The following is a 57671-nucleotide window of genomic DNA, read 5'->3' as shown; positions in this document are numbered from 1 at the left end:
CTTGATGAGGGCAGCTTTTTTTTCTGGTGTCACATCTTCATTTGTAATCTTGATATTTACATAAGGCATCTTATCTATCTCCTTAATGTTCATCTAGTATTTATCAACATGGGCGCAACTTAAAAGAAAAAGCTATGAATAGAGTAGCAATACCTATTCATAGCTATCAATCTAACAATTAGCCTTGTGCGTTCAGGAATTCTTTTACATCTTCCGGAGATTTTGCGTTCGCACTGTGTAAGTGAGCCAATTTTTCACTGTTTTTGAAGATTAATAAACTTGGAATACCCATTACTTGATATTTTTCTGCTAATTCAGGAAAATCATCACGGTTAATTTCATACCATGTGTATTGGCTGTATTCTTCAATGATTGGATCAATAAACATATTCATGCGTGTGCAGTCCGGGCACCAACCTGCATAAAATTTTACGATAACCGGTTGTTCTGAAGCGATAATTTCGCTGAATTGCTCATTTGTTGTAATGTTTTGCATAATAATCACTCTCCTTATATGTAGTGTACACATTTTAAATTAAGGGGAAAAGTAATTTGACTTAATGAACAATGATTCATAAAATATTAACCAATCTAGTAATTATATAATAAATCAATCATATTTTTAGAAAATTAAGTTAAAATATATTGCTATATTTAAGGAAATCATCTACACTAAGAACAGAAAAAGTGTTTTAATGAATTGAAATCAGTGAATTTATTTTTTTTCGTTATAAAATGAATGAGTATTCATTCAAGGGATTAAGGGGGATGTTTATGTCTTACAAAATTCAAAAAGCGGCAGTACTCGGTTCAGGGGTAATGGGATCTGGAATTGCAGCACATTTGGCGAATATCGGGATTCCTACATTATTATTGGATATTGTTCCAAGAGAGTTAACAAAGGATGAAGAAGCGAAAGGGCTTACATTAGAACACCCTGCTGTTCGAAATCGCTTTGCGGCGAGTGCGGTTCAAAAGCTATTGAAACATAAACCAGCACCACTCACTTCAAAGAAAAATTTAGCGCTTATTACTGCGGGGAATTTTGACGATGATTTAGAAAAAATCAAAGAAGTAGACTGGATTATCGAAGTGGTCGTAGAAAATCTGGACATTAAGAAGAATCTATTTGAGCGGGTGGATTCAGTCCGTAAACCTGGGACAATTATTAGTTCGAATACATCCGGCATTAGTGTGAACGCCATGGTTGAAGGGCGTTCGGAGGATTTCCAGACGCACTTTTTAGGCACGCATTTCTTTAATCCACCAAGATACTTAAAACTTTTGGAAGTCATTCCAACCAAACAAACTTCACCTGAAGTTGTATCCTTTATGAAAACTTTTGCCGAAGATGTGCTGGGGAAAGGTGTGGTAATCGGGAAAGATACGCCAAACTTTGTTGCAAATCGGATCGGCACATACGGATTGTTGATTACGCTAAGGGAGATGTTGGACCGTGGCTATTCAGTCGGTGAGGTCGATTCGGTGACCGGCACACTAATTGGCCGTGCGAAATCAGCAACTTTCAGAACTTTGGATGTAGTGGGACTAGATACTTTCCTGCACGTGGCCAAAACGGTCTTTGATCAAACAAATGGCGAAGAACAAAAAGTGTTTGAACTGCCGGAAGTAATGACAAAAATGGTGGAAAATGGCTGGTTGGGTGCGAAATCCGGGCAAGGTTTCTTCTTGAAAAAAGGTAAGGAAATACTTGAAATCGATCCTGCTACGATGGAGTATGTGCCGGCGAAAAAGTTACAGACACCTTCCATTGAAATGGCAAAACAAACAAAAGGGCTGTCAAATAAAGTTAAGACTCTAGTTTATGCCAACGATCGTACAGGTGAATTATTATGGAACATCTTCGCTCCAACATTAATTTACTCCGCGGAAATGACAGGTGTGATTGCGGATAGTATTGTTGAAATCGACAATGCCATGAAATGGGGATTCGGCTGGTCACAAGGTCCATTTGAAATGTGGGATGCCATCGGGGTGAAACAGTCTGTAGAAAAAATGGAATCCGAAGGCCGAAAAGTCCCTGGCTTCGTTAAGGAATTTTTATCTCAAGGCTTTGAATCGTTCTATGCAGAAATAGATGGCGATTTGGCTTATTACAATGGGGCTGAATATGTCAAGGTCCCGGTTAATGAAAAAGTAATCGACTTAAAACGCTACAAGAAAAAACATGGTGTTATTAAATCAAATTCTGGTGCTAGCTTAATAGATTTGGGAGACGGGGTTGCATTACTGGAGTTCCATTCCAAATCAAACGCAATCGGTCTTGATATTATTCAAATGCTCAACTTTGCAATAGATGAAGTGGAGGACAATTATAAAGGGCTTGTTATCGGAAACCAAGGAAAAAACTTCTGTGTCGGTGCTAACCTAGGCATGATATTGATGGAAGCCCAAGATGACAATATTTTCGAATTGGATTATACAATCCGTACATTCCAAAAAGCGATGCGAAGGGTGAAATACAGTTCAAAACCGGTTGTTGCTGCACCTTTTGGGATGACGTTGGGTGGAGGATCGGAAGTTTGTTTACCGGCTGCCCACATTCAAGCATCCAGTGAAACGTATATGGGCTTGGTTGAAGTAGGAGTAGGCTTAATTCCAGGTGGCGGTGGCAACCTGGCTCTCTATGAAAAATTCCTGAAAGGTCTACCAAACGGAGTAGAAATTGATTATCAAGCAATTGCCAATAAAGTGTTTGAAACAATTGCGATGGCTACTGTTTCTACATCAGGCGAAGAAGCACGCGATAATAATTTCCTAAGCTTTGCCGATGGAATTTCAGTTAATCCGGACCATTTAATCTATGATGCAAAACAGGCTGTAATTTCGCTTTGGGATGCCGGCTATACTGCACCGGCCGCTAAAAAGGTGAAGGTAGTTGGAGCTCCGGGCTATGCAACGCTTTTACTTGGAGCACAAGGTATGTTCCAATCAGGCTTTATCAGTGAGCATGACCTGAAAATTGCGAAGAAGCTGGCTTTTGTCATCGCTGGGGGTCTTGTGCCATACGGAACAGAGGTAACGGAGGATTATTTATTAAACTTGGAGCGAGAGGCATTTTTACAGCTTATAGCCGATCCGAAGTCCCAAGCGAGAATGCAGCACATGCTAATTAAAGGTAAGCCGCTGCGTAACTAAACTATGAATCTGAATCGGTATAAAAATTGAAAAATAATAAAAATTGACAAAAGCAATGAATAAGGGGGATACACAAATGCGCGAAGCCGTAATTGTAGCAGGAGCCAGAACGCCGATTGCGAAGGCGAAAAAAGGATCTCTTGCTACTGTACGTCCTGATGACTTTGGGGCAGTCGTAGTAAAAGAAACATTAAAAAGAGCTGGCTATGAAGGTCCCATCGACGATCTTATAATGGGGTGTGCAATGCCGGAAGCTGAACAGGGGATGAATGTTGCACGTAATATCGGTGCATTGGCCGGACTTCCGGATTCAACGCCGGCTATTACAATTAACCGCTTTTGTTCTTCAGGATTGCAAGCCATTGCCTATGCGGCAGAACGTATCATGTTGGGTCACTCGAAGGCCATCCTAGCGGGGGGAGTCGAGTCGATGAGCATGATCCCGATGACGGGGAACACGGTCCGTCTCAATCCGAAATTGGCTGAAGAAGCACCTCAATATTACATGAGCATGGGTCATACTGCTGAAGAAGTAGCGAATCGTTATGAGGTAAGCAGGGAAGACCAGGATGCTTTTGCGGTGCGTTCACATGAACTAGCAGAGAAAGCCATCAAGGCAGGTAAATTCAAAGATGAAATTGTACCTGTTGAAGTCGTTCAGCATTTTGTGGACGAGAATCATAAATTGCAGTCCAGAACATTTACCTTTGATACAGATGAAGGGGTTCGTCCGGGTACATCCATGGAAGGCCTTGGGAAATTGCGTCCCGCATTTAACGTGAAGGGTTCCGTAACAGCAGGGAATTCTTCTCAAACTTCGGACGGAGCTGCAGCGGTCCTTGTCATGGATCGGGAAGAAGCAGAAAATCAAGGGTTAAAACCGATGGCGAAGTTTTTAGGATTTGCAGTGGGCGGAGTGCCACCGGAAGTGATGGGTATTGGTCCTATCGAAGCGGTGCCAAAAGCTTTGAAAATTGCAGGTCTATCTCAAGATGATATCGACTTGTGGGAACTGAATGAAGCCTTTGCGTCGCAATCAATTCAAGTGGTGCGCCATTTGGGGATTGATATGGAAAAAGTCAATGTCAATGGCGGGGCGATTGCCCTAGGACATCCACTTGGTGCTACTGGAGCCATTCTAACATTGAAGCTAATCCACGAGTTAAAACGACAAGGGAAAAAATATGGCGTAATTACGATGTGTATCGGCGGCGGAATGGGCGCTGCAGGCGTAATTGAAGTTCTATAATTATTAAATTTGCTGATTGTCGATCTGCTTAGGCGACTGTGCCGTTGCCTTTAAGGGCCGATTGTCTGTGCTTTTCTATAGTGATGGTTAGATGGATGGAAGTACTTGAGATTATGGAACTTATCATTTCTAAAGGGGAGGAAGAAAAAATGGTTCAAACTAAAAACATTATTAAAGGTGGAAGTTTTTTAATTGAAGATGTGGAATTAGATCGTGTCATTACTCCAGAAGATTTTACGGACGAACAAAAAATGATTGCCCAAACAACGACGGATTACGTTGAAAACGAAGTAAAGCCCGTTATCGAAAATTTGGAGCATCATGAATTCGAACACTCTGTGCGTTTATTGAAAAAAGCAGGGGAACTGGGGCTACTGGCAGCGGATGTACCGGAAGAGTATGAAGGCTTGGAATTGGATAAAATCTCCTCTGCATTGATCGCGGAAAAAATGTCTCCGGCAGGTGGTTTTTCTATCACGCACGGAGCACACGTTGGTATCGGTTCATTGCCTATCGTTCTTTTCGGCAATCATGATCAAAAATCAAAATACTTGCCGAAACTTGCTTCAGGGGAATTAATCGCTGCCTACGCATTGACGGAACCTGGTTCTGGATCTGATGCACTTGGAGCAAAAACGGTTGCGAAGTTGAATGAAGCGGGTACGCACTATGTATTGAATGGTGAAAAACAATGGATCACGAATGCAGGTTTCGCGGACGTGTTTGTTGTTTACGCAAAAATCGACGGGGAAAAATTCACTGCCTTTATTGTTGAACGTGAATTTCCTGGTGTATCCGTAGGTGCGGAAGAGAAAAAAATGGGGATTAAATCATCCTCAACGCGTACTTTAATTTTGGAAGACGCGGAAGTTCCAGTTGAAAACTTGCTTGGTGAAGTTGGCCGCGGTCACGTCATCGCGTTCAACATTCTAAATATCGGGCGCTATAAATTGGGCGTCGGGACTGTTGGAGCTTCAAAACGCGCTCTGGAGTTGGCAATCGCTTATACAAACCAGCGTCAACAATTCAAGACACCACTATCAAGCTTCAACTTAACAAAAGAAAAAATCGCGACGATGGCTTCACATCTTTATGCTTCTGAATCTTTAAACTATCGCACAGTGGGTTACTTCGAGGATCGTTTAAGCCAGCTTTCGGCAGAGGAACAAAAAGATGGGAAAGCAATTGCCGGAGCGATTGCTGAATACGCCATTGAGTGTTCGATCGCCAAAGTTTTCGGTTCAGAAACTTTAGATTATATTTCGGATGAGGCGGTTCAATTACATGGTGGATATGGTTTCATGGCGGAATATGAAGTGGAGCGCATCTACCGTGACTCCCGCATTAACCGTATCTTTGAAGGAACGAATGAAATCAATCGCCTAATCGTTCCGGGAACGTTCATGAAAAAAGCATTGAAAGGCGAGTTGCCGCTTCTACAAGTGGCTCAAAAGCTGCAAGAAGAATTATTGATGCTGATGCCTGAAGAAATCAGCGATGAGCCATTGGCACAGGAACAATATTTAGTGAGAAATGCCAAGAAAATTGGTGTATTGGCAGCAGGTGTTGCTGCACAACGATTTGGTGCGAAGCTGGAAGCGGAACAAGAAGTTCTGGTTAACATTGCCAACATCGCAAACCAACTGTATGCAATGGAATCCGCTGTCATTCGTACGGCCAAAGCCATTCAGCGTGATGGCGCGGAAAAGTCCAAGCAAAAGATCCTTTATACTGAAATTTTCTGTCAAGAAGCCTTTGCTGAAATCGAAAAAGAAGCAAAAGAAACAATCTTGGCATCAGTCGATGGAGATGCAGGAAAAATGACACTTTCTGCACTTCGTAAACTAACGCGCAATAACCCTTATAACTTGATCTTGAAAAAGCGTGAAGCTTCACAAAAGCTGATCGAAGCAGAAAAATATATCGTATAAATCTGCAACTCGGGCATCCTAAACTCTAGGATGCCTTTTAGCGTGTGCCAGGCACTCATTCAATTCAGAATATTCCGAATTGAATGAGTGCCTGGCACTTAGAATTGGTTGTCTGCTATACTTTAGTTAGATAAATTATTAAACAGTTGGTGAAGGAGTATATTATGGCACTTAAATTGATTCAGTATCCACGTTGTACGACATGCAAGAAGGCGGAAAAATGGTTGAAGGATAATGGCATTGCATACGAAGCGATCCATATAGTTGAACAAACGCCTACGAAAGAGGAATTGAAAGAAATTTGGGAAAAGAGTGGGCTTCCTTTAAAGAAATTCTTTAATACATCCGGCATGAAATATAAAGAATTAGAGCTGAAGGATAAGTTAGGTTCCATGTCAGAGGATGAGCAACTAGCATTACTGGCTTCGGATGGCATGTTGATTAAGAGGCCGATTGTGACAGATGGCGAAAAAGTGACTTTAGGATTCAAAGAAACTGATTTCACTGAATCTTGGAAATAATGCTCTAGTCTATCTTGTTTTTGGGTATGAAATATGTCAAACTTATCATGTATGAATTACATATATTTGGAGGGGTTTTTAGTGAGCACACCGAAAGATTTACGTTACTCTAAAGAACACGAATGGGTAAAAGTTGAAGATGGAAAAGTCCGTATTGGAATCACACACTTTGCACAATCTGAACTTGGCGATATTGTTTTCGTTGAACTTCCACAAGTTGGGGACGAAATTCAACTGAACGAACCATTTGGTAGTGTTGAATCTGTTAAAACAGTTTCTGAACTATACGCACCGATTTCAGGTAAAGTGGTGGAAATCAATAGTGAACTAGAAGATAGCCCAGAATTTGTAAATGAATCACCTTATGAACAGGCTTGGATGGTAGTGATTGAACCAACTGATCTTTCAGAAGTGGAAGCTTTATTAACTCCTGAGCAATATGATGAATTAATTGATGCATAAACTGAATATGATATATTAAAACGCCAGAAAACCACTGGCGTTTTTTTTACAATATTAATATAATAAGTAACCATATCTTTTATTTCACTGATTCTGTTCATACAAACTCAGTGGGAATAGACATCGATTTTCGCTAACGAAAACCGTGCTTTTCAATCATTATCCTTATGCATATTTGAAGACGTTATTTAGCTGTGTTACTACAAATTCGTGGGGTGAAGCAAATGATAGTTGATAAGTGTATAATTGTTGAAGGTCGATCTGATAAGTTAAACATTGCACCAATATTTGCAGAGGATGTTAAAATTATTTGTACGAATGGCACAATCAGTGAAGACGCATTGCTGGATCTTCTGGAACCATTTGAAGAGTGCAAACTTTATACGTTATTTGATGCGGATAATTCAGGGGAAAAGTTGAGAAAGCTTACTAAGAGAATTTATTCTGAAGCTGTTCATCTTTTCATACCTCGAACATATATCGAAGTGGCAAACGCGCCAAGAAAAGTGTTGGCGAATTTATTAAGCGAGGCCAAATTCTCTGTGCATAAGCAATATTTATCTTCATCAATTGAAATATAAGTAAGCTGTTACTATTACCTAAACAAATAAAATAGGATGATGATTATGAAAGAATGGACAATTGAAAACTGGGAGCAGCAACGGGAGCAACATTCCTTAGTTGCCTTTTATCTATATACACCGATGTGCGGCACGTGTGCCGTTGCTTCGAAAATGTTGGATGTCGTAGAAGAACTTTTACCGGATCTACCAGTTGGCAAGGCCAACATTAATTACTTGGAAACTTTAGCGAAGGAATATCAAATTGAAAGTGTGCCTTGTTTACTTATCAGTGATGATGGAAACGTCGAAAAATTGTATGCTTTCCAATCTGTACCATTCCTATATGAAAAGTTAAAAAAGTAGTTGACGGGGTGAGAGTTGGCATGGTAAAGTAACATCCATAATCTAAAACTTAATATCGTAACTCTTATAAAGAGCGGTGGAGGGAAGTGCCCTATGAAACCCGGCAACCATTACATTTGTGTAAAAAGGTGCCAAGTCACGCGAAGTGGATACTTTGGAAGATGAGAGAACGGTTTACGTAAACAATACATTTACGTCCCCTTCTACTTGTCTTGGTAGAAGGGGTTTTTTGATTTAAGAAAACTGGATGTAATATCCTGAGTAGTCGGGTAAACTAGGCAAACCTCTAAAAATACATAGTTGCGGATTGCAAGAAGACATATAGTAAGGAGTCACATATGATTGAATTAAAAGATATATCGAAAATATATAAAACGAAAAATGGGGAAATAACAGCTGTAAAAGATGTTAGTTTATCCATAAATAAAGGTGAAATATTCGGGATTATCGGTTACAGTGGCGCCGGTAAAAGTACGATGATTCGCTTATTGAACGGCTTGGAAAAACCTACTACCGGTACGGTGGAAGTGAATGGTCAACAGATTTCTTCCATAACAGGCACGCAGCTTCGACAAGCACGTCAAAAAATCAGTATGATCTTCCAGCATTTCAATCTATTATGGTCCCGTACGGTGGCAGATAACATAGCCTTTCCGTTAGAAATAGCAGGGGTGCCAAAGGCCGAACGGGTAACACGCGTGAAAGAATTAATCGATCTAGTCGGGTTGACAGGCAGGGAAAATGCTTATCCCTCCCAATTATCAGGCGGTCAAAAGCAACGTGTCGGAATAGCCAGAGCATTAGCCAATAATCCTGAAGTTTTGCTTTGTGATGAAGCAACAAGTGCACTTGATCCAGAAACTACGGATGCCATTTTGGAATTGTTGCTGGATATCAATAAACGTCTTGGTTTGACAATTGTTCTTATAACACATGAAATGCATGTTATCCGCAAAATTTGCCGTCGTGTTGCGGTCATGGAAGCTGGACGAGTTGTTGAGTCCGGCGACGTATTGGATGTATTCCAAAATCCTCAAGCAGAAATAACGAAAAATTTCGTCATGCAAGTTTCGGGAACAAGAGAATCGAAAGAATCGATCGAGCAAATTCTTGTCAATTACCCTACAGGGAAAATTGTGAAGCTGACTTTTATAGGGAATAAAACGGAACAGCCGGTAATTTCCCAAATCATTAAAGAATTTAATGTGGAAGTGAATATTGTTCACGGCAATATTACACAAACTACTAGTGGCCCATATGGAACATTGATTGTGCAAATAGATGGTAAACCAAATCAAGTTGAAGAAGCATTTAAGCTTCTCGAATCTCGAGAAATTCAAGCGGAGGTGATTGACCATGTTTAATCAATTATTTCCGAATGTAGATTGGGTAAAAATGTGGGAAGCTACATACGAAACGTTATATATGACGGTTATTTCGACAGGGGTAACATTCGTACTTGGCCTGGCAATCGGCATATTGCTGTTTTTGACAAGCCCACACCAAATTTGGGCGAATAAAATAGTGAATGTGTTAACTGGGTCTCTCGTCAATATTTTCCGATCCATTCCCTTTATCGTATTAATTATCTTATTAATTCCGTTTACAAAGTTCCTGCTCGGTACAATCCGTGGCGTTGAAGCGGCTTTACCGGCCTTAATTATCGGTGCTGCACCGTTCTATGCCCGCTTGGTATTAATCGCGCTAAGAGAAATTGATAAAGGCGTGATAGAGGCTGCCCGTTCTATGGGGGCAAAAACATCAACGATTATTTGGAAAGTGCTCATACCGGAGTCCTTGCCAGCATTACTATCGGGCATTACGGTTACGGCAGTTGCACTAGTAGGGTATACGGCAATGGCCGGAATCATCGGTGCAGGCGGATTAGGGAACCTGGCATTCATAGATGGCTTCCAGCGCAGCCGCGATGACGTCACTTTAATGGCAACCATTATTATCTTATTAATTGTTTTCATCCTACAATTCATTGGGGACTTCATCACAACAAAGACTGATAAACGCTAATCATTACTAGCTGAAACGACCAAATGGTGCTGACGGTTTAGCCGTTCACATATAGAAACAAAGAGAAAAGGAGAAAAACAAATGAAGAAATTTTTATCATTCTTGCTATTATCAGCAATCGTACTTGCGTTAACGGCATGCGGTTCTGCCAAAGAAGAAGACACAAACAATTCGACAGGCGATACTGCCGATGAGGGTGCAACAGAACAGAAAGCAGATAATAAAATTACTATTGGTGCTTCAAATGGTCTACATGATTTGATCTTGGAACAAGCAAAACCGATTTTGGCTGAAGAAGGAATTGAGCTAGATATCAAACCTTACCAAGACTATGTTATGCCAAACCAAGACCTAGAGTCTGGTGATCTGGATGCGAACTATTTCCAACATACTCCTTATCTTGAAAAGGAAATTGCCGATAAAGGTTATGATTTCGTTAATGCAGGCGGAATCCACATTGAGCCTATGGGAATTTACTCAACGAAATACGAGTCATTGGATGAACTTCCAGAAGGTGCAACAGTCATCATTTCGAACAATCCTGCAGAGGAAGGTCGTTTCTTGGCTCTTTTAGAAGCTCAAGGATTAATCAAATTAAAAGAGGGTGTCGACAAAGCTGCCGCAACATTGGATGACGTCGTTGAGAACCCAAAAAATCTTGTAATCGATAATAGTTCAGCCCCAGAAATGCTAGTAACATACTATGAAGAAGGGGAAGGGGATGTAGTAGTAATCAACTCCAACTTCGCAATCGATGCAGAAATCAATCCTTTAGAAGATTCAATTGCCATTGAAGGTTCAGACTCTCCATATGTCAACATCATTGCAGTTCGCGCTGAAGATAAAGACAATGAGGCAATTAAGCGTTTAGTAGAAGTATTGCATTCAGATGCTATCCAACAATTCATCATGGATGAGTGGGACGGCGCGGTAGTACCTGTAAATCAATAAAATGAAGTGAGGCTGGGACATAACTAGCTTCAAATATAGAGAATGGAGAATTTGAGTTCGCTCAAATTCCCCATTCTCTTTTTTTTACGCACATAAAAAATACCCAGGGAACAGCCCGGGTACGGAAATCTCTATAAAAATTGATTCAGTCTCGAAAAGAAATTATCGATGAATTTCAAAAATACTTGTTCAGAAGGTCCAAGTTCTCGGTTTGTAGGATATATGACCCCTACAGTTCTAGTAATAGCTGGACTTTCTATCGGCATTTTCACCGTAAAACGCGGGGTGGAATCATACAGAGAGCTCTCAGGGAGCAAAGTAACCCCGATACCCGCCGCCACTAAACCTTTCAACGCATCCATATCCTCCCCTACAGAAGTAATCCCCGGAACGAAGCCTGCAGCTTTACAAGCATCTACAACAACTTTATTCAAAATGTAACCTTCAGGGAAAAGAACGAAATTCTCTTTACGTAAGTCACCAAGGAATATTCTTTCAGCGTTTGCCAATGGGTGGTTGGCAGGCAGCAAAGCATGTATCTTTTCGCTGAAAAGAATGGATGTATGAATGCTGTCGTCGCTGGGCGGAACAGGCCCCAAAAACGCAAGGTTGAGTTCGCGGTTCTTCACAGCATCAATAAGATAACGGTAGGAACCTTGGCGTAAATGGAAGAGTACGTTCGGGAACTCTTTTTTAAAGGCAGAAATAACAGTTGGCAGGACGTAACTAGCGAGACTTGTAGGGAAACCGATTTTAATGGTTCCTTTGGCTGGATCCAGGTACTCCTCCACTTGCTTGGCGGCAAAATCAATTGCCTTCAATGCGGTAACTGAGTGCTCCAAAAAGATTTTACCGATTGGTGTCAGCTTCACATTTCGTCCCACCCGTTCAAAAAGTGGTGTGCCAAGCTCATCTTCAAGGTTTGCGATTTGTCTGCTGACTGCAGACTGGGCGACATGTAAATGTTCGGCTGCTTCAGAAATATGTTCCCTCTCCGCTACCTCTACAAAGTATCGTAATTGGCGTAATTCCAACCCTTTCACCCCATTTATCTAAATATTAGATCAATTCTATCCAAAGTATATATTGTTTATATTATTCTAAAAATTCTACAATGTAAATAAGGTATTTACGAAGATTTGGGGGGATTTGCATGACTTTTCATCAGTATCCGAAAGCACAAGGGCTCTATTCACCGAGTTTTGAACATGACGCTTGTGGAATCGGTTTCTACGCTAATATAAAAGGACACGCTTCACATGAAATTGTAAAAAACGGGCTGGAAATGTTATGTCGTCTAGATCACCGAGCAGGACGCGGTGGTGATGGCAGAACTGGGGATGGGGCAGGATTAATGGTCCAGATTCCGGATGCGTTTTTTAAATTAAATTGCCCCGAGTTCAACTTGCCGAAAAAAGGCGAGTACGGAGTAGGACAACTTTTTTTTACAGAGGATACGAGAGAAAGAGAGTCCATCGAAAATAAAATTAATGAATTAATCGAGCAGGAAGGCCAAACTCTTATTGGCTGGAGAACTGCTCCTACAAATAAAGAAATCCTGAGTGATATTGCGAAATCCACAGCACCAGTTGTTCGTCAAGTTTTCATAAAAGGGGAGAATGTTGACGATTCTTTAGCGTTTGAAAGAAAATTGTACCTCATCCGCAAGCAAGCTGAATTTTGGGCACAGGAAAATCATATGAAATTTTATTGTCCAAGTATGTCCAGCCAGAAAATGGTGTTTAAAGGCTTATTAACGCCCGAAGAAGTTAGTGAGTTTTACATTGATCTGCAAGACGAAAGCTTTATTTCGGCATTTGCAATCGTTCACTCAAGATACTCTACAAATACGTTTCCGAGCTGGGAACGCGCACATCCAAACCGTTATATTGTCCATAATGGTGAAATCAACACATTGCGGGGCAATATCAATTGGATGACTGCACGCGAGCAACGTTTTGTTTCGGAAGCATTTGGTGATGATCTAAAGAAATTATTGCCGATCATCGATAATTCAGGGTCCGACTCCTCCATGTTGGATAATGCATTTGAATTTTTTGTGCTGGCTGGTCGTACCCCGGCACATACCGCGATGATGCTCATTCCGGAACCGTGGACTGAAAACCCGCATATTTCCGAAGAGAAAAAAGCATTTTACGCTTATCATGCAAGTATGATGGAGCCATGGGATGGCCCTACCGCAATTTGTTTCACCGATGGCAAACAAATCGGTTCCATTCTCGATCGAAATGGCTTACGCCCTGCCCGTTACTATGTCACAAAGGATGATATGATCGTCTTTTCTTCAGAAGTAGGGGTTGTGGATATCGAGGAAGAAAATGTTCTTTATAAAGAGCGCTTAAGTCCGGGACGTATGCTATTAATTGATTTGGAGCAAGGGAAAATAGTCTCTGATGAAGAGTTGAAAAGCGAAATGGCCCAAGCACAGCCATATGCGAAATGGTTGGAGGACAACTTGGTCACAGTTGAAGCTGATAAGGAGACTCCAAAAGAGATTGCCGAGTTAACAATAAGACAAAAATCCTTTGGTTATACATTTGAGGACATTCAGAAATATATCGTTCCGGTAGCAGAAAGCGGAAAAGACCCGATTGGTTCGATGGGGAATGATACGCCTTTGGCTGTGTTATCAGATCGTCCGCAGTCTTTATTTAATTACTTTAAACAATTATTTGCACAAGTTACGAATCCACCGATTGATTCAATTCGTGAGCACATTGTAACGTCGACGATGACATTACTCGGCGCAGAAGGCAATCTATTGCACCCCGACGCTCAGAATGCACGGCGTATTTTCCTTGAAACTCCAATTTTGACTGATGGGGAGTTAAAGAGGATAACGAGTATTCATAATAAACATTTCCAACATGCGGTGCTTGCACTCCAATTCGAAAATTCGTTGGAGACAGAATTGCAACGGTTGTTTGATGAGGCAGATGCAGCGATCGAAAGAGGAATCTCTTTATTGGTGCTTTCGGATGAATTGGATAACGTGAGTACACCTACCATACCAGTATTACTGGCTGTAAGTAGCTTACATCAATATTTAGTGCGAACAGGTAAACGTACGCTTGTGAGCATCATCGCCAATAGCGGAGAGGCACGTGAAGTTCATCACTTTGCGGCTTTGGTAGGTTTTGGGGCGGATGCCATCAATCCATATCTTGTGTATGCTTCAATTCGAGGAGCAATAGATGGGGATCATTTAAAGGGCAGTTACCATGATGCGGTAAGAAAATATCGCAAGGGGATCGCTGATGGTGTTGTAAAAGTGATGTCCAAGATGGGGATTTCCACTGTTCAATCTTATCGCGGCGCTCAAATTTTCGAGGCTGTCGGCATTAGTAAGGAAGTGGTGGATCGATACTTTACAGGCACCGCTTCCCAAATTGATGGGATTGATCTGGAAACGATCGGAGTGGAAGCGAAACGCCGTCATCAGATTGCACTCGATTCCAACAATGGTCTATTGGAATCGGGCAGTGATTTCCAGTGGCGGGCAAATGGCGAACACCATGCGTTCAATCCGAAAACAATTCATACGCTCCAAACGGCTACAAGAAGAAATGATTATGGTTTGTACAGAATGTATGCCGAAATGGCGAACGAAGAACAACTAGGGTTCTTGCGCAACATGTTTGAGTTCAACTCTACGAATCAATCAATTCCGCTTGAAGAGGTAGAATCCGTGGACTCAATCGTCAAACGATTCAAAACAGGGGCAATGTCATTCGGTTCCATCTCCAAAGAAGCACATGAAACATTGGCGATTGCAATGAACCGTATCGGCGGACGTTCGAACTCCGGTGAAGGTGGGGAAGATACCGCCCGCTTCGAAATCGATGAAAATGGGGATAACCGTAATAGTGCAATCAAGCAGATTGCATCGGGTCGTTTTGGAGTGAAATCGCATTACTTGGTAAATGCCAAAGAACTGCAAATCAAGATGGCCCAAGGAGCAAAGCCGGGTGAAGGCGGTCAATTGCCTGGCAACAAGGTGTATCCTTGGGTTGCCGATGTACGAGGCTCTACTCCAGGTGTAGGGTTGATTTCACCACCACCTCACCATGATATTTATTCAATCGAAGATTTAGCAGAACTGATTTACGATTTGAAAAACGCAAACCGCGACGCCCGGATTTCAGTAAAATTAGTGGCAAAAGCAGGTGTTGGAACAATTGCCGCGGGTGTTGCAAAAGGCGGAGCAGATGTCATTGTCATCTCCGGTTATGATGGAGGCACCGGTGCATCGCCGAAAACTTCCATCAAACACACAGGTCTGCCGTGGGAGCTTGGATTGGCTGAAGCTCACCAAACACTAATGCTCAATGGACTGCGTGAGCGTGTGACTCTGGAAACGGACGGAAAGTTAATGACAGGTAAGGATGTTGTCATGGCGGCACTGCTTGGAGCGGAAGAATATGGTTTTGCAACCGCGCCATTAATCGTGCTTGGCTGTATCATGATGCGTGCGTGCCATCTGGATACATGCCCGGTTGGAGTAGCTACGCAAAATCCGGAATTGCGTGCCAAATTTATGGGGAACGCCGATCACATCGTAAACTACATGCATTTTGTAGCAGAAGAAATGCGTGAGTATATGGCGAAATTAGGATTCCGCACTGTTGAAGAGATGGTTGGACGGACGGATGTTCTACAAGTCAGCGAGCGTGCAAAAACACATTGGAAAGCAGGACAGCTTGATTTGTCAACATTGCTTTACCAAGTTCAAGGCGCCCGTACGAAAAAAACAAACCAAGACCTTCGAATCGAAGACACTTTTGATTTGCGTGAGTTGCTGTCAAAAGTTGAAAAAAGCATTAAAGAAAAAGAATCGATCGAACTCGAATATGCGATTAATAATACAGACCGGGTTGTCGGTACGATTATCGGAAGTGAAATTTCGAAGAAGTACGGTGAGGTCGGGCTAAAAGATGACACCATCAAGCTAAAGTTTACAGGTCATGCAGGGCAAAGTTTTGGGGCGTTTGTTCCCAAAGGAATGTCATTATCTTGTGTCGGCGACGTAAACGACTACTTTGGAAAAGGTTTATCCGGCGGGAAATTAGTAGCCATTGCCCCGATTAAAGGGGAGCAGGAGAAAAACGTTATAGCCGGCAACGTTTGTCTATATGGGGCGACGAGCGGTACTGCTTATATTAACGGTCGTGCTGGGGAACGTTTTGCGGTTCGTAATAGTGGTGCCAATGTAGTGGTGGAAGGCATTGGAGATCATGGCTGTGAATACATGACAGGCGGACGCGTTGTCATCTTGGGCGACGTAGGGAAAAACTTTGCTGCAGGGATGAGTGGTGGCATTGCATACGTTTACCCATCGGATGAAGCGGAATTTAAGGAACGATGCAATACGGAAATGATAGAGTTTGAGAAACTGGAAGATAAAAACGAAATTGAAGCTGTGCGTTCTATGATTATCAAACACTTGGAACATACGGAAAGTACAATCGCATTGGATGTCCTCGCACAGTGGGATGAATTTGTACGGAAAGTTGTCAAAGTAGTGCCAACCGATTATAAGGCAATGATTGACAAAATCAGCTATCATAAATTCCTTGGACTGACAGAGGAAACGGCAGCAATGCAAGCATTTGTAGAGGCAACTGGCGTTAAAGAATTAGCGATTTCGAAATAAGAGGGGGTTCTAGAATGGGGAAACCAACAGGATTTATGGAATTTAAGAGAGCGAAAACGAAAGAGCAGCCTCCACTAGAGCGTATTTCGAATTGGAATGAATATGCTGCTAGGCTGCCAGATGAAACATTGCAAGAGCAAGGCGCCAGATGTATGGATTGCGGCACACCTTTTTGCCATATGGGTGTTGAAATTCGTGGTGCAGCTGCCGGCTGCCCAATTCAAAACGTGATTCCTGAATGGAACGACCTAGTGTATAAGGGACAATGGAAGGAAGCGTTAGATCGTCTGCACATGACGAATAACTTCCCGGAATTCACGGGACGTGTTTGTCCAGCGCCTTGTGAAGGCTCCTGTACATTGGCGATAACTGATCCAGCGGTAGCGATTAAATCAATTGAACGCTCAATTATCGATAAGGGCTTTGAAAATAACTGGATTCTTCCTCGAATCCCAAGAACACGTACAGGAAGAAAAGTTGCCGTGGTTGGTTCCGGGCCGGCAGGGTTGGCTGCTGCAGACGAATTGAACCAATTAGGTCACAGTGTAACCGTATATGAACGTGCCGATCGTCCGGGTGGCTTATTAATGTATGGAATTCCAAACATGAAGCTTGAAAAAAATGTAATAGAACGCCGTATAAATTTGCTCCGTCAAGAAGGGATCGATTTCGTATTAAGTACTGATATCGGTAAGGATATCACCGCAGACGAATTAAAAGCACAATTTGATGCCGTAATTTTATGTATCGGTGCTCAAAAGCAACGTGTTTTACATTTGGAAGGAAGCGATGCACAAGGTGTCCACCTGGCGATGGACTACTTGACGGGTGTAACGAAGAGTTTGCTGGATTCCGATTTCGAAGATGGAAAGGCGCTGAATGTAGCGGGCAAAGATGTGATTGTTATCGGCGGGGGGGATACAGGGGCTGATTGCGTGGCAACTGCCATCCGTCAAAAAGCTCGCTCGGTACATCAATTCGGCAAGCATCCAGAACTGCCAAAAACCCGCCAAGAGGATCGTCCATGGCCACAGGATCCTAATGTGTATAGTCTTGATTACGCATATGAAGAGGTGGAGGCTACAAAAGGACGCGATCCACGCGAGTATTGTATCCAAACGAAGGAAATCGTGAAAGATAAAAATGGTCGTGTAAAAGAACTTCATACCATTCAAATGGAGAAAATTTTAGGCGATGATGGTTTCCATTTCTTCAAAGAAATTCCCGGCACGGAAAAAGTATGGCCGGCGCAAGCTGTATTTGTTGCCATTGGTTTTGAAGGAATTGAAAAATCTCTACCGGAGCAATTCGGTGTGACAATTTCGAATAATAAAATTCGTGCTTCCATCAAGGATTTTGAAACAAATGTGCCCGGCGTATTTGCGGCTGGTGATGCAAGGCGCGGCCAAAGCCTTGTTGTATGGGCGATCAAAGAAGGCAGAGCCGTTGCGGCAAGTGTTGATGAATTTTTGAAAGTTGGAGTAAAAGTATAATTGAAGCGGTTCCCGAAACGAAATAGAATCGGGAACCACTTTTTTATTTTCAGGATTAAAAAGCAAAACTACTAATCTATATAAAGGGAACTTAAGCTAAAAGGTTGAACTATCCGCCGCGTTTTTCTAAACTAAAAGCAGGTATATTTTTATAATAAATTTTTCTGGTAATGTATAAGAAGGGAATATATAATGGTAAACTATTCACTGAACTTATATACGAATTTGGAGATAATTGTCGAACATTGCCGCTGAAATGAATTCTCAATTAGAGTCCGTGTATTGAAAATGAATTCTTCAACTTTTCCTTCCGCTAACTTTCTTCAGTATCGATAAAAAAATGGAAAATCCCAATATTTTAATGGTTTTGGTCGAAATAGATTGTTTATGGAATAAATGTTTTGCATGGTTTCATGATTTCGGTTAAGATTAGAATGATAATAAATTAGAAATGGTCCTACCATTCAACGCACAACTACGGAGGTAATATAATGTCAACTTTAGTAATTAAAGATCTTCATGTTTCTATCGAAGATAAGGAGATTTTAAAAGGTCTGAACCTTACAATTAATACAAATGAAGTCCATGCGATCATGGGTCCAAACGGTACAGGTAAATCTACATTAGCTTCTGCTATTATGGGTCATCCTAAATACGAAGTCACTCAAGGAACAATTGAAATAGATGGTGAAAATGTACTGGAAATGGAAGTTGACGAGCGTGCTAAAGCGGGTCTTTTCCTTGCTATGCAATACCCATCAGAAATTTCGGGTGTAACAAATGCCGATTTCGTTCGTTCGGCTATCAACGCACGTCGTGAAGAAGGCGATGAAATTTCATTAATGAAATTCATCCGCGAATTGGATAAAACGATGGACTTCCTGGAAATGGATCAAGAAATGGCTCAACGTTACCTAAACGAAGGCTTCTCCGGCGGGGAAAAGAAACGTAACGAAATCCTGCAATTAATGATGATCAAGCCTAAGTTTGCCATCTTGGATGAAATCGACTCGGGCCTAGATATCGATGCATTAAAAGTTGTAGCAAAAGGAATCAACCAAATGCGCGGTGAAGGGTTTGGCTGTATCGCTATCACTCACTACCAACGCTTACTAAACTATATCACTCCTGATCATGTACACGTTATGATGCAAGGCCGTGTCGTAAAATCTGGTGGTCCTGAATTGGCACAACGCCTTGAAGCTGAAGGGTACGACTGGATTAAACAAGAACTAGGTATTGAAGATACAGACGCGGTAACTGAAGAAGCATAATAGAGGAGGACGAATCAACATGACAGTTGAAACAAAATTGGCGTTATCAGCTACAGAAGTACGCTCGTTCTCGCAAAACAACAATGAACCAGCATGGTTTGGTTCATTGCGTGCTGAAGCAATTGAAAAAGCTACTGAGCTTCCAATGCCAACACCAGACAAAACGAACATCACAAAATGGAACTTTACAGAGTTCCCTCAACATACAGTGGAAAGTGCGCCATTTAGCTCTCTTGATGAACTTTCTGCAGAAGTAAAAGAAATTATTGATATTGAAGGGCAGGAAAACCTTTATATTCAACGCAATAACACGCCGGCATTTCTTAAAATATCGGAAGAATTAAAAGCGCAAGGTGTCATTTTTACTGATATTTTAACTGCAGTTCGTGAACACAGCGAATTAGTACAAAAATACTTTATGACAGAAGCTGTTAAAGTGGATGAGCATAAATTAACGGCCTACCATGCGGCTTTAGTGAACGGTGGAGTATTCCTATACGTACCGAAAAATGTTGTTGTTGAAAAGCCATTGCAAGTCGTATTCCTAAACGACAACGCGGATGCTTCATTATTCAACCACGTTTTGGTAGTAGCTGATACTAACTCGGCTGTAACATACGTACAAACTTATGTGTCAACAATTGAACAATCCAATGGACAAGCGAACTTAATCGAAGAAGTCATTGCTATGGATAATGCGCAGGTTACTTTCGGTTCGGTGGATGTTCTTGCAAAAGGATTTACAACTTATGTAAACCGTCGCGCTCACGTAAAACGCGATGCAAAAATTGATTGGGCTCTAGGGTTAATGAACGATTCGGATACAATTTCTGAAAATATTACACATTTAGTTGGCGACGGTTCACTTGCACATACGAAAACTGTAGTAGTAGGACGTGGGGAACAAAAACAAAACTTCACAACAGAAGTTCGCCACTGGGGTAAAAATTCAGAAGGCTTTATCTTAAAACATGGTGTTATGAAAGATTCTGCGCAAACAATCTTCAATGGTATCGGCAAAATCGAACATGGTGCCAGCAAATCAAATGCAGAGCAAGAATCACGCGTATTAATGCTTTCTGAAGGAGCTCGCGGAGATGCAAACCCAATTCTATTAATCGATGAAGATGATGTAATGGCAGGACACGCAGCATCAGTTGGCCGCGTGGATCCAATTCAACTTTATTACTTAATGAGTCGCGGTCTTTCAAAAGCAGAAGCAGAGCGTCTTGTTATTCACGGTTTCCTTGCGCCGGTAGTAACAAATCTTCCTATCGAGAGCGTAAAAAATCAATTAACGAAAGTTATTGAAGGGAAAGTTCGCTAATGAACGAAATTCGCAAACAATTTCCTGTACTAAATCAAGAAGTAAACGGGCATCCGCTCGTTTACCTTGATAGTGCAGCTACATCCCAAAAGCCAATACAAGTTTTGGAAGCTGTAAAAAACTACTATGAGTTGGATAACTCCAATGTACACCGCGGTGTACATACACTTGGAAATCGGGCGACTGATTCGTATGAAGGGGCTCGCGAAAAAATTCGCAAGTTCATTAATGCAAAATCGACGCAAGAGATTATTTATACACGTGGTACAACAACTTCTTTAAATACTGTTGCTAGTGCCTATGGACGCATGAATGTAAATGAAGGCGATGAAATTGTTATATCATATATGGAGCATCACTCCAATTTAATTCCATGGCAACAGCTTGCAAAAGAAAAAGGTGCTGTTCTGAAGTACTTTGATCTTGAAGAAGATGGAACAATCACTATGGAAACGGTACGTAATACGATTACAGATAAAACAAAAATCGTGGCCATTACAATGGCTTCAAACGTACTGGGTACGATTAATCCTGTTAAGGAAATTGCGGAAATAGCGCATAGCCATGGAGCAATTATCGTTCTGGATGCTGCTCAATCTGCACCACATATGTCAATTGATGTTCAAGATTTAGATTGTGATTTCTTGGCTTTCTCTGGGCATAAAATGTGTGGTCCAACAGGTATTGGTGTACTTTATGGTAAACAAGCTCTTCTTGAAGTCATGGAGCCAATTGAATTTGGCGGGGAAATGATTGATTTTGTAGGTTTATATGAGTCTACTTGGAAAGAGCTGCCTTGGAAATTTGAAGGTGGAACACCGAATATTGCAGGTGCTATTGGTTTAGGTGCTGCGATTGATTTCCTAACTGAAATTGGGATGGATAAAATTGCAGAACACGAACATAGCCTAGTAGAATATGCTATACAAGAGATGGATAAAATTGAAGGCCTATCAATTTACGGACCTCGTGACCCACAAAAACGATGCGGATTAATCACATTCAATATTGATGGTGTACATCCTCATGATTTAGCAACTGTATTGGACATGAATGGTATTGCAGTGCGTGCTGGACATCACTGTACACAACCATTAATGAAGTGGCTTCAATGTACGGCAACAGCACGTGCAAGCTTCTATATGTATAATACAAAAGAAGATGTTGACCGCCTTGTTGAAGGATTGCGCATAGCGAAGGAGTATTTTAACGATGTCTTTTAATAATAATTTAGACCAGCTATACCGCTCAGTCATTATGGATCATTATAAAAAACCGCGCAACAAAGGTTCTTTGGATGGTGACAGTGTTACAATCGATATGAATAACCCAACATGCGGTGACCGTATTCATTTAACATTAAAGATTAACGATGGTATAGTCGAAGATGCTAAATTTGATGGCGAAGGCTGTTCCATTTCGATGTCTTCTGCATCTATGATGACAGAAGTCATTAAAGGAAAAAAACAAGAAGAAGCTCTTGAACTAGCGCAAATTTTCTCAAATATGATGCTAGGGCAAGACTATACAGATAAATATGATTTAGGTGATGTTGAAGCTCTTCAAGGTGTTTCAAAATTCCCGGCTCGTATCAAATGCGCAACATTGGCTTGGAAAGCAATGGAAAAAGGCGTTAGCGAACAAAAATAATAAGTTTGAACGGAGGAATTTAAAATGGCTAAAAAAATGCCAGATATCGGCGATTACAAATACGGCTTCCATGACAAAGACGTATCAGTTTTCCGTTCAAAACGTGGATTAACTGAAGAAATCGTACGAGAAATCTCAAATATGAAAAACGAACCAGAGTGGATGTTAAACTACCGCTTAAAAGCGCTGGAAATTTTCTACTCAAAACCAATGCCACAATGGGGTGGCGACCTTTCAGCCCTAAACTTCGATGAAATTACTTACTATGTAAAACCATCTGAAGCAACTCAAAAATCTTGGGATGAAGTACCTGAAGAAATCAAGGCAACATTTGACAAATTAGGTATTCCTGAAGCTGAACAAAAATACTTGGCTGGTGTATCTGCTCAGTACGAATCTGAAGTAGTTTACCATAACATGAAAAAAGACCTTGAAGATCTTGGCATCGTGTTTAAAGATACAGATTCTGCATTACGCGAAAACGAAGATATCTTCAAACAATACTGGGGTACTGTAATTCCATCTTCAGACAACAAATTTGCTGCACTTAACTCAGCTGTTTGGTCTGGTGGATCTTTCATCTATGTACCACCTGGCATCAAATTAGACACGCCGTTACAAGCGTACTTCCGTATTAACTCTGAAAACATGGGTCAATTCGAACGTACATTAATTATTGTTGATGAAGGGTCAAGTGTTCACTATGTAGAAGGATGTACAGCTCCTGTTTACACAACAAACTCTCTTCACTCAGCAGTAGTTGAGATCATTGTTAAAAAAGATGCATACTGCCGTTATACTACTATTCAAAACTGGGCAAACAACGTATACAACCTAGTTACAAAACGTACTGTAGTTGAAGAAAATGGTACGATGGAATGGATTGATGGTAACATCGGTTCTAAATTAACAATGAAATACCCTGCATGTATCCTTAAAGGTGAAGGTGCACGTGGTATGACACTTTCAATTGCTATCGCAGGTAAAGGTCAACACCAAGATGCTGGTGCAAAAATGATTCACTTAGCACCAAACACATCTTCAACAATCGTATCGAAATCGATCTCAAAACAAGGCGGTAAAGTAACTTACCGCGGTATCGTTCGCTTTGGTAAAAAAGCAACTGGTGCTCGTTCAAACATCGAATGTGATACGTTAATCTTGGATAACGAATCAACATCAGATACAATTCCTTACAACGAAATCTTAAACGATAACGTTTCATTAGAGCACGAAGCAAAAGTTTCTAAAGTATCTGAAGAACAATTATTCTACCTAATGAGCCGTGGTATTTCTGAACAAGAAGCAACAGAAATGATCGTAATGGGCTTCATCGAACCATTTACAAAAGAACTACCAATGGAATACGCAGTAGAAATGAACCGCCTAATCAAATTCGAGATGGAAGGTTCTATCGGATAATAAAATAAAATAACAAAAAGGTTTACGAGACATTCTGGCTCGTAAACCTTTTTTCTTGCATCTGTACATAGGATTATGTTGAAAACTTTTGCACCTCATACCGCGAAGCATTCGAACAATTAGTTAAATCTTCTTGATCTAAATGAACGTTTAACGCTCATATAAAACAGCATTGGCAATTTATATTGTATATCGCTCCATTAAGGAAGTTAACTCACGGTTTAACTCGGTTAGTTTTTCAGCAGCATTCGCAACATCGGTAATTGCGGTGATTTGCTCATCTATGGAAGAAGCAATTTCCTGTACGGAAGCGGCAGTTTGTTCAGATACGCTTGATGCACTGGCGATTCCTTCACTCATTACATGATTATAGGAAGTGATTATGTCCATTTCTTTATTAACTGCTAGTAAAGATTGTGCAATTTGTTTAATGGAATCCGACATTTGATTGAATTTGCTTTGAGTCAGAACGACATCATCATTTAACTTTTTAGCGGTTCTCATTGTTCCTTCAACACTTTCAACGGTTTTAGTAGTTTCTGAAACAATAGATGAAACAACTTCTTGGACTTGATGAGTTGCATTTTTCGATTGTTCTGCCAGCTTCCTTATTTCTTCGGCAACAACTGAGAAACCTTTGCCATATTCTCCCGCTCTTGCAGCTTCAATACTCGCGTTTAAAGCCAGTAAATTTGTCTGTTCTGCGATTGATTCAATCGTTTCCATTACTTGCGTGATTTGATTGATTTTGCCATTCAAGTTTTTGATTTCTTCGCTCACTCCTTGTGATGCTGCCAACGAATCAGTGTTTGACTGTTGCAATTGGTGAACGATTTCGATTCCCTCGATGGATACTTTTTCTGCTTGTTTGGTAATGTCGTGCATGGCATTACTTTGTGTTCCCATCGCACCTATAGAACTGGATACCATTTCAACTGTTTGGTTGATTTTGTCCAAATCATGGGCTTGTTCCTGTGTACCAGTGGCGATCTCGGTAATTGCTCTACCAACCTCCTCACTGCTGGCAGAGGTTTCTTCTGAAATAGCCGATAAGTTAGTCGCAGAGTCCAATAAATGCTCACTCGTTTTTTTAGTCTTTTCGACCAACGTGCGCAACTGCTCGGACATCTTATTAAACGCAGCCGAAAGTTGTCCAATTTCATCACCTGCTTCAGGCAGGTTGGTAACAATAATATGGCCATCAGCAATTTGTATGGATGCTTCAGCCACTTCTTTCAATGTATTTACTTTCTTGCGGATTGCTATATAAAAGACTAGTGAACTTAAAATAATGAGCACAACTGTAGCACCGGAAATAATATATTGTAAAATGTTTAAACCTTCGTAAAATTCATCTTGAAAAACAGCAATTCCTATCGTCCAACCCCAAGGCTCAAAATATTCTGTATAGGCAGTTTTATCTTTAAAAGAACCATCCGACTGTCTATCTGAATAAACGACATAGCGATCTGCCACTTCTTTGGACTTGCCGCCTGCCACGATTTTTTCCCGATTACTTCTGTTTAGTTCATCAGCAGGAGCTCCACCTATTTTGGATGGATGCAATTGCAAAACCAGATCCTCGTCATAAGCCAGTATGTAACCATTCTCTTTGTATGTAAAACGGGACTTTTGATAATCGTACTCTTGATTTTCATTTACTGGTCCATTCAGAAGAATTCTCGCTTGTTCCTTTCCTTCCTCCAATGTGATATCGCCGCTTTCCACTTTCGCATTGATCATTTCTATTGAAGTATAGGCTCCATCGACAAGGCTTTGCAGTTCTCTTTTGCCTGACTCCAGGAGCTGACTTTTGGCGACAAAATAACTTGTCGAACCGATAATTCCCACTGTCATGATGATAATCATTGTGATTAGCAACATCAATTTACCAGAAACGCTTTTCAACTGTAATTTCTTTTTCTTCATTTGTTTCCCCCCCAAACGCTTATATAGTTATATTTCGACATTTTTTTACATAATTCAATGAAATTCGGATTGTTTTTTAATCTATTTCGCCAATAAAAGTGAAGGATGCCATTATAACCTGATACTTTTGAAGGACGAACCAATCTTAACTCACCCTTTAGAATAGAAGCCCATTAAGATCTTATGTTATATTGTAGGAAAATGGAGTGTTTATACTCAGATGGCAGGTGTTGAACGCGATGCAATTGACGATACGGGGAACAGGGCCGGATGTGAATATGCTTTCATACTTGATGGCCAAAAATCCAAATAATCTTTACGAGAGAAATGTTAGCGGGCATTTAGTGCGATTGTTTTTTGGCAAGTTTTCAGAAGAAGAAGTGGAAGTTACGATTTTTGTAACACCCGATTCAATCGAACTTTCAAGGAATAATTCGCAAACTTATGAAATTACATCTTATATTAACGACCGGGAATTTGCAGTGAGCAGTATTTTCTGTACATTAATAAGAACTGCACTGGGGACCGCACTGAATGGTAAGCCAAAGGAAGAGTATGAGGCTTGGGTGAATCATCGGTTCCCGCTTCAATTTAGTTTTGGACCGGTTGCTTCCCATTTATCGGACCATGAGCTACTCGATTTATTTCAACCTCTAGGTTACGAGGTGTTAATCACATACGGCGAAGTTGATTATAGTATGGATTTAAAAAGCAAAAGTATAGCAAGATACATTACAATCAAAGGCATGACGACACTTCAGATGGGACTTCGGCAGCTTTTTGTGTTGATTCCGGTTTTAGATAATTATAAGCATTATTATATCGATGAAAAAGAAGTCGAGAAAATTGAACGATATGGTGAGGGGTGGCTGGATCAACACCCTCAGAGAGAGTTGATATTGCAACAAGCTCTTCGATTCGAGGAGCTGTACAAGATGGTGCATGTGAAAACCGAGCGGCATAGTGAAATTGTAGCGGAGCCGACAATGAGGTTAAATGACCTTCGATACGAAATGATTATCAGAAAAATCAATCAGTTGACCCATAGAGAGCGTATTGTAGACTTGGGATCAGGCGAAGGAAGGCTATCGGAAAAACTAGGCTTTGTAGAAGGAGTGAAAGAAATACTAGCAGTTGAACCCTCCGAATCACAAAGTTTGAAAGCCCTCAAACGATTGGAAAAGGTGGAGCGGAATGAAAATTTCGTCATGCCAAAACAAATTATGGGATCTCTCTTTTACTATGATGAACGATTGAAAAACAAGGATATTATGATTCTTTGTGAAGTTATTGAACATATCGATGAGTTTCGATTACCGAAAATCATGGAGACAATTCTTAATGATTATCGTCCAAGAGTACTACTCATCACGACTCCTAACCGCGAATACAACGAAGTATATAAAATGGATGAAGAATACCGACACCCGGATCACCGCTTCGAATGGACTCGAGAGGAATTTTCCCGGTGGTGCCAGATGCAAAATCGACACCAAGAATACGAGCTCACGTTTGATGGGATAGGTGAAGAACACGAGCTCTACGGAAAACCTACACAGATGGCTTTATTTACAAGGAAGGAGGTATAACAGTTGAAGATTATGTTGCCATATGCAGGGATTATTTTACTAATAGGTCCGTCAAATAGTGGAAAATCCACATTACTGAAACAGCTGGTTGATACAGGTCAAGTACTATCTTCGGAAATAATAAGCTCGGACGAATATCGAGTGCGGGTGAGTGATGTTGAGTTTATTGATTGGTCCCACAGATGGAAGGATGTCTCGGAAAGTTTATATGATGAATATCAACGAATCTCTGCTGAGGCCTTCTCATTAATGGAAGCGACAATCGAAGCGAGATGCAGGCTTAACAAAATTACATTTGTTGATGCAACACATTTGTATCCCGATGATCGTAAAAGGTATATAGAGCTTGCCAAAAAACATCACGTCGCCGTGATGTCCCTTGTCCTGGATGTTGATGAGGAGGTATTACTCTCACGCGATAAAAACCGGATTAATCCACGAGGGAAAAAACGAATTAAGCAGCAGTATCAGGTGTTTAAAAGGGAGAAACGTTTTATCAAAAAAGAAGGTTACTCAGCAACATATTTCATCACAGATACGGACGAGGTAGAAGTGACGAGAGCAAACAGCAATCCAGTGCATCTGGAAGTTGATAATGGGATCGATATTATCGGCGATATTCATGGCTGTTATGATGAAATGATTCAGTTGCTTGAACAATTAGGTTATGAAAAAAATGCGCAAGAACTTTATGTCCACCCTGATGGAAGGAAGTTCCTATCCCTTGGCGATATTATGAGCAGAGGTCCAGAATCATTGAAGACAATGTTGTTCTTTTTGCGTCATGTGAAAGAAAACCAGGCCTATATGGTCGACAGCAATCATGCGTCGAAGATTGCTCGGTGGTTGGAAGGTAACAATGTTACTTTAAATCACGGGGACGAACTTGTTGCCCAGGAGTTTGAACAATATGAGCATACAAATGAACTTGCTCAGTTGAAGGAACAGTTAAAGGAGTTTCTTTTAAACGCTCCTTCTCATTATGTTTTAACAAAGAATGGGATCCCTACGTTGGTTTGTACCCATGCTGGAATTAAAGATGAGTTTATTGGAAAACAATCTGATGTTATTAGCGATTACTGCCGTTACGGCGACCACGAAGGATTGGATGACACGGGCAGACCAATTCGGAAGGACTGGACAATTCATCATAAGACAAGCTTATTAGTTGTATGGGGACATGACCCTAAGCCGAAGTCGCTAATAATCAACAATACAATTAATATCGATCAAGGGGTCGTTTTTGGAGGAGAGTTGACCGCTTTCCGTTACCCGGAAAAGAAATTTGTAGCAGTTCAAGCTAAAGAAGATTACTCAAAAGGACAATATAACCCTTTGATTGAGTTAAAAAAGAAAAGGCTGGACCCACCAAACATTGCTAAATTTAATGATGGGTTTTCGGTCTTAACAGGTGAACTGGGGAAAGTCAAAATTTCAAAACAATATGCACTTGCCTCTATCGATTCTGTATCTCACCATACTATCCCCATCGAGGAAGTGGTATACATTCCACCCACGATGAGCCCAACTCCAACAACTTCTTCATTGGAAGGTTATTTGGAGCACCCAAAAGAAGCTATTGATTACTACCGAAATATGGGAATTGAACGGATGGTTGCCCAAAAGAAACATATGGGCAGCAGGGGAATCTTGTTTTTATTTAAAGATACTAAGGCAGGTCGGAAATATGTTGGTCGTGAAACCCTGGGAGTGATTTATACACGAACAGGCAGAAGGTTTTTCGATATTGAAACAGAGGAAAAAGTACTTGAAAGAATAAACCAAAGCTTAGCTGGCAGTGATTATTTTAATAAATATCGTACGGAATTCATTCTCTTGGATGCTGAAATTATGCCGTGGAATCTAAAAGCTAAAGAACTCATTAGCAGTCAATATGCCCATGTAGCAGAAAATGCAATTTTAGATCGCAGCAAACTTAAAGGAAAGATAGGAAATGCTGTAGAAAACAATGTGGATTTGGCTCGATGGCTGAAAGAATACGATGAGAAGCTTACAAACGCCTTTGTTTTCAAGGAAGTATTCCAAAAATACTGCTGGGAAATTTATGAAATCGATCAGATTCAAATTGCCCCATTCCATTTACTCGCCCATAGCCACGAAACCTACTTCCATAAGCCACATACTTGGCATATGGAGATGAACAAGGAATTTGCTTTAATGGATAATCTCTTTGTTGAAACGGAATATATGGTTATTGATGATGAAGCCAGTGAAGAAAAGGTCATCAAGTGGTGGAATGATATGACGGGTGATGGTCATGAGGGAATCGTGATAAAACCAGAGACATTCATTTCAAAATCGAATGGGAGGCTTATACAACCAGCCATCAAAGTCAGAGGCAGAAAATACCTTCATATTATCTATGGCATGGATTACCTGGAACCGGAGAACTTAAAGAGGCTAAAAAAACGCAATGTTGGTAAAAAGCAGAAGCATGCATTAAAAGAGTTCGCTTTGGGAGTTGAAGGGATTGAGCGGCTTGTGAACGGGGAATCCATTGAAAGAGTTCATGAATGTGTACTTGGGACCCTTGCGATGGAGTCAGATCCGGTTGATCCGAGATTATAGTAAACTTTAATTGGCAAATACAATGGGAAATAGTTGAGTTTATTCACCGGAAGCACTTCTCTAAACTTAACATTTATTAAAAAGACTTCCTAAAATACCCGGGAAGTCTTTTTATAGTATAAAATAGCCGGACATAAAGCAATTCAAAATGTATTGAAATTCCTCAGTTCAAAATGGCAATACTGTCCAAATTGGGTATAAAAATAAAACATATAATTCTTATAAAAATAGTTGACTTTAATTGGATGTTATTGTAAATTTATTTTAAGAAAATTACTTGCTAACTAGTCTCCTAGAAGCAAGTAGCTTGTGTAACGATTACAGTTAAATACTTAAGAAGTCAACTATACCTTTAGAGACTCCTATCTTAATTAGATAGGGGTCTTTTTTGTACAGTTAAAAATGAACACTCGGAGGAGCTGCATTGGCTCCTAGAAAAATAGAGGCTTCTTATACAAAGCTAAAAGAGCTCCATTGCCTTATCAAGAATTAATCGCTGATAACTGTTGGAAACGAGCATGATGCAATGATCCATATACAAAAATCCCCCAATTTTGTAATTAAGTATAGAAATTGCCCCCCAATTCTATGCATGTCAATTGCATCATGCTCGGTTCTAATAGCTCTAAGTATGAATGGATAATTAATCAAATACTAAAAGACCGATTAGTCCACTAAAGGTCCCTTCTTCTTTTTTAGAAGCAGGGACCTTATTGTTTATTAATCCTAGGGAGGAAGAAGTCATGGTCAATTTTGAACAAAGTAAAGGTGAAATTGACAGAGTAACGGAATCGCTCAGTCAGTTAAGTAAGATAGATTCTCCTGATTTTGAGTTTTTGCTTTCTTTAATAGCGCGAGATGCATGGGAGCGTCGTAATACAAATAGTGAATACGGTCCACACAAAGCAATGAAGCTAATACGAGAATCGCGTCTAGGATCAATATTACTGCCCATTGAGTTTGGAGGGATTGGGGTGAGTATTCGAGATTTGTTTTATGTTGTGGTTAAACTGGCTGAGGCAGATCCGGATGTTGCCCATATACTCAGGTCTCATTACCGTCGTGTAGAACAATTAGTGCGTGAAGGTGTTGAAGAAGGAGAAAATAGAAAGCTGATTCAATATGTTGCAGACGGCTTAATTTTTGGAAGTGCATTTACCGAAATTTCGTCACATCATGTTGGGAAATTAGTTTTTGATACGACGATTACAGAAGATGATGATGTTTATCGATTGAATGGGACCAAGTATTTTACAACAGGTACTTTGTATGCCGACTTGGTTACTGTAGCAGCTTCAACATTGGATGGGGAAGTGATTTCAGCAACAATTCCAACAAATCGCAATGGTGTCATCATAGAAGATGATTGGGATGGTATAGGACAAAAGTACACAGCAAGTGGCACAACCCGATTTCTTAATGTATTGGTTCACAAAGAAGAAATAGACACAACAAAAAAGAATAAAACACCCTTTAATTCCTTTGCACAGCTTTATTTACAGGCTGTAATCGCTGGGATACTCCGTAGTGTATTAACTGATGCTTCGAACTTAGTGAAGAATCGAAAGCGAACTTTTAGCTTTGCAGCTGCTGAGCTTCCGAAAGAAGACCCACAGTTATTACAAGTAATCGGAGAAATATCAAGTATTGCATACACTGCTGAGACACTTGTCCTTACAGCAGCAGAAGCAATAGATAACGCTTCAAAATCAGCCATAAATGGTGTTATTGACTATGATCTTAGCCATCATGCTTCTTTGTTGACTGCTCAAGCAAAAGTAATAATTGATGCATTAGCTCTAAAAGCTTCCACACTTTTGTTTGATGTGGGAGGAGCATCAGCAACAAAACAGTCGGTACATCTTGACCGGCATTGGCGAAATATACGGACACTCGCATCTCATAATCCAGCTGCTTATAAAGCTCGTGCTATTGGCGACTATATCGTTAATGGTAAAAAACTGCCTTTAGATGAAGTATATTTTTAAGGTTGTGCTTTCGCTTGAGAGAAATCGAAAAATCATTTTGATATAACCAACTAAACTAAGAGGGAAAGATTGTTTAAGGAAACCGGCAGATAGATTATATAGAGGTGAAAAATCGTGGGGTCAAAGAAAACCAAGGCAGCAACTAACAGTTCTAGAGAAGAACTGGATTTAAGCGAAGTTAGTAGGCCGATTAACATTGATTCTTCTGACTTTGAAAAGATAGTAAACGAAATTGCTCGTGATGAGAAAGAAAGGCGAAAAGGGGAAACGAGAAAAAATCCTTACTATGCGATTAAGTTGATTAAGGAAAGTGGTCTAGGTGCAATTCAGTTGCCAAAGAAATATGGCGGGAATAATGCAAGTGTCCGGGATTTATTGTATGTTGTAATGCGTTTGGCTGAGGCAGATCCAGACGTGGCTCATATTCTTAGATTTCACTATAGTTTTGTGGAGCGACTCTTACGAGAAACAAATAGACAAACAGATAATAATAAACTGCTAGAAAAGATAGCAGCTGGCGTAATTATTGGGAATGCCTATACAGAGATCAATAACCGAAATGTTGGCGGACAAAATCTATTTGACACAACTTTAACGCCGGATGAAGACGGCTATCGGTTGAAGGGGACAAAGTATTTTTGTACCGGTACGCTATATGCTGATTTGGTTGCCGTATTGGCATCCAATCTTGATGGGACGCCCGTTTCTCTACTTATACCAACAAATCGGGAAGGGGTCATTATAGAGGATGATTGGGATGGCATAGGACAAAAGCTTACTGGAAGCGGTACTACCCACTTTCAAAATGTATTTGTTCAAAAAGAAGAAGTGAAGAAATTGTCAGACAATTCAACGCGATTTAGTTCTCTGCTACAGCTCTATTTGCACGGAATCATTGCTGGCATTCTTCGAAGTGTTGTTTCTGATGGGGCTAATATAGTGAAAAGCCGAAAACGGACTTTTAGCTTTGCAGCAGCCAAACTTCCAAGAGAGGATCCACAGTTGCTGCAAACTTTAGGGGAGATTTCCAGTATTGCATTTACTGCTGAATCACTGATTTATGTGGCTGCAGATGCAATTGATAGGGCATCTAAATCAGCAGTAAACGGTGTAGTTAATTATAGCTTGAGCCACCATGCGTCGCTTTTAGCTGCTCAAACGAAAGTAGTAGTAGATGAACTGGCACTGAAAGCATCCACATTACTATTCGATGTGGGAGGAGCATCAGCAACAAAGCAATCAGCTCACTTGGATCGCCATTGGAGAAATATCCGTACATTAGCTTCACATAACCCAACAATCTATAAAGCACGTATTATTGGCGATTATAGAGTAAATGGCAAGGATTTGCCATTGCAGAAAGGATATCTCTAAACAACTTGCTTGGTAAGGAAGGAAAGGAGGACAAAGATGATAAAGCTGGAGAACGTAAGTAAAACCTTTGAATATAAAGGTAAAAAAGTTGCAGCAGTAAAAGATGTTTCCCTCCACATCAATAAAGGAGATATTTTCGGCATTATCGGCTTTAGTGGTGCCGGAAAAAGTACTTTGGTTAGATTAGTAAATTTGCTGGAAAAACCAACGAGTGGAGAAATTACTGTAAACGACCATCCCTTAAACTCAATTTCTTCTAGGCAATTACGACAGTTAAGAAGAAAAATTGGAATGATTTTTCAATCCTTTAATTTGTTTAATTCACGAACAGTGTTTGGAAATGTTGCCTATCCCTTAAAACTTGAGAATTGGCCCAAAGAGGAAATTAACCGCAGAGTAACAGAGCTGTTGCGCTTTGTTGGTCTTGAAGATAAAGCTGACAAGTACCCTGAGCAACTATCAGGGGGCCAAAAGCAAAGAGTTGGCATTGCCCGGGCATTAGCAACATCGCCGGATATCCTTTTATGTGATGAAGCTACATCCGCATTAGACCCGGAGACAACTGGTGAAATCTTAAATTTATTGAAAAAAGTAAATGAAGAATATAAAATTACGATTTTATTAATTACTCATGAAATGAACGTGATTCGTAGTATTTGCAACCGGGTTGCTGTTATGGAGAATGGGCGTGTGATTGAAGAGGGCGAAGTATATAACGTTTTCTCGGATCCCCGGGAAAACACCACCAAAAATTTTATCAGTACGGTATTAAATGATAGATTATCTCCGCATTTAATTGAAAAGCTAAAGAAAAAGCAACCGACTAAGTTTTATAGAATTATATTTTCAGGTGAAGCAACGAGTGAACCAATTCTATCAGAAATAACGAGTAAACATAATATTAAATTCAATATTATTTATGGCAGCATTCATGAACTCCAAAATCAGTTGTTTGGAAATTTGATAGTTGAATTTCTAGGTGATGATCCCGTCGTGGAGGTAGTGTTAAATGAATTAAGGATGGTATTGGATGTTAAGGAGGTTGAACTGGCGTGAAGGTTGATTGGAGTACGTTTTGGCCAAGAATAATTGAAGCAACGGGCGAAACAATCACGATGGTTATTCTGACTTTGATATTTGCTAGTATTATAGGGGTTGTTATGGGCCTATTGCTCTTTGTGTCGCGCAAAGGCAATATATTGGAAAATAAAATAATCTCAATCAGTTTAAATGTGTTGATTAATGTTATAAGACCGATACCTTTTATCATCTTCTTGGTAGCGATTAGTCCGCTTACACGAATGATTATGGGGACTACAATTGGGACATTTGCGGCCGTTTTCCCTATGACGATAGCAGCTTCTTTTGCTATTGCAAGAGTAGTGGAGAATAATCTAATCTCTATTGATCCCGGAATTATTGAGGCTTCTAAAGCAATGGGGGCATCTCCTTTCCAAATCATTTTTGGGGTTCTGATACCAGAAGCGTTAGGCCCTTTAATTTTGGGATTAACATTTATTACTGTAGGACTCATTGATTTTTCAGCAATGGCAGGAACCGTTGGTGGTGGAGGCCTTGGAGATTTGTCTATGACATATGGTTATCAGCGTTTTGATACTTCCGTCATGATTGTAACCGTTGTTATACTTATTCTTCTTGTTCAAATCTCGCAGTTCTTAGGGAATCTATTATCAAGAGTATTTTTACGTAGATAAATTACACTTTTAATATTATGAGGAGGAAAGTATATATGAAAAATCGATTATTAATTTTATTTTTATCCATTATAGTGGTTGGTATTTTATCAGCTTGCAACAGTAGCGTTGAATCTGCTTCGAATACGGCTAGCAAACAAGAAGGAACCAAAGAAGAACCTGTAACAGTAAAAGTTGGGGTTACAGGCTCGGACGGACAATATTGGGAAATTATTAAGGAAAAGGCGTTAGAAAAAAACATCCATGTTGAACTGGTTGAATTCTCGGATTATATCCTTCCAAATACTGCACTAGTCAATGGTGAAGTGGATATCAACTCGTTTCAGCATTTAGCATTTTTAAGTCAATTTATAGTGGAGAACGATGCGGATATTGTACCAATTGGTTCGACAGTAGTTGCTCCATTAGGATTATATTCTGAAAAGTATAAAGAAGTCTCTGAAATCCCTGATGGCTCCAAAATTGCTGTACCTAATGATCCCGCCAATTTAGGGAGAGGTTTAAAGGTTCTTCAACAAGCAGGATTGATTGAATTAACGGAAGATGTGGGTCTTTATCCGATAGTGAAGGATATCATCAATAATCCAAAAAATCTAGAGATTGTAGAAGTTGTTGCACAACAAACCCCTCGAGTATTGCCGGATGTCGCTGCTTCTATTATTAATGGCGGGATTGCCGGTCAAGCTGGATACGAGCTGTCTGAGGCTATCTTCCATGATGACCCGAATAGTCCAGATACTCGTCCATATGTGAATGTTTTTGCAACTCTAGGCAAGAACAAGGATAATGAAGCATTTAAAACAATTTCTGATTTATATTTGACAGAAGAGGTTGCAAAGGCGGTAGAAGAGGATACAAAAGGGGCAAGTATTGTAACGGAAGTGGAGGTATCGGAGCTGCAAAAGGAATTGGATATTTTGGTTGAAAACATTAAACAAGAAAATCGATAAGCCTGAGAATGAAAGTTCTGTGAATTACTGAGAATTAATCCATCATAATTTTTCACTGTTTGAGAAGGGAGTGAACAGTTTGGCAAAACAACTAATTTTAAATCTATTTGATATGGCAGGTGCTATGCATAATTCTCATGGGTTATGGAAGCACCCTCAAAATAAACGTCATCTTGTCTATAATGATTTAAACTATTGGATCGAGTTAGGGAAGCTACTAGAAAAAGGAAAGTTTGATAGTATCTTTTTTGCAGATGTGGCAGGTGTGTATGACGTATATCAAAATAGCAAGGATCCTGCTGTTAGGGATGGGGTTCAAGTACCTATGAATGATCCAGCATTTGTTGTACCTGCAATGGCTGCTGTTACAGAACATTTATCTTTTATTGTTACTGTTAGTACTTCTTATGAACATCCGTTTTCAAATGCAAGACGTTTTTCAACCTTGGATCATTTTACAAAAGGGCGAGTTGGGTGGAATATTGTTACATCCTATTTACCGAATGCTGCACAGAACTATGGGCAAAAAGAGATGATTAAGCACGATCAACGTTATGAAATTGCAGATGAATTTCTGGAAGTTTCTTATAAGCTTTGGGAAAGCAGCTGGGAGAATAATGCGTTTATCGGAGATACGGAAATCGGGATATTATTTGACCCAAAGAAGGTGCATGAGATAAACCATAACGGGACATTTTTCAGTGTAAAGGGCCCACATTTAACGTATCCCTCTAAACAACGGACACCGATTATTTTTCAGGCAGGGACATCTGAAAGAGGAAGAGATTTCTCGGCGAAGCATGCTGAATGCGTGTTTGTAAGCGGGGCGACCACTGAAAAATTAAAATTTTATATTGATGATATAAAAGAAAGAGCCAAAAAATACGGTCGAAATCCCGACAACATCAAAACGTTTACTTTTTTAAATATAGTTGTCGCAGAAACAACGGAAGAAGCGGAAAACAAATTTGAACAATATCGTCATTTTTGGAGCAGTGAAGCAGCTAAAGCCCAATTTGGAGGATCAAGTGGATATGATCTAGCAAAGTATACGGATAAGGATGCACCATTCGAATACCAGCATACTGAACATGGCCAAACTCGTGCAGCATCCTTAACGAAGGATGCACCAAAAAAATTAACAGTTCAAGAAGTATTGAATAAGTTTGAAACCATTGATAGAGACCATGTTCTTGTAGGAAATCCATCTGAAGTAGCGGATGCGATTCAATATCAATTTGAAGCAACGGGAATTGATGGGTTTAATCTTGCTCATTTCGTAACACCTGCCAATATTGAAGAATTTATAAATCTAGTTGTGCCGGAGCTTCAAAAGAGAGGGATTTATAAAGAAAACTATACAGAAGGAACGCTAAGGGAAAAGTTATTTGGAACAGGACGAAATTTATTGCCCAATGATCATATCGGTGCAAAATATCGAAACGCATATTCAACTAAACTCAATAGTTAATGCCAGGCTTATTTCTGAATTGATTGGAGGTAATGATGGAATTTAATACGGTTGGAAAGACAGGGATCCATGTCTCGAATCTCTGTTTTGGGACTATGTCATTTGGTGGTATTGCGGATGAAGAGACATCAATTGCAATGTATAAACAATGCCGAGAAGCAGGATTGAACTTTTTTGATACTGCAAATGTATATAACGGTGGCCAATCCGAAGAAATTTTAGGGAAATGTATTTCTGGCCATAGAAATGAAGTTGTTTTAACGTCAAAAGCTGGGCTTCCTACCGAAAAAGATTTAAACAGTGGCGGACTTTCCAAAAGAAATCTTACTTTAGCAATCGAACAAAGTTTAAAAAGATTAGGTACAGATCGCATTGAATTCTACTTTGTTCACCTTTTTGATGAATATACGGATATCGAGGAAGTGGTTAGAACGCTGGATGATTTGCAAAAACAAGGGAAAATATTATACCCGGCAGTGAGTAACTGGGCAGCTTGGCAAATAGCTAAAGCTTTAGGTATTTCTGATAGGGAACTTCTTGCACGATTCGAATTGATACAACCGATGTATAATCTTGTAAAGCGTCAAGCGGAAGTTGAAATTTTTCCATTAGCCCATTCTGAACAGTTAGGTGTGGTTACTTATAGTCCTCTTGGTGGGGGGCTACTAAGCGGAAAATATGGTAGTAAGCAAAAGAAAGCAGAGCAAGGTAGATTGAAGGAACAAAAAAATTATGAACAAAGATATGGGGTTACTTCTTATTACGAAATTGCAGATCAATTTACTGAGTTAGCTTCGCAATGGGGTTATCATCCTGCTTCACTTGCAGTTTCATGGGTATTAAATCATCCAGATATAACTGCTCCGATTATAGGGGCCCGAAATCCTGAACAACTTGCATTATCAATTGATGGAACTGAGATCTCTCTGAGTCGTGCACAAAGGGACCAAATTACAGCATTAACGATTGAACCTCCTTTAGCAACGGATCACTCTTCAAAAGAAGAACTATTTAAAAAATATAAAAAGTAATGATTGCTCTCTTTATGGGTTATCTTCTTCAAATTGACAGTTATACTGGACAATTTTTAAATAATATATCAGTACGTGGATGAACGGCATACGCTTAGGAGGAAATGTTATGGAAATTTTTTGGTTTATTCCAACCAATGGTGACTTTCGACAGTTGAATGCAAATGAGGGAACACGTTCAGCAACCTTGAATTACTGCAAACAAATTGCACAAGCTGTAGATGATTTAGGCTATACAGGGGTTTTAATCCCTACAGGCAAAACGTGTGAAGAAGGTTTTATTGTTGCTTCAACATTGGTGCCAGTGACAGAAAATCTAAAATATTTAGTTGCAGTACGACCAGGTTTGATGTCGCCAAGTTTTGCTGCAAGAATGTCGGCAACATTAGACCGCTTTTCAAACGGTCGCTTACTTGTTAATGTCGTAGCAGGAGGGGATCCTGTAGAACTTGCTGGAGAAGGTGTGTTTTTAAATCATGATGATCGGTATAAACTGACGGATGAATTTCTAACAATTTGGCGTCAATTATTTACTGAACAAGAAGTCGATCATGAAGGTGATTATTTAAAAATAGAAGGAGGGCAGTTACCATATCCTTCAGTCCAACATCCTTATCCAACACTTTATTTCGGTGGATCCTCACCGGCTGCCATGAGTGTCGCCGCAGAGCATATCGATGTTTATTTAACATGGGGAGAGCCCCCTGCACAAGTAGAGAAAAAGATTAAAGAAGTTCGTAAGCTTGCTGAAGCACAAGGACGTAAGGTGAAATTCGGCATTCGTTTACATGTAATCGTACGCCCGACAGAAGAAGAAGCATGGGAAGCGGCAAATAAGTTGATAGAGCATGTGGATGATGAAACAATTGCAAATGCCCAGAAGGTATTTAGCCGGATGGATTCGGAAGGGCAGCGTTTAATGACGGATCTGCATAAGGGCGATAAGTCAAAGTTAGAGGTAAGTCCAAATCTTTGGGCCGGGGTAGGTCTGGTTCGAACAGGGGCGGGGACAGCGCTTGTTGGTGACCCATCCATAGTTGCAGAACGAATAAAGGAATATGCGGACCTTGGTATTGAAACCTTTATCTTATCCGGTTATCCTCATTTAGAAGAAGCATACACGACAGCAGAATTATTATTTCCTAAACTACCAATCAAAAGAAAAGTGACCGCAAATCACCAAGTATTTCTTAGTCCATTTGGTGGGGATATAAAACCATCTGCTAATTCGCTAAAAAATTAGATTTAAACTAAAAGCTGTTAAATGAGTTTATACAACTCATTTAACAGCTTGATTCGATAAGAAATTATTTAATATAATTTTTCGAAGATAGGATTTGAATTAATTGTTGTGCGCATTCTTCAATAGAAAAATTCTCGCTATCAACAACGATTTCCGGATTCTCCGGTGCTTCATACGGAGCACTGATTCCTGTAAAGTTTTTGATTTCTTCATTTCTCGCTTTTTTGTAAAGACCTTTTGGATCTCTTCGTTCACACTCTTCAACAGAGCACTTTACATAAACTTCTATGAATTCTCCCTCTGCAACTAATGCACGAACCGTATCACGATCTTCCTGATAAGGGGAGATGAAAGCCGTTAAGACGATTTGACCGCTCTCAACAAAAAGCTTGGATACTTCACCGATTCTGCGGATGTTTTCCTTTCGGGAGTTTTCATCAAAACCTAAGTCTTTATTTAATCCGTGACGGATATTATCTCCATCCAATACGAAGGTTTGGTTGCCTCTTTCAAATAGTTCTTGTGCCAATGCGTTCGCAATGGAGGATTTTCCTGAAGCGGATAGTCCGGTGAACCAAAGAATAAAGCTATGATGGTTGTTTTTGTCTCTTCTTTCGGTTTTACTGATGGAGGCATCATGCCATACAATATTTGAACTCAAAGTTTCCACCTCTTTTTATGAATGAACTTCTTTTCGCAGTCCGTTGATTAATACTTCAATAACTTCTTTTCTGCTGAATGTGCTTGGTGGGATTTCACCGTTTCTTAGCATTTCACGCACTTTTGTTCCTGATAAAATGATACGGTAAGACGCATCGTGCGGGCATGTTTTTGTTGTCGCCATTCCTTCGCATGCAGTGCAATAGAAGCTATGCTCGAATTTCAAAGGAGTAATGCCGATTTCCTCAGGCTCAAAATTTTCGAAAATTTTCTGCGCGTCATATGTGCCATAGTAATCACCAACTCCAGCATGGTCGCGACCAACGATAAAGTGTGTGCACCCATAGTTTTTGCGGACAAGTGCATGGAAAATAGCCTCTCTTGGACCTGCATAGCGCATCGCAGCAAGGAATACGCCGAGTTGAACACGTTCTTTTGGATAGTATCGATCAAGTAATATTTTATAGCTTTCCATACGAATTTCTGCTGAAATATCATCTGATTTTGTTTCACCAACCAACGGGTTTAAGAAGAGACCATCCACCGTTTCCAGCGCCACTTTTTGGATATACTCATGTGCGCGGTGAACAGGGTTACGTGTTTGGAAACCAACAATTGTTTTCCAGCCTTTTTCCTCAAAGATGGCTCTTGTTTCAGAAGGCTCAAAACTGTAAGCTGGAAATTGTTTTTGTGACTTTTTAATTAAAGTTGTTTTCCCACCGACATAAACTGATGGGCGATCAAATAATTTCTTGACTCCAGGATGGTTTAAGTCATCTGTTCCATAAACTAAACGTGCTTCAATTTGTTTATCAGGTGTATAGATATCGTTAACTTCTAACAGTCCATATAGTTCGTCGTTGTAGGTCAACTTTACTTTTTCGCCAATTTCCAACGATGCCGATACTTCTTCGGTAACGGGAAGTGCGATTGGAATGCTCCAAACAATTCCGGAGGCCAGGCGCATATTTTGGACGACATTTTCATAATCTTCTTTCCCTAAAAATCCATCAATCGGGCTGTATGCACCAATGCCGATTAATTCAAGATCGCTTAATGCGATTGCATCCAGTTGAATTTCCTTTTCAATGTTTTCCAAGGGTGCATTCGGGTTGAAGTTTTGAACTAATTTTCCTCCGTGTGGTTGTAAGCTCATTTGTTGATTCCTCCTAATCTAGTTTTGAAAAGTTATAATAGAAATGGGATTAATTTTTGAAAGTTAAGTCATGTCCAGCTGCAGGTGCTAGCTCCTGGGGCAACTTCAAAATCGCCTGCAAGGACAAAGAGCGTCCTTTGGTCGATTTCTCCAGTTGCTGGGGCTCACACGATGTGAGTCATGTCGACGATGCAACAGGACGTTGCGTTTTCGTCGACGCGGAGCTTGGCAAGCACCTTTCGCTTTTCATTGTCCAGCTGCAGGTGCTAGCTCCTGGCGCAACTTCAAAATCGCCTGCAAGGACAAAGAGCGTCCTTTGGTCGATTTCTCCAGTTGCTGGGGCTCACACGATGTGAGTCATGTCGACGATGCAACAGGACGTTGCGTTTTCGTCGACGCGGAGCTGGGCGAGCACCTTTCGCTTTTCTTTTAATCGTGTAAGCCACATTCAGTTTTGTTTGAACCCGACCATCTACCAGAACGCAAATCATCCATTGTGAAAGCTGGTTTAGTACAATGCGAGCAGCCGATACTTGGATATCCTTGGTCATGAAGAGGATTGTAAGTTAAATTGTTCTTGCTGACATAACGCCAAACATCTTTCCAAGTCCAGTGAACCAAAGGACAGATTTTGACAGACTCAAATTTGTTATCCTTATTGATAAACTCAGTATTTTTCCGTGTTTCCGATTGGTCGCGGCGTAATCCGGAAATCCAAGCCTTCGAACCGCTTAAAGTCTCTCGAAGTGGTGTTAGCTTTCTGATTTCGCAGCATTTGTTTGGATTCGTTTTCCAAAGTTCTTCGCCAAATTGTTGTGCTTGTTCCTCTAAAGTGAGGGCGGGTTTCTTTAGTTCAATTTGCAGGCCGGGGTAGTTCTCTTTCACTTTTTGGATTGTTTCGTAGGTTTCCTTAAAATGTACATCGGTATCTAAAAAGATGATTTTGGCATCTGGCTTCACCTTGGATATTAAATCGATCAGCACGATCCCTTCAATACCGAAACTGCATGCGTACACCACTTCATCACCATAATGGGAGTAGGCCCACTGCAAAACATTTAAAGCCCCTTTATGGGCTTCATCCACTTCAAATTGAACTGCTGATTCGTTCCAGCTAGTGTAAGTTAGCATCCATGTACCTCCTTAAATAAAATGAGACGTTTCAATAAAACCACAAAAATCCGGTTATATTAAAACGCCTCTAGTGTGTCTAGTCAGCCATATTATTCAAAATCTAAGGCAATCAATTTCCAAAGACTGTATATCTTTGAATTAAAGTATACTATTTTTGTAGAAATAGTCAAATTAAATTTTCAATTGCATAAATTTTTAAAAAACAATTAATTCCTTGTTGACTAATGGGATAAATTGGATTAATGTAATTTTCAAGATGAATCGCACACTTAGTTTGAGTGTGTATAACAGTATATGTACCGATCAGACACACTGAAGGTTGCACAATTTCCTTTTCGAAGGGAGCGATGCAACCTTTTATTTTTTCCAAAGGGGGAATTTGAAGATGAAAAGAAGGAAGAAATCCGTATTATTACCTGGTGTATTTACCGCTGTTTTACTTTTAGCAGCTTGTGGCGATGATCCACTGGAAAGCAGCGAGGGGAAAGCGGAGATCTTAAATGTTTCGTATGATCCTACACGTGAACTATATGTAGAGTTTAACAAAGCATTCGCCAATCATTGGAAAGAACAAACGGGTCAAGATGTAACATTCCAGCAATCACACGGTGGATCGGGTAAACAAGGCCGTGCTGTCATCGATGGACTTGAAGCAGATGTAGTAACTCTGGCGCTAGCTTACGATATTGATGAAATGGCTCATACACGTCAATTATTAAATGAAGATTGGCAGACAGAATTTGAACATAATTCATCTCCTTATACCTCCACGATGGTGTTTCTAGTTCGCAAAGGAAATCCTAAAGGAATTAAAGACTGGGATGATTTGGTTAGGGATGAAGTATCGGTGATTACACCAAATCCCAAAACAAGTGGAGGGGCCCGCTGGAATTATCTAGCTGCATGGGGCTATGCCGATAAAAAATTCAATGGCGATGAAGAACAAATTAAATCCTTTATGAAGCAATTATTTGGCAATGTGGAAGTTCTGGATTCAGGTGCCCGTGGTTCAACAACTACATTTGTTGAACGGGAAATCGGCGACGTATTAATCGCCTGGGAAAATGAAGCTTATCTTTCTATAAATGAATTAGGTGTGGATGAGTTTGAAATCGTAACACCTTCTTTAAGCATTTTAGCGGAGCCTCCTGTAGCGGTGGTAGACAAAGTGGTTGATAAAAAAGGTACGCGGGAAGTGGCGGAAAGTTATTTGGAGTACTTATATTCCGATGAAGGACAGGAGATTGCAGCAAAAAATTACTACCGGCCTCGAAATGAAGAAATTTTAAAGAAATATAGTGATCAATTTCAATCTTTGGATTTAATTACTATAGAAGATTTTGGCGGGTGGCAAGAAGCGCAAAAAACACATTTTGCAGATGGTGGTACGTTTGACGAGATTTATCAGTAGTGAAAGAGCGGTGTATCAATCCTGGTCATAGATGAAGGAGGCTTTTCCATTTATAGCCTCCTATCATACGAAATTAATTGAAATGAATCTATAAAGCATAAAGGAGGTACATATGGAACTTACTTTAAAGAAGCGCAAAAAGAATACAATTATACCTGGTTTCACGATGACACTTGGTTACACAATGCTCTATTTAAGCATTATTGTGTTGCTTCCGCTATCAATGGTATTCTTTAATACTTTTTCAATGAGCTGGAGCGAGTTTTGGCAAACCATTGCACATCCACGTGCAGTGGCATCCTATAAGTTAAGTTTTGGAACTGCACTTGCTGCCGGTGTGATCAATGTCATTTTCGGAACGATAATCGCGTGGGTATTAGTGCGCTATCAATTCCCTGGAAAGCGGATAGTGGATGGATTAGTAGATCTTCCATTTGCTTTGCCAACAGCAGTTGCAGGTATCGCCCTTGCCACTTTGTATTCGCCAAATGGCTGGGTTGGACAGTTTTTTGATTTTAAAATTGCTTTTACACCACTTGGAATTATTATTGCTCTAACTTTCATTGGTTTGCCTTTTGTTGTGAGAACTGTACAGCCGGTGCTGCAAAACCTTGGCAGCGAGATTGAAGAAGCATCTGCAAGCCTTGGAGCAACACGGCTTCAAACATTCGCGAAAGTTATTATCCCGGAGCTGCTGCCTGCTATTATTACCGGGTTTTCATTGGCATTTGCTCGTTCACTCGGCGAATATGGATCGGTGGTATTTATTGCGGGGAATATGCCGATGAAAACCGAAATTACGCCATTAATTATTATGACGAAACTGGAACAATACGATTATGTTGGGGCTACCGCCATTGCGACAGTGATGCTTGTTGCATCCTTTATCTTATTGTTGTTGATCAACATCATTCAATGGTATACAAATCGTAAATTTAGTCTGCAATAAGGGGGGGGGATCGCTATGACAAAACCTTTAAATGTTGAACATGATTCCCCTTCAATAGCGGGGCATGGTGCGACAAAGTCATATGCTATGCAGGAATCAATGATTGTTAAATGGTCATTAATTGCGATATCACTTGTTTTTCTGGCACTATTTTTAATCTTGCCCTTGGTTTCCATATTTGTGACGGCCTTGGAAAAAGGGTGGGCAACATATGTAGCCTCCATTACAGATCCAGATGCCTTGGCAGCAATTAAACTAACATTGACGGTAGTATTAATTGTAGTACCTTTAAACGCAATATTTGGGATCGTGGCAGCATGGGCCATTACGAAGTTCTCTTTTAAAGGCAAAAACGTACTTATTACACTAATAGATTTACCATTTGCCGTCTCGCCGGTTATCGCCGGTTTAGTTTTTATCTTGCTATTTGGTGCACAAGGTTTATTTGGGGAATGGCTATTCCAAAATGATATTAAAATAGTTTTTGCATTACCAGGCATTGTCATCGCAACGATGTTCGTAACATTTCCTTTCGTTGCCAGAGAACTGATTCCGTTAATGCAGATGCAGGGTATAACGGAGGAAGAGGCATCGATTTCTCTAGGTGCAAGTGGATGGAAAACTTTTTTCTTGGTTACCTTGCCAAATATTAAATGGGGATTATTGTACGGATTGATTTTATGCAATGCGCGTACAATCGGAGAATTTGGGGCGGTCTCTGTAGTATCGGGGCATATTCGCGGAATGACCAATACAATGCCATTGCATATTGAAATTTTATATAACGAATATCAATTTACAGCCGCTTTTGCAGTTGCCTCACTCATGTCCATATTGGCTATCATTACGATCATAATTAAAAACTTTATTGAGTGGAAAGCAAAAGACGAATAGGGAGGTTTACAAATGAGTATTCAGATTCAAAATGTTTCAAGGGCTTTCGGCACTTTTCAGGCGCTTAAGGATATTTCCATTGATATCGAATCGGGGGAGCTGATTGCACTTTTAGGTCCATCGGGCTCCGGAAAGACGACCCTATTACGTATTTTAGCAGGACTGGAAGGACTGGATGAAGGGGCTATTCTTTTCGATGGTCAAAATATTACGAATGTTAGTCCGAAAGAAAGAGGAGTCGGATTTGTATTCCAACATTATGCGCTCTTTAGGCATATGACGGTATTTGATAATGTGGCATATGGTTTGAAGGTACGGCCCCGAAAAACTCGCCCTTCAAAAGATGAGATAAACAAGAAAGTAAGAGATCTTTTGGCACTCGTAAAATTAGATAATTTTGCAGATCGTTATCCCGCCCAACTTTCCGGTGGTCAACGTCAACGTGTCGCATTGGCTCGTGCATTGGCGGTGGAACCCAAAGTATTATTATTAGATGAGCCGTTTGGCGCTTTGGATGCAAAGGTTCGAAAAGAGCTCCGTCGTTGGCTGCGCAAACTGCATAATGAATTCCATGTTACGAGCATTTTTGTAACACATGACCAAGAAGAAGCACTGGATGTCGCCAACCGAATTATCGTAATGAATAATGGGAAGATTGAGCAGGTTGGCACCCCGGAAGAAGTTTATGAGCATCCGAATAGTCCTTTTGTGTATGATTTCTTGGGGAATGTAAATTTATTCAGGGGACGATTGCATAAAGGGAAACTTACTCAAGGTCAATTCGAGATTGATGTTCCGACCTATTTAGATTCCCATTATGAAGTTGTTGGATACGTTCGGCCACATGATATACAAATTGAAAAAAATCAGCTCAATAATGAAAGTGTTGCTGCAAAAATTGTGCACATCCATATGGTTGGACCGGTTGTACAAATTGAATTAAAACGTGAAGATGTTGATGAGTATCTAGAAGCTGAAATACCAAAAGAACATTATAAAAAATTGGGGATAAAAAATGGGGACACAGTCTTTATTAAACCAAAACAATTGAAAGTGTTTGTTCCCGAGGATTTTTCAATATAAAATGCCCACAATTTCTTAGGAATATTATTTACTAGCTACCTAAAAGTACATCTTATATTACTAGTTGCTGACTGGTCACACCAGAAGCTCATAAAACTCTTTATTAGATGAGAGTTTTATGGGCTTTTATATATCGCCAGAACCCTATTTCTTTATGGGGTTGTTCCTGTTAGTTGCTGATTATTTTCTGTGGAGGTTAATATGGACTCATTAAATCAGATTGAATTTCCTATTATTGTAGGGAAGGTAGAAGAAGGAAAACAATTAGGGAGAAAAATTGGTTTTCCAACAGCAAATTTGGAATTAGTGCCGGGTTTTAAATTAGAAAATGGTGTATATGGTGTATACGTGTATCATAATTCAAAAAGGTATTATGGAATGTTGAATGTGGGGTACCGACCGACTTTTAAAGATGGTAAACAGAAAACCTATGAAGTTCATATATTAGATTTTAATGAATTCATTTATGGCGAATATTTAACCATCGAAATAAGTTTATACATTCGTGAAGAACAAAAGTTTAATCAATTGCAGGATTTAGTTTCACAATTACAGGCGGATGAACTTTTTGCTCGAAAAAATCTTATGTAATAGAGGGTTCTTAAGGAGGAAGCGACTTGGAAAGACTTTTGCATATACTCAATTTGCCTGATCTACAATTTTCACAATATTGCCACCACCAATTTTCTATAAACAAAGGAATTTATAATACGATTGACAGTTGGTTTTTCAATAATGGAATAACCAATATATTAGATCGAAGAATGAGAGTATTACAGTTTATGGCGTTAACTATTTCAAAAGAGACTGATGTGAAATTCGGACCGGGAGGATTGTCGAAAAAACTGGAGGATTTCTGGAATCTAAAAGGAGAGAGTGTGTATGGTTCAGGCCGTAATATTGAATGGAAATAATAAGAAATCATCTAGATTGACAGGAATTCATCGGTATATTGAGAACTATCTGGAAGAGGCGGGGATTTCTTCTGCCTCGATATTTATACATGAATTACCGGCAGAGGATTTAATTACGGCTAATTTTGCTAGCGAGGAAATAGCTAAAGCGAATCATGTAGTAGAAGATTCAGAATTTGTTTTTATACTTACCCCTATTTTCAAAGCATCATATAGTGGGATACTTAAAACATATTTAGATTTAATTCCCCAAAAAGGGCTTGAAAATAAAACAATCGTCCCCATAGCCATAGGAGGAACGATGGGACATTTATTGGCCATCGAGTATGCACTAAAACCTGTATTATCAGTACTGGGAGCTACAGAGATTTTGAATACAGTCTTTGTTCTCGATCAACAAGTGGAACAATTGGAGAACGGAGAATATAAAATTCATAATGTAATCCTAAACCGTTTAAGTAATGAATTGCTAAAATTGAAACTGATAAATTAGAAAGATTAATTAACTTATTTTATCACAAAAACCAAGTATTATAATACGAATACTATACAAGAAAAGCGGAAGGTGCTCGCCAAGCTCCGACAGCAACTGGAGAAATCGACCAAAGGACGCTTTTTGTAGGTTATAACTTTCTGAAGGGGAGATGTAAAATGAGTAAAAAACATGAAAACGTGCAATTAGTCTTAAAAAATATAGAAAAAATGCTAATATCTATGAGTTATGGTTCCATTACCCTTGTAGTCCATGATGATAATGTTGTTCAAATTGAAAAAAGTGAAAAAATACGTCTAAGTAAATGAACATCTTTTAAAAGGGTTTGATAAAGTTCGGTATGCGCTTTGTGCGTATTCGAACTTTTTTTTATGACGAGGGTTAAGTTCCAAGGGTAATGTATCAAGGTGAAAAAGTCGATAAAACCTTATGTGTCCACCTATGTTTTTCTTAGGCAAATCGTTTATACTTTAATAAATAGGTTACATGGATATTACATAAAGAAAGCAAAAATAAGTTAAAATAGAGGAATAATAGATGATTAAGATTGGTTTAACAGGATGGGGAGATCATCCTTCGATTTATCGCACAAATTCAGCCAGACGAGATAAACTATTTGATTATAGCAGCCACTTCCCGATAGTGGAACTAGATACATCCTTTTATGCATTATAGGTATTGAAATGGGCAATATGTTACCTTTAATTCAATTTATACTCAACCCCTTGAAAACAAGGGGTTTTTTAATTGCCCAATTATAAAAAATATGGGTAAAATGTGATTGTTGAGAATTTTCTTGCAAAGGAGGAAAACTTTTGGATAAATTTACCTACGACAGATATAAATATGTAGTAAAAGAAACAGAAATCAAAGAAGTGTTTAATAATAATATAACAACTATTAGAACTGTAAATATAGGTATAAAAGATATGATAAATGATATAGTGTTTCCGCACCCTATAACTGATTTTATAAGAGTCAAATATGAGTATTCAGGAAAGTCAGTGAACTCTCAAATAGCCCCTGCTAGAGTAATATGTAGATTTTTAAACTATATATTAGAAAGGGTTTCAAATGAGGATCCAAATTTTATAACTCTTAAAGAAGGTGGATTGAAAGAGTTAAAGTACATACATGGAAGCAAATATATTACTTTTCTAACAAAGGCAGGGAAAACAAGAAATACAGTAGAGTATAGCGAACACTACTTGAAAGTTTTTTATCACTATTTATTTGAAAAAGAGATTATCTCACCCGAGTTTGAAATGAGGACTTTTCTTGATAATAATAAGAATCTAGTTATACAATCCCCCTTTCGACACTCTGCGTTTTCAACAAGATTTCCTAGTAACAAAATGCAAAGCCAAAATTTAATGTCAAAGTTAAAAGACTTTGGGAACAATAGATATTCATTGGTTAATGAGTTTATATTAAAAGCGAAAGAGATTGCTCCAGAAATAGCCTTTGGAATAGGTCTGCAATTCTATGGGGGAATACGACGTGGAGAAGCAGTAAATTTGATAAAAGATAATTTGAAAGCAAAATACAGAGAATCTCTTTATGTTGAAATAAGTGATAATAGGAACATTTTATTTGGTCATCTAAAAGATACTACTAAAGAGAATCCTAAAAGATTAAATTATCTTAAAGTGAATATGGCGCAACAGACTATTTTAGATAATGATTTAATATGGGATTTATATGATTCTCATATGAAACAGTGGTATAAATTCCAAGAAAAAAAGCAAACACAAGCCTTATTTATTAATGATGATGGTAATGCAATATCTGGTTCAAGTTGGGACAAAAAATTTAAAAAAGTTAAAAAGGTATTTCTTAAAGAACTAAAATTGACTCCTGGAAGATTTGATGATTGGCAATTACTGAGTAGCAATTACTGGTCATCTCATATTGGTCGAGGTAGTTTCACAAACTTTTTATTGGATATGGGATTGTCTATAACACAGGTTGCAATTGCACGTGGGGATACAAGTACGGATTCAGTTATTGAATATGTTGACCAAAAAGTTACTTCAAAGGCTCTAATTGATGCTCTAAATGAGCTTAAAAATACGCCTAAAGAAATGTTTGGAGTTGTTAATAGAGATCTAATTAAAACTCATTGGAAGGAGGGTGTTTTAAAGCGTGGAAAAAAATGGTGATAGCTATACAGATTTAACCCCTTTTCAAGCAGGTAATCTTTCAGAAATTCCTTATTCTCAAAGTAAGATAGTAAACCTCATTAAAGAAGGTTTAATTGAAATTAATAATCAAGGTTTAATAAATATTAATTCATTAAACAAATTAATAGAAAAAGAAAAAAAATTAAATGAGAAGTACATATTTATTAGAGATTTTGTGGATGAAATTGGAATGTCTACCGATGCTTCAATTAAACCATTTAAAAAAGGAATAATAAAACTATCTAAAGAAGGTATTGTGAAAACGGAAAATTTTAGAGGGAAATTATATATAGAAAAAAATTTTTTAAATATTATTAATGGGAAATATAGGAAAAGAATTGAGGGGTTAAAGGAGTTAAACCTTTCTCTAGTTCACTATAATAAATTTAAAGAGTATTTTAATTTAGAAGATGATATTTACCTAACTGATATACAAATTTATATGCCTATTAAATCTTATGATATTATCGAGAAATTCTTAAGTAAATATATTTCTATAAAGAAAATAAAAGAAAATAAAGGAATACCAAATAGAGTGATATATGCTATTGCAAAACGAGAAAATGTAAAGGCTGTTAATATTGGACGATCTTCTTTAACATACTTTCCATCTGATTGGGTAGCAAATTTAATATCTAAAAAATCCTTATTAGATAATGGAGATTATATTACTTTAGGTAAAGCTGAAAGCTTAGATTTTCACGATAAAAATCAAAATGTAATAAGAGCATGGGCACTTAAAGGAAATATTGAATATATTATAGGTACAAATGGATTCATGTATATTTCTTTAAAGTCATTCAGAAAATATATTACATATATAACAAAATTATTTGAAGCGAATATGCCTTTTCATGACGCAGCTGAGAAAATTATAGGTTATAGACCTGGAAATATAGGTAAATTCAGGTCGAAAATATATGAATACAATACATTATTTAGAGTGGAAAATTTAAATAAGCCTGTTCACGGCTATACAGATTTAATAAATAAAAGCGATATTCTTCGTTTTCTAGAAGATCATGTATCTCTTAATGAGCTTTCAGAAATACACAATTTATCATATGCAATAGTTGTAAGATTAGCAAAAGAATATGGTGTTGAAAATATTTCATTTAGTCAATCTAGGAATCATCAATTTTATAATAAAAGAAAAATAGAGAATATAATTAAAAAGTATTTGAATATTGATAACTATTATTCAAAGCAACAAGTTATAAAATTACTAAATCTAACAGGACGTACATATTACAAGTTGTTAGATGAAGAAAATCTTAAGCCAGTTATTACAAATAAGAGGGTTGCTTATTTTGATAAAGACAAAATACATGAGTTAAAAGTTCGGCAATTAGAATATAGAGAGAAGTATTATTCTAATAGAGAGATAAGGCAAATGTTTGGGAGTTCTTATTATAATGATCAAATGCGAGAATTAATTTTAAAAGGAAACACACTAATTAGAACAGCATTCGATGATGCATTGTCAGTTGAAAATTTTTATTTAAAAGAACCTGTTAATCAAATTTATAAAGAATATATATTAAGAAAACAAATCTCACAAATTGATTACTCAGACCCAGTTGAGGCCTTTAAAAGATACCTAGTAATTCTAGAAATAAATTTTTCGGAAAATATCTTGTATACCAAACAGCAATGGTTTAACTTTTGCGAAGATAAATTACAATTAACTACTGGTAGTATTAAAACAACGACTAGAATGGTGTCAGAGTTTGTTAAATGTACCTCTCATTTGGTTAGTATTACTCAAGAAAAGGAACTTTACGAATTAACGGCAAACTCGATTAATTTGGAACTGTTTAATATAAATACAGTTACTGTTAGTCAACAAAGGTACTTACATACATTCTTGAAAGAATATTATGCTGTTCTGAAAATGAACAATAAACCAGTATTTAGGTTTGATTGGATTACTAACCCTTACAATTATTCAAGCGAACAAATTGAAAAAGGAATCTATGATTTTACTGAATATCAAGAGCTACTTAATTATGTTAATAATCTCGAATTACATAAAATAAAAGCTATCTCAGATGTTAGTAATATAAATAATGGAGAATATTCTAATTATTCATCTTCTTGGTTATATGTATTAGTACATATGAACAATGCATGGAGACATTCTGATGTTATTTATAATATACCACGTATTGATTTAGAGGAATTATACGATATGAACTTTGATGAGAAGTGGTTTATAGATAATAATCTATCAGATTCCCAAGCTAATTTAGTAGTTAATCAAATAATTCGTAAAGATATTAAAGTATCCAAAACTCAAGCTACTTCACAATTCTTTTGCTCAGATGACTTAAGAGTTTCTTTTGCTACTGCTGCAATTTTGTGTGAAATAAGAACAAGAAAAATCGAAATGGGGATATTAACAAATTCTAAGGAAAAGAGAATAAGCCACATAATAAACTTTTCAAACAAGAACCAAGTATTTAACGAAATAAAACAAAGAGAATTTTTTTCTGAATTTTATGATAATGAATTTGTTTTTAGAAGTAGAAAAATGAACAGATCTCTATTGTCTTATTTATATGTATTATTAGTAAAAAAAGGAAAAAGTAGTGCTGCACTTGAAATAGCTCAGAGACTAAGGTCGCATGAAGATTTTGAAACTACAAATATTTATATTGATATACCGCAAGAGGAAATTGATCATCTATCACGCCAGTTATTTCAAAGAAGAGAATTTGGATTCATACCTAATCTAATTGCAGAAGTCATATTTGGAGAGTTAACTAATAGAGAACAACGAACATTGGAAATTGAGGTACTAAGTAATAAACTAGGTGGCGTACTAAAAATTGAAGCAACTTCTGGGTATGTTAACTCTATTACTGCTGATAAAAAATTAGTTGCTAATAGAATTCTATCTATGGGATTCGAAGAAGCAACAAACTTTTTATTCAATATACAAAATAATTTACTTCCAAGTAAAGAAGAACATTATCAATGCTTATATTCAGAGGATGGTTGTAAGAAAAGAGCATTATCGTGTAAGAATTGCCCGTTTTCTATACCAAATTTTTATGCTCTTTCTTCCTTAACAAGTAGTATTGAAGAATTATTAATTAATTTCAAAAAAAGTTTCGAAAATTCTACTTTGTCAGGAGAGAAAAATAGAATTTCAAATATACTCTCTTTTCAGTTAGATCAATTAGATGAAGCAATCGATAACTTTGGACAACAAGAAGTATTTAAGTTTTTTGATGGTGAAATGAAGGGATTCTTTGATTTATTACTTCAATTAGATGAAATACCAGGGATTGAGGGTTACTTATAAAAATACATAGTTTAGGTTGTGATTAAAATTGCAAAATTTAGATTTGGAAGACTACACTAAAGTTCATTTGGATGAAGAAATACCCTCCTTGCCTGAGGAGTTGTTTTCGTTAGACTTTGCACTATCAAGGGCGATGGAACAATTAGATACCCTAAAAAAAAACACTGGTTCGTATTTATTTTTAATAGAAGAAGATTATTGGGAGTTGGAGAGTCATCTTCAGAAAGGAGTTAAAATCTATTTAGACTTTTCATTGATAGAAAAATATGAAGGTTTTCCGGAAATTCCTAAGGATATTAAATTGATTACAAAATGTTGGATTATTGAACTATTAACTAAAGTCTATCCAATAACTGCTAAAAAGGGATATTCGGATTTATTAAGAGCATTAGAATTAAGTAATGGATTTCAAGAAAATAAGGTGGATTTTTTAATTAGGAGTATAAAAAACTTTAAAACTACTACTGGGATTAAAGTAACGGAACAAACAAAGAAGAGCTTTATTAGAAGTTTGATAAATTTTTTTATTTATACAGATATACCAGTAAGTGATAGCTATTCTCCTAAATTAAATGAAATGTATAGTAAAATTAGAGAAAAGACAAGAGTTAGAATCCTTCCACCTGCAAAAGAAATATTGATTTTTTCACATTACATTGAAGAATTTTATGGTTATTTAAGGCTGATGCAAACTTCAATAGATGAAAAACTATTTTATTACCCCATTATCATTTGGTGGAAGTTGACAACTATAATACCATTAAGAGCATCTGAATTTTGCTTAATAACTAGGGATTGCCTAATATATGAGGATAATAAATACAAAATTAGATTACCTAGGAGTAAAGAAGATTTTAACCCAAACAGAATACAAATAATTGATATTGTTGAGATAACAAAAGAGATATATTTTTTGATAAAAGATTATATTGATTTAACAGAGCCATATGGCCATTCTGAAACTTTAATCTCTTATAGAGCATTAATTTTTGCAGATAAAAGAGGTAATCGTAGTAGCTTAAAAGTAGATACTACATACTTTCATAATGGAATATTGTCACAGTTATTAAGAAGATTCTATAAGAATATAATGGAAGAAAAGTATAATCAATATATACCATATGAAAATAGACTCACACCTAATTTAACTAGACATATAGCATTTAGTTCTCTAATGATGCAGGGTATATCCCCTATTGAAATAGCTCGTTTAGGTGGTCATAAAACAATCACGGCACAATATCACTATTCATTTCATACTGAGTATTGGGTAGATTCAGAGGTTTTCAATTTAATGAAAAAGTTTAAGTATTCTGTGGGAATTTCAAAATCTGATAATGTAAATTATATCCCTGATTCAATAAAATTAAAGGCTTATCTCGGTATTCCGAAGGGAAAAAAGAAAGAGCATGATTTAGACATAGGTTTTTGTATTGATAAAGATCAAACGTGTGAAACAAATGAATGCATTTATGGATGTAGTCATTGGCGTATAACTCCAAAAGAAATTCTAGAAAAAGAACATTTAATAAAAGAAAAATTAAGAAAAAAAAGAAGCAATATTAATGAGTTACAGACATTTTTGATAAATATTCACAAGCAAATCTTATCTGATGAAATTACAAGGAGAAATCCAAGCACGTTTAATTTGATGAAAACAAAAGCTGAACAATTAAAAGAAGAAATATATGAGCTTGCAAGTATTGAAATGTTAAACATTGGTGGTGAATTTTAAAAATGGCTAGGAAGCTGACTCTCTCTGAAGAAGAAGTAGAAGAGATTATTGGTCTGTATAAAACAGAGAAGAATCAAATGGGAAGAATAGAATATCTAGAAGTATTTCGTTTTAACAAGGAATTATATGAAGAAGGAAGAGTTAAAAGTTCAATGAGTGATGACTTTTGGAGAAAAAAAGGTCGCTTAGGGAAAATAAAGATTGACGAGGCAAATGAAATCTTTAGACATAAGCTTGATACTTCTGAAGATAGTAAAATACTTATGCCAAGTGTAAGTGATGTTATTTATAAAAATAATGGTGATATAGAAACGCTACTAAATGAATTAATACCTATTGAAAAAGAACTATTTAATAGCATTCAACGAGAACATAAGTTTAAGAAAGTAAATAAAAAACTAGAAGAACAAATGGTGAAGCTAAAACAAACTAATCGTACGTTAAATAAACGTGTAGAAATTTTAGAGGACACTCTTTTTAAAATATTTCGATTTAGTAGTTATGAGAATGTGCCAATCATAAATTTTTTAGAAATAGGAGAAGAAGAATCAGAATTAGTTAAAGAAGCTCTAAATGGAATGTTCGAAAGGCCCACTGAATTTATTGATTGGTACAGTGAAAAGAGTATACAAAATGAGGAAACGCGTAATAGTAAAATTATAGAAATCAATGAAGTTAATAAAGTATCAAATAAGATTAAAAATAGATATAGAACGTAATCTTTAGGAACATAAAAAAATTTATTTTATTATAAAAATTGATAAAAAATTTTAAAAGTTCAATCATGCCGCGTTCTAAATGTAGCTTTATAATAAAGTTCGATTAAAAGTAAGTTGCAAACGCTGATTTTATACAGAAAGAAACCAACTGTTTTGAAACAAAGTTTGATCAAAATAGTTGGTTCTTTATTTATCTAGTTTGGTTTTTTTAAAAAAGCTTGATTATTTCGGGACACGAATATTCAATTAAAGCGCCCGATTGTTGAATATCAACTTACCTCATTAGAGAGGTTCTATTAGTAATCCTTATGTTTAATTAACTACGTTCAAATCTATATATAGTCTTACTAGTCAAACAATTTGTGATACACATTTATTTACAGTAAAAAATTAATTAATTTATTAGGGATAAATATGACCTTTTTAACCGTTTTCCCTTCTAATTTTTTTGCAATCTTAGTTTCACTCTTTACTAAACCTTCAGCTTCCTCTTTACTAGTTTCTGCTGGTATTTGGACAGTAGATTGAAACTTACCATTGATTTGAACAATGATTTCAACTTCATCCATTTCTAAATATTCTTCTTTATACTCCGGCCATTTTTCATAGGCAATTGTATTTTCATTTCCTATTCTCTGCCATAATTCTTCTGCAATATGGGGAGCAATAGGTGCCAATAACTTAATATATCCTTTAATGATTTCAAATGAAATCTCTGTTTGTTTACTTAAATAATTTTGGAACGTCATTAGTTGCGAGATTCCTGTGTTAAATCGCAATTCAGTAAAATCCTGTGTAACTTTTTTTATTGTTAGATGATACTCACGTCGTAAGTTAGAGGATGGTTCACTTTCTATAATATTCTTATTTATATTTCCTTCTTCATCTAATACCAAATTCCAAACACGTGTTAAATATCTTTTGGCCCCATCTAAACCATTTGTTGTCCAGGGTGCTGATGCATTTAAAGGACCCATAAACATTTCATATAGTCGTAAACTATCTGCCCCATGGCTAATTACAATATCATCCGGATTTACAACGTTTCCTTTTGATTTACTCATTTTCATATTGTTTGATCCAAGAA

At 38.3% G+C, this 57671-nt stretch carries 47 protein-coding genes, 1 pseudogene and 1 riboswitch (2 of these 49 cut by a window edge); of the genes and pseudogenes, 40 read left to right on the top strand and 8 right to left on the bottom strand.

The genetic code is table 11. The features are described from left to right. Together CD33_RS12170 and CD33_RS12165 are read right to left on the bottom strand one after the other, a co-directional pair. Positions 1–69, bottom strand: the 5' portion of a protein-coding gene (locus tag CD33_RS12170; RefSeq protein WP_036201140.1) for a 2-hydroxymuconate tautomerase family protein. 135 nt of this gene lie to the left of the window's left edge; 69 of the gene's 204 nt are visible here — the first part of the coding sequence; it begins with the start codon at positions 67–69; its stop codon lies beyond the left edge, outside the window. Positions 70–178: 109 nt separating this feature from the next. Continuing rightward, on the bottom strand, positions 179–496 hold the full coding sequence (locus CD33_RS12165; protein WP_036201139.1) for a thioredoxin family protein: 318 nt from the start codon (positions 494–496) through the stop codon (positions 179–181). Positions 497–774: 278 nt separating this feature from the next. Between CD33_RS12165 and CD33_RS12160 the strand changes: the two genes are divergently transcribed. The 10 genes from CD33_RS12160 to CD33_RS12115 all read left to right on the top strand — a co-directional run bounded on the left by CD33_RS12160 (position 775) and on the right by CD33_RS12115 (position 11224). Further along, complete coding sequence (locus CD33_RS12160) at positions 775–3159, top strand: 3-hydroxyacyl-CoA dehydrogenase/enoyl-CoA hydratase family protein (RefSeq protein WP_036201138.1); 2385 nt, start codon at positions 775–777, stop codon at positions 3157–3159. 76 nt (positions 3160–3235) lie between these two features. Next, positions 3236–4408: an acetyl-CoA C-acetyltransferase gene (locus CD33_RS12155; RefSeq protein WP_036201136.1), complete on the top strand. Its 1173-nt coding sequence runs from the start codon at positions 3236–3238 to the stop codon at positions 4406–4408. 149 nt (positions 4409–4557) lie between these two features. Beyond that, positions 4558–6339, top strand: coding sequence for an acyl-CoA dehydrogenase FadE (locus CD33_RS12150; protein WP_036201279.1), 1782 nt, complete (start codon positions 4558–4560; stop codon positions 6337–6339). Between the two features lie 164 nt (positions 6340–6503). Then, on the top strand, positions 6504–6860 hold the full coding sequence (locus tag CD33_RS12145) for an arsenate reductase family protein (protein WP_036201134.1): 357 nt from the start codon (positions 6504–6506) through the stop codon (positions 6858–6860). Positions 6861–6941: 81 nt separating this feature from the next. Beyond that, positions 6942–7322, top strand: coding sequence for a glycine cleavage system protein GcvH (gene gcvH, locus CD33_RS12140; RefSeq protein ID WP_036201133.1), 381 nt, complete (start codon positions 6942–6944; stop codon positions 7320–7322). A 224-nt stretch (positions 7323–7546) separates the two neighbouring features. Then, positions 7547–7903, top strand: a complete 357-nt coding sequence (locus tag CD33_RS12135; protein WP_036201132.1) for a toprim domain-containing protein — start codon at positions 7547–7549, stop codon at positions 7901–7903. Between the two features lie 45 nt (positions 7904–7948). Next, on the top strand, positions 7949–8248 hold the full coding sequence (locus CD33_RS12130; protein WP_036201131.1) for a thioredoxin family protein: 300 nt from the start codon (positions 7949–7951) through the stop codon (positions 8246–8248). Positions 8249–8309: 61 nt separating this feature from the next. After that, a riboswitch (SAM riboswitch) is annotated at positions 8310–8416 on the top strand. Between the two features lie 170 nt (positions 8417–8586). After that, the gene (locus tag CD33_RS12125; protein ID WP_036201130.1) at positions 8587–9612 is read left to right on the top strand and encodes a methionine ABC transporter ATP-binding protein; all 1026 of its coding nucleotides are present in this window, start codon (positions 8587–8589) and stop codon (positions 9610–9612) included. Next, the gene (locus CD33_RS12120) at positions 9605–10273 is read left to right on the top strand and encodes a methionine ABC transporter permease (RefSeq protein WP_036201129.1); all 669 of its coding nucleotides are present in this window, start codon (positions 9605–9607) and stop codon (positions 10271–10273) included. Before CD33_RS12125 ends, CD33_RS12120 begins: the two co-directional genes overlap by 8 nt. A gap of 81 nt (positions 10274–10354) precedes the next feature. Then, positions 10355–11224: a MetQ/NlpA family ABC transporter substrate-binding protein gene (locus CD33_RS12115; protein ID WP_036201126.1), complete on the top strand. Its 870-nt coding sequence runs from the start codon at positions 10355–10357 to the stop codon at positions 11222–11224. A 131-nt stretch (positions 11225–11355) separates the two neighbouring features. Here CD33_RS12115 and gltC read toward each other — a convergent pair whose 3' ends face one another. Then, the gene (gene gltC, locus CD33_RS12110; RefSeq protein ID WP_036201122.1) at positions 11356–12258 is read right to left on the bottom strand and encodes a glutamate biosynthesis transcriptional regulator GltC; all 903 of its coding nucleotides are present in this window, start codon (positions 12256–12258) and stop codon (positions 11356–11358) included. 119 nt (positions 12259–12377) lie between these two features. Here gltC and gltB point away from each other — a divergent pair, with 119 nt between their 5' ends. The 7 genes from gltB to sufB all read left to right on the top strand — a co-directional run bounded on the left by gltB (position 12378) and on the right by sufB (position 24064). After that, positions 12378–16898 (top strand): glutamate synthase large subunit, encoded by a 4521-nt coding sequence (gene gltB / locus CD33_RS12105; protein ID WP_036201120.1) that lies wholly within the window; start codon positions 12378–12380, stop codon positions 16896–16898. A 14-nt stretch (positions 16899–16912) separates the two neighbouring features. Continuing rightward, positions 16913–18391 (top strand): glutamate synthase subunit beta, encoded by a 1479-nt coding sequence (locus tag CD33_RS12100; RefSeq protein WP_036201118.1) that lies wholly within the window; start codon positions 16913–16915, stop codon positions 18389–18391. 491 nt (positions 18392–18882) lie between these two features. Beyond that, on the top strand, positions 18883–19665 hold the full coding sequence (sufC, locus tag CD33_RS12095) for a Fe-S cluster assembly ATPase SufC (RefSeq protein ID WP_036201117.1): 783 nt from the start codon (positions 18883–18885) through the stop codon (positions 19663–19665). 19 nt (positions 19666–19684) lie between these two features. Next, positions 19685–20992, top strand: a complete 1308-nt coding sequence (gene sufD, locus CD33_RS12090) for a Fe-S cluster assembly protein SufD (RefSeq protein ID WP_036201115.1) — start codon at positions 19685–19687, stop codon at positions 20990–20992. Continuing rightward, a complete protein-coding gene (locus tag CD33_RS12085; protein WP_036201114.1) occupies positions 20992–22215 on the top strand; it encodes a cysteine desulfurase in 1224 nt (407 codons plus the stop codon). The genes sufD and CD33_RS12085 overlap by 1 nt, the downstream gene beginning before the upstream one ends. After that, positions 22205–22642 (top strand): Fe-S cluster assembly sulfur transfer protein SufU, encoded by a 438-nt coding sequence (sufU, locus tag CD33_RS12080; RefSeq protein WP_036201113.1) that lies wholly within the window; start codon positions 22205–22207, stop codon positions 22640–22642. The genes CD33_RS12085 and sufU overlap by 11 nt, the downstream gene beginning before the upstream one ends. Positions 22643–22666: 24 nt before the next feature. After that, on the top strand, positions 22667–24064 hold the full coding sequence (gene sufB / locus CD33_RS12075; protein WP_036201112.1) for a Fe-S cluster assembly protein SufB: 1398 nt from the start codon (positions 22667–22669) through the stop codon (positions 24062–24064). Between the two features lie 180 nt (positions 24065–24244). On the opposite strand, the gene CD33_RS12070 is transcribed toward sufB, so the two are convergent. Next, positions 24245–25993, bottom strand: a complete 1749-nt coding sequence (locus CD33_RS12070) for a methyl-accepting chemotaxis protein (protein ID WP_036201111.1) — start codon at positions 25991–25993, stop codon at positions 24245–24247. Between the two features lie 239 nt (positions 25994–26232). On the opposite strand from CD33_RS12070, the gene CD33_RS20205 reads away from it, so the two are divergent. The 10 genes from CD33_RS20205 (at position 26233) to ssuD (ending at position 39943) form a co-directional block, all read left to right on the top strand. After that, positions 26233–27582 (top strand): 3' terminal RNA ribose 2'-O-methyltransferase Hen1, encoded by a 1350-nt coding sequence (locus CD33_RS20205; protein WP_036201107.1) that lies wholly within the window; start codon positions 26233–26235, stop codon positions 27580–27582. Positions 27583–27594: 12 nt separating this feature from the next. After that, positions 27595–30171 (top strand): polynucleotide kinase-phosphatase, encoded by a 2577-nt coding sequence (locus CD33_RS12060; protein WP_036201278.1) that lies wholly within the window; start codon positions 27595–27597, stop codon positions 30169–30171. A gap of 743 nt (positions 30172–30914) precedes the next feature. Then, positions 30915–32159, top strand: a complete 1245-nt coding sequence (locus CD33_RS12055) for an acyl-CoA dehydrogenase family protein (RefSeq protein ID WP_052130196.1) — start codon at positions 30915–30917, stop codon at positions 32157–32159. A 114-nt stretch (positions 32160–32273) separates the two neighbouring features. Beyond that, positions 32274–33533, top strand: a complete 1260-nt coding sequence (locus tag CD33_RS12050) for an acyl-CoA dehydrogenase family protein (RefSeq protein ID WP_052130195.1) — start codon at positions 32274–32276, stop codon at positions 33531–33533. Between the two features lie 36 nt (positions 33534–33569). Next, complete coding sequence (locus tag CD33_RS12045) at positions 33570–34589, top strand: methionine ABC transporter ATP-binding protein (RefSeq protein ID WP_036201105.1); 1020 nt, start codon at positions 33570–33572, stop codon at positions 34587–34589. After that, positions 34586–35248: a methionine ABC transporter permease gene (locus CD33_RS12040; RefSeq protein WP_036201103.1), complete on the top strand. Its 663-nt coding sequence runs from the start codon at positions 34586–34588 to the stop codon at positions 35246–35248. The genes CD33_RS12045 and CD33_RS12040 overlap by 4 nt, the downstream gene beginning before the upstream one ends. Positions 35249–35283: 35 nt before the next feature. Next, on the top strand, positions 35284–36198 hold the full coding sequence (locus CD33_RS12035) for a MetQ/NlpA family ABC transporter substrate-binding protein (RefSeq protein WP_036201102.1): 915 nt from the start codon (positions 35284–35286) through the stop codon (positions 36196–36198). Between the two features lie 79 nt (positions 36199–36277). Next, positions 36278–37669 (top strand): LLM class flavin-dependent oxidoreductase, encoded by a 1392-nt coding sequence (locus CD33_RS12030; protein WP_036201100.1) that lies wholly within the window; start codon positions 36278–36280, stop codon positions 37667–37669. Positions 37670–37704: 35 nt separating this feature from the next. After that, positions 37705–38700 carry an aldo/keto reductase gene (locus CD33_RS12025; protein ID WP_036201098.1) on the top strand — a complete coding sequence of 332 codons (996 nt, stop codon included), beginning with the start codon at positions 37705–37707 and terminating at the stop codon, positions 38698–38700. Positions 38701–38809: 109 nt separating this feature from the next. Continuing rightward, entirely contained in the window at positions 38810–39943 is a 1134-nt protein-coding gene (gene ssuD / locus CD33_RS12020; protein ID WP_036201097.1) for an FMNH2-dependent alkanesulfonate monooxygenase, read from the top strand. 64 nt (positions 39944–40007) lie between these two features. On the opposite strand, the gene cysC is transcribed toward ssuD, so the two are convergent. The 3 genes from cysC to CD33_RS12000 form a co-directional block, all read right to left on the bottom strand. Continuing rightward, positions 40008–40604 (bottom strand): adenylyl-sulfate kinase, encoded by a 597-nt coding sequence (gene cysC, locus CD33_RS12015; RefSeq protein ID WP_036201095.1) that lies wholly within the window; start codon positions 40602–40604, stop codon positions 40008–40010. Positions 40605–40619: 15 nt separating this feature from the next. Next, the gene (sat, locus tag CD33_RS12010; protein ID WP_036201093.1) at positions 40620–41759 is read right to left on the bottom strand and encodes a sulfate adenylyltransferase; all 1140 of its coding nucleotides are present in this window, start codon (positions 41757–41759) and stop codon (positions 40620–40622) included. Between the two features lie 429 nt (positions 41760–42188). Then, positions 42189–42890: a phosphoadenylyl-sulfate reductase gene (locus tag CD33_RS12000; RefSeq protein ID WP_036201091.1), complete on the bottom strand. Its 702-nt coding sequence runs from the start codon at positions 42888–42890 to the stop codon at positions 42189–42191. Positions 42891–43278: 388 nt separating this feature from the next. Here CD33_RS12000 and CD33_RS11995 point away from each other — a divergent pair, with 388 nt between their 5' ends. The 13 genes and pseudogenes from CD33_RS11995 to CD33_RS11945 all read left to right on the top strand — a co-directional run bounded on the left by CD33_RS11995 (position 43279) and on the right by CD33_RS11945 (position 56584). After that, a complete protein-coding gene (locus CD33_RS11995; protein ID WP_036201090.1) occupies positions 43279–44304 on the top strand; it encodes a sulfate ABC transporter substrate-binding protein in 1026 nt (341 codons plus the stop codon). A gap of 112 nt (positions 44305–44416) precedes the next feature. Then, the gene (gene cysT, locus CD33_RS11990; protein ID WP_036201089.1) at positions 44417–45253 is read left to right on the top strand and encodes a sulfate ABC transporter permease subunit CysT; all 837 of its coding nucleotides are present in this window, start codon (positions 44417–44419) and stop codon (positions 45251–45253) included. Between the two features lie 87 nt (positions 45254–45340). Next, complete coding sequence (cysW, locus tag CD33_RS11985) at positions 45341–46147, top strand: sulfate ABC transporter permease subunit CysW (RefSeq protein WP_235863285.1); 807 nt, start codon at positions 45341–45343, stop codon at positions 46145–46147. A gap of 12 nt (positions 46148–46159) precedes the next feature. Then, positions 46160–47230, top strand: a complete 1071-nt coding sequence (locus CD33_RS11980; RefSeq protein ID WP_036201087.1) for a sulfate/molybdate ABC transporter ATP-binding protein — start codon at positions 46160–46162, stop codon at positions 47228–47230. A gap of 201 nt (positions 47231–47431) precedes the next feature. Beyond that, positions 47432–47821, top strand: coding sequence for a riboflavin kinase (locus CD33_RS11975; protein ID WP_052130194.1), 390 nt, complete (start codon positions 47432–47434; stop codon positions 47819–47821). Between the two features lie 26 nt (positions 47822–47847). After that, entirely contained in the window at positions 47848–48144 is a 297-nt protein-coding gene (locus tag CD33_RS11970; RefSeq protein ID WP_036201086.1) for a hypothetical protein, read from the top strand. After that, positions 48113–48637, top strand: a complete 525-nt coding sequence (ssuE, locus tag CD33_RS11965) for an NADPH-dependent FMN reductase (RefSeq protein ID WP_036201085.1) — start codon at positions 48113–48115, stop codon at positions 48635–48637. Before CD33_RS11970 ends, ssuE begins: the two co-directional genes overlap by 32 nt. 158 nt (positions 48638–48795) lie before the next feature. Continuing rightward, positions 48796–48945 carry a YezD family protein gene (locus CD33_RS19895; RefSeq protein WP_084591340.1) on the top strand — a complete coding sequence of 50 codons (150 nt, stop codon included), beginning with the start codon at positions 48796–48798 and terminating at the stop codon, positions 48943–48945. Between the two features lie 229 nt (positions 48946–49174). Further along, a pseudogene (locus tag CD33_RS20200) lies at positions 49175–49309 on the top strand (DUF72 domain-containing protein); the annotation flags it as partial. Between the two features lie 143 nt (positions 49310–49452). Beyond that, complete coding sequence (locus CD33_RS11960; RefSeq protein WP_036201084.1) at positions 49453–50799, top strand: hypothetical protein; 1347 nt, start codon at positions 49453–49455, stop codon at positions 50797–50799. After that, positions 50783–54130, top strand: a complete 3348-nt coding sequence (locus tag CD33_RS11955) for a hypothetical protein (protein WP_052130193.1) — start codon at positions 50783–50785, stop codon at positions 54128–54130. Before CD33_RS11960 ends, CD33_RS11955 begins: the two co-directional genes overlap by 17 nt. Positions 54131–54158: 28 nt before the next feature. Continuing rightward, the gene (locus tag CD33_RS11950; protein ID WP_084591339.1) at positions 54159–55865 is read left to right on the top strand and encodes a site-specific integrase; all 1707 of its coding nucleotides are present in this window, start codon (positions 54159–54161) and stop codon (positions 55863–55865) included. A gap of 2 nt (positions 55866–55867) precedes the next feature. Further along, positions 55868–56584, top strand: a complete 717-nt coding sequence (locus CD33_RS11945; protein WP_036201083.1) for a hypothetical protein — start codon at positions 55868–55870, stop codon at positions 56582–56584. Positions 56585–56961: 377 nt separating this feature from the next. On the opposite strand, the gene leuS is transcribed toward CD33_RS11945, so the two are convergent. Continuing rightward, positions 56962–57671 carry the end of a leucine--tRNA ligase gene (gene leuS / locus CD33_RS11940; protein ID WP_036201082.1) on the bottom strand. Its footprint extends 1708 nt past the window's final position, so the window shows 710 of its 2418 coding nt (coding positions 1709–2418); the start codon falls outside the window, past its right edge; it ends in the stop codon at positions 56962–56964.

It is taken from the genome of Ureibacillus sinduriensis BLB-1 = JCM 15800, assembly GCF_000772955.1.
In the GTDB taxonomy this organism is placed as follows: Bacteria; Bacillota; Bacilli; order Bacillales_A; family Planococcaceae; genus Ureibacillus; species Ureibacillus sinduriensis.
The sequence above is the reverse complement of the archived record's forward strand: the minus strand, read 5'-3'. Positions and strand labels throughout refer to the sequence as shown.

What these genes read in the sequence shown, in the direction of transcription:
- CD33_RS11945 (WP_036201083.1), top strand. Translation starts at nt 55,868, where the DNA reads ATGGCTAGGAAGCTGACTCTCTCTGAAGAAGAAGTAGAAGAGATTATT.
- gltB (WP_036201120.1), top strand. Translation starts at nt 12,378, where the DNA reads ATGACTTTTCATCAGTATCCGAAAGCACAAGGGCTCTATTCACCGAGT.
- CD33_RS12125 (WP_036201130.1), top strand. Translation starts at nt 8,587, where the DNA reads ATGATTGAATTAAAAGATATATCGAAAATATATAAAACGAAAAATGGG.
- CD33_RS12155 (WP_036201136.1), top strand. Translation starts at nt 3,236, where the DNA reads ATGCGCGAAGCCGTAATTGTAGCAGGAGCCAGAACGCCGATTGCGAAG.
- CD33_RS12070 (WP_036201111.1), bottom strand. Translation starts at nt 25,993, where the DNA reads ATGAAGAAAAAGAAATTACAGTTGAAAAGCGTTTCTGGTAAATTGATG.
- CD33_RS12135 (WP_036201132.1), top strand. Translation starts at nt 7,547, where the DNA reads ATGATAGTTGATAAGTGTATAATTGTTGAAGGTCGATCTGATAAGTTA.
- cysW (WP_235863285.1), top strand. Translation starts at nt 45,341, where the DNA reads ATGCAGGAATCAATGATTGTTAAATGGTCATTAATTGCGATATCACTT.
- CD33_RS11995 (WP_036201090.1), top strand. Translation starts at nt 43,279, where the DNA reads ATGAAAAGAAGGAAGAAATCCGTATTATTACCTGGTGTATTTACCGCT.
- ssuD (WP_036201097.1), top strand. Translation starts at nt 38,810, where the DNA reads ATGGAAATTTTTTGGTTTATTCCAACCAATGGTGACTTTCGACAGTTG.
- CD33_RS20205 (WP_036201107.1), top strand. Translation starts at nt 26,233, where the DNA reads ATGCAATTGACGATACGGGGAACAGGGCCGGATGTGAATATGCTTTCA.
- sufU (WP_036201113.1), top strand. Translation starts at nt 22,205, where the DNA reads ATGTCTTTTAATAATAATTTAGACCAGCTATACCGCTCAGTCATTATG.
- CD33_RS12045 (WP_036201105.1), top strand. Translation starts at nt 33,570, where the DNA reads ATGATAAAGCTGGAGAACGTAAGTAAAACCTTTGAATATAAAGGTAAA.
- CD33_RS12100 (WP_036201118.1), top strand. Translation starts at nt 16,913, where the DNA reads ATGGGGAAACCAACAGGATTTATGGAATTTAAGAGAGCGAAAACGAAA.
- CD33_RS12060 (WP_036201278.1), top strand. Translation starts at nt 27,595, where the DNA reads ATGTTGCCATATGCAGGGATTATTTTACTAATAGGTCCGTCAAATAGT.
- CD33_RS12145 (WP_036201134.1), top strand. Translation starts at nt 6,504, where the DNA reads ATGGCACTTAAATTGATTCAGTATCCACGTTGTACGACATGCAAGAAG.
- CD33_RS12025 (WP_036201098.1), top strand. Translation starts at nt 37,705, where the DNA reads ATGGAATTTAATACGGTTGGAAAGACAGGGATCCATGTCTCGAATCTC.
- cysT (WP_036201089.1), top strand. Translation starts at nt 44,417, where the DNA reads ATGGAACTTACTTTAAAGAAGCGCAAAAAGAATACAATTATACCTGGT.
- CD33_RS12085 (WP_036201114.1), top strand. Translation starts at nt 20,992, where the DNA reads ATGAACGAAATTCGCAAACAATTTCCTGTACTAAATCAAGAAGTAAAC.
- sufC (WP_036201117.1), top strand. Translation starts at nt 18,883, where the DNA reads ATGTCAACTTTAGTAATTAAAGATCTTCATGTTTCTATCGAAGATAAG.
- sufB (WP_036201112.1), top strand. Translation starts at nt 22,667, where the DNA reads ATGGCTAAAAAAATGCCAGATATCGGCGATTACAAATACGGCTTCCAT.
- sufD (WP_036201115.1), top strand. Translation starts at nt 19,685, where the DNA reads ATGACAGTTGAAACAAAATTGGCGTTATCAGCTACAGAAGTACGCTCG.
- CD33_RS12130 (WP_036201131.1), top strand. Translation starts at nt 7,949, where the DNA reads ATGAAAGAATGGACAATTGAAAACTGGGAGCAGCAACGGGAGCAACAT.
- CD33_RS12150 (WP_036201279.1), top strand. Translation starts at nt 4,558, where the DNA reads ATGGTTCAAACTAAAAACATTATTAAAGGTGGAAGTTTTTTAATTGAA.
- CD33_RS12160 (WP_036201138.1), top strand. Translation starts at nt 775, where the DNA reads ATGTCTTACAAAATTCAAAAAGCGGCAGTACTCGGTTCAGGGGTAATG.
- CD33_RS12000 (WP_036201091.1), bottom strand. Translation starts at nt 42,890, where the DNA reads ATGCTAACTTACACTAGCTGGAACGAATCAGCAGTTCAATTTGAAGTG.
- CD33_RS19895 (WP_084591340.1), top strand. Translation starts at nt 48,796, where the DNA reads ATGAGTAAAAAACATGAAAACGTGCAATTAGTCTTAAAAAATATAGAA.
- CD33_RS12035 (WP_036201102.1), top strand. Translation starts at nt 35,284, where the DNA reads ATGAAAAATCGATTATTAATTTTATTTTTATCCATTATAGTGGTTGGT.
- CD33_RS12055 (WP_052130196.1), top strand. Translation starts at nt 30,915, where the DNA reads ATGGTCAATTTTGAACAAAGTAAAGGTGAAATTGACAGAGTAACGGAA.
- sat (WP_036201093.1), bottom strand. Translation starts at nt 41,759, where the DNA reads ATGAGCTTACAACCACACGGAGGAAAATTAGTTCAAAACTTCAACCCG.
- CD33_RS12165 (WP_036201139.1), bottom strand. Translation starts at nt 496, where the DNA reads ATGCAAAACATTACAACAAATGAGCAATTCAGCGAAATTATCGCTTCA.
- CD33_RS11975 (WP_052130194.1), top strand. Translation starts at nt 47,432, where the DNA reads ATGGACTCATTAAATCAGATTGAATTTCCTATTATTGTAGGGAAGGTA.
- CD33_RS12120 (WP_036201129.1), top strand. Translation starts at nt 9,605, where the DNA reads ATGTTTAATCAATTATTTCCGAATGTAGATTGGGTAAAAATGTGGGAA.
- CD33_RS11980 (WP_036201087.1), top strand. Translation starts at nt 46,160, where the DNA reads ATGAGTATTCAGATTCAAAATGTTTCAAGGGCTTTCGGCACTTTTCAG.
- CD33_RS12115 (WP_036201126.1), top strand. Translation starts at nt 10,355, where the DNA reads ATGAAGAAATTTTTATCATTCTTGCTATTATCAGCAATCGTACTTGCG.
- ssuE (WP_036201085.1), top strand. Translation starts at nt 48,113, where the DNA reads ATGGTTCAGGCCGTAATATTGAATGGAAATAATAAGAAATCATCTAGA.